The 57295-nt window shown below is 62.6% G+C and carries 57 protein-coding genes and 1 tRNA gene (2 of these 58 cut by a window edge); 29 read left to right on the top strand and 29 right to left on the bottom strand.

What is annotated here, in order from left to right; translation table 11 throughout:
• Both J3454_RS14800 and J3454_RS14805 read left to right on the top strand, forming a co-directional pair.
• On the top strand, positions 1–1226 hold the 3' portion of the coding sequence (locus J3454_RS14800) for an ABCB family ABC transporter ATP-binding protein/permease (RefSeq protein ID WP_349514521.1). 622 nt of this gene lie to the left of the window's left edge; the window shows 1226 of its 1848 coding nt (coding positions 623–1848); its start codon lies beyond the left edge, outside the window; it ends in the stop codon at positions 1224–1226.
• 97 nt (positions 1227–1323) lie between these two features.
• The gene (locus J3454_RS14805) at positions 1324–3300 is read left to right on the top strand and encodes a S9 family peptidase (RefSeq protein ID WP_349514522.1); all 1977 of its coding nucleotides are present in this window, start codon (positions 1324–1326) and stop codon (positions 3298–3300) included.
• Here the strand turns inward: J3454_RS14805 and J3454_RS14810 are convergent, their stop codons facing one another.
• The 4 genes from J3454_RS14810 to J3454_RS14825 form a co-directional block, all read right to left on the bottom strand.
• Positions 3301–3675, bottom strand: a complete 375-nt coding sequence (locus tag J3454_RS14810) for an ACT domain-containing protein (RefSeq protein WP_349514523.1) — start codon at positions 3673–3675, stop codon at positions 3301–3303. It lies immediately after the preceding gene.
• The gene (hslU, locus tag J3454_RS14815; protein WP_349514524.1) at positions 3675–4976 is read right to left on the bottom strand and encodes an ATP-dependent protease ATPase subunit HslU; all 1302 of its coding nucleotides are present in this window, start codon (positions 4974–4976) and stop codon (positions 3675–3677) included. The genes J3454_RS14810 and hslU overlap by 1 nt, the downstream gene beginning before the upstream one ends.
• Positions 4977–5080: 104 nt before the next feature.
• Complete coding sequence (gene hslV, locus J3454_RS14820; RefSeq protein ID WP_349514525.1) at positions 5081–5638, bottom strand: ATP-dependent protease subunit HslV; 558 nt, start codon at positions 5636–5638, stop codon at positions 5081–5083.
• Between the two features lie 51 nt (positions 5639–5689).
• The gene (locus J3454_RS14825; protein WP_502878615.1) at positions 5690–6127 is read right to left on the bottom strand and encodes an outer membrane protein assembly factor BamE; all 438 of its coding nucleotides are present in this window, start codon (positions 6125–6127) and stop codon (positions 5690–5692) included.
• A gap of 327 nt (positions 6128–6454) precedes the next feature.
• On the opposite strand from J3454_RS14825, the gene J3454_RS14830 reads away from it, so the two are divergent.
• On the top strand, positions 6455–6982 hold the full coding sequence (locus J3454_RS14830) for a ubiquinol-cytochrome C chaperone family protein (RefSeq protein ID WP_349514526.1): 528 nt from the start codon (positions 6455–6457) through the stop codon (positions 6980–6982).
• Positions 6979–7521 (top strand): YceD family protein, encoded by a 543-nt coding sequence (locus tag J3454_RS14835; protein WP_349514527.1) that lies wholly within the window; start codon positions 6979–6981, stop codon positions 7519–7521. Before J3454_RS14830 ends, J3454_RS14835 begins: the two co-directional genes overlap by 4 nt.
• Positions 7522–7541: 20 nt before the next feature.
• On the opposite strand, the gene J3454_RS14840 is transcribed toward J3454_RS14835, so the two are convergent.
• Positions 7542–7922, bottom strand: a complete 381-nt coding sequence (locus tag J3454_RS14840) for a SpoIIAA family protein (protein ID WP_349514528.1) — start codon at positions 7920–7922, stop codon at positions 7542–7544.
• A gap of 362 nt (positions 7923–8284) precedes the next feature.
• Here J3454_RS14840 and J3454_RS14845 point away from each other — a divergent pair, with 362 nt between their 5' ends.
• Genes J3454_RS14845 through J3454_RS14855 form a run of 3 tightly spaced genes read left to right on the top strand, consistent with a single transcriptional unit; the run spans position 8285 to position 10288 of the window.
• Positions 8285–8932, top strand: a complete 648-nt coding sequence (locus J3454_RS14845) for a hypothetical protein (protein ID WP_349514529.1) — start codon at positions 8285–8287, stop codon at positions 8930–8932.
• Complete coding sequence (locus tag J3454_RS14850; protein ID WP_349514530.1) at positions 8929–9393, top strand: phage holin family protein; 465 nt, start codon at positions 8929–8931, stop codon at positions 9391–9393. The genes J3454_RS14845 and J3454_RS14850 overlap by 4 nt, the downstream gene beginning before the upstream one ends.
• Positions 9383–10288, top strand: a complete 906-nt coding sequence (locus J3454_RS14855) for a hypothetical protein (protein ID WP_349514531.1) — start codon at positions 9383–9385, stop codon at positions 10286–10288. Before J3454_RS14850 ends, J3454_RS14855 begins: the two co-directional genes overlap by 11 nt.
• Positions 10289–10327: 39 nt before the next feature.
• On the opposite strand, the gene J3454_RS14860 is transcribed toward J3454_RS14855, so the two are convergent.
• Positions 10328–10927, bottom strand: coding sequence for a DUF1989 domain-containing protein (locus J3454_RS14860; RefSeq protein ID WP_349514532.1), 600 nt, complete (start codon positions 10925–10927; stop codon positions 10328–10330).
• Positions 10924–11634: a guanitoxin biosynthesis heme-dependent pre-guanitoxin N-hydroxylase GntA gene (gntA, locus tag J3454_RS14865; protein ID WP_349514533.1), complete on the bottom strand. Its 711-nt coding sequence runs from the start codon at positions 11632–11634 to the stop codon at positions 10924–10926. The genes J3454_RS14860 and gntA overlap by 4 nt, the downstream gene beginning before the upstream one ends.
• A 377-nt stretch (positions 11635–12011) precedes the next feature.
• Between gntA and J3454_RS14870 the strand changes: the two genes are divergently transcribed.
• Positions 12012–12728 (top strand): general stress protein, encoded by a 717-nt coding sequence (locus tag J3454_RS14870; protein WP_349514534.1) that lies wholly within the window; start codon positions 12012–12014, stop codon positions 12726–12728.
• 87 nt (positions 12729–12815) lie between these two features.
• Here J3454_RS14870 and ssb read toward each other — a convergent pair whose 3' ends face one another.
• The 3 genes from ssb to J3454_RS14885 all read right to left on the bottom strand — a co-directional run bounded on the left by ssb (position 12816) and on the right by J3454_RS14885 (position 14867).
• Complete coding sequence (gene ssb / locus J3454_RS14875; RefSeq protein ID WP_349514535.1) at positions 12816–13343, bottom strand: single-stranded DNA-binding protein; 528 nt, start codon at positions 13341–13343, stop codon at positions 12816–12818.
• A gap of 110 nt (positions 13344–13453) precedes the next feature.
• Positions 13454–14140, bottom strand: coding sequence for a COQ9 family protein (locus J3454_RS14880; RefSeq protein ID WP_349514536.1), 687 nt, complete (start codon positions 14138–14140; stop codon positions 13454–13456).
• A 1-nt stretch (position 14141) separates the two neighbouring features.
• A complete protein-coding gene (locus J3454_RS14885; protein WP_349514537.1) occupies positions 14142–14867 on the bottom strand; it encodes an ankyrin repeat domain-containing protein in 726 nt (241 codons plus the stop codon).
• Between the two features lie 24 nt (positions 14868–14891).
• Here J3454_RS14885 and J3454_RS14890 point away from each other — a divergent pair, with 24 nt between their 5' ends.
• Genes J3454_RS14890 through J3454_RS14915 form a run of 6 tightly spaced genes read left to right on the top strand, consistent with a single transcriptional unit; the run spans position 14892 to position 18882 of the window.
• Entirely contained in the window at positions 14892–15500 is a 609-nt protein-coding gene (locus tag J3454_RS14890; RefSeq protein WP_349514538.1) for an SCO family protein, read from the top strand.
• Positions 15488–16003: a YcgN family cysteine cluster protein gene (locus tag J3454_RS14895; RefSeq protein ID WP_349514539.1), complete on the top strand. Its 516-nt coding sequence runs from the start codon at positions 15488–15490 to the stop codon at positions 16001–16003. Before J3454_RS14890 ends, J3454_RS14895 begins: the two co-directional genes overlap by 13 nt.
• Entirely contained in the window at positions 16000–16722 is a 723-nt protein-coding gene (locus J3454_RS14900; RefSeq protein ID WP_502878606.1) for a M48 family metallopeptidase, read from the top strand. The genes J3454_RS14895 and J3454_RS14900 overlap by 4 nt, the downstream gene beginning before the upstream one ends.
• Positions 16723–16767: 45 nt before the next feature.
• A complete protein-coding gene (locus J3454_RS14905) occupies positions 16768–17262 on the top strand; it encodes a hypothetical protein (RefSeq protein WP_349514541.1) in 495 nt (164 codons plus the stop codon).
• Entirely contained in the window at positions 17259–18245 is a 987-nt protein-coding gene (gene ribD / locus J3454_RS14910; protein WP_349514602.1) for a bifunctional diaminohydroxyphosphoribosylaminopyrimidine deaminase/5-amino-6-(5-phosphoribosylamino)uracil reductase RibD, read from the top strand. Before J3454_RS14905 ends, ribD begins: the two co-directional genes overlap by 4 nt.
• Before the next feature lie 16 nt (positions 18246–18261).
• Positions 18262–18882, top strand: a complete 621-nt coding sequence (locus J3454_RS14915) for a riboflavin synthase (protein ID WP_349514542.1) — start codon at positions 18262–18264, stop codon at positions 18880–18882.
• 173 nt (positions 18883–19055) lie between these two features.
• On the opposite strand, the gene J3454_RS14920 is transcribed toward J3454_RS14915, so the two are convergent.
• Genes J3454_RS14920 through J3454_RS14950 form a run of 7 tightly spaced genes read right to left on the bottom strand, consistent with a single transcriptional unit; the run spans position 19056 to position 26705 of the window.
• Positions 19056–20102, bottom strand: a complete 1047-nt coding sequence (locus tag J3454_RS14920; RefSeq protein WP_349514543.1) for an NAD-dependent epimerase/dehydratase family protein — start codon at positions 20100–20102, stop codon at positions 19056–19058.
• Complete coding sequence (locus tag J3454_RS14925) at positions 20099–21190, bottom strand: CgeB family protein (protein ID WP_349514544.1); 1092 nt, start codon at positions 21188–21190, stop codon at positions 20099–20101. The genes J3454_RS14920 and J3454_RS14925 overlap by 4 nt, the downstream gene beginning before the upstream one ends.
• Positions 21187–22278 carry a CgeB family protein gene (locus J3454_RS14930; protein ID WP_349514545.1) on the bottom strand — a complete coding sequence of 364 codons (1092 nt, stop codon included), beginning with the start codon at positions 22276–22278 and terminating at the stop codon, positions 21187–21189. The genes J3454_RS14925 and J3454_RS14930 overlap by 4 nt, the downstream gene beginning before the upstream one ends.
• Positions 22275–23390, bottom strand: a complete 1116-nt coding sequence (locus J3454_RS14935) for a CgeB family protein (protein ID WP_349514546.1) — start codon at positions 23388–23390, stop codon at positions 22275–22277. Before J3454_RS14935 ends, J3454_RS14930 begins: the two co-directional genes overlap by 4 nt.
• Positions 23387–24475 (bottom strand): glycosyltransferase family 4 protein, encoded by a 1089-nt coding sequence (locus tag J3454_RS14940; protein WP_349514547.1) that lies wholly within the window; start codon positions 24473–24475, stop codon positions 23387–23389. The genes J3454_RS14935 and J3454_RS14940 overlap by 4 nt, the downstream gene beginning before the upstream one ends.
• A 26-nt stretch (positions 24476–24501) precedes the next feature.
• Entirely contained in the window at positions 24502–25593 is a 1092-nt protein-coding gene (locus tag J3454_RS14945) for an SDR family NAD(P)-dependent oxidoreductase (protein WP_349514548.1), read from the bottom strand.
• Positions 25590–26705: an NAD-dependent epimerase/dehydratase family protein gene (locus tag J3454_RS14950; RefSeq protein ID WP_349514549.1), complete on the bottom strand. Its 1116-nt coding sequence runs from the start codon at positions 26703–26705 to the stop codon at positions 25590–25592. The genes J3454_RS14945 and J3454_RS14950 overlap by 4 nt, the downstream gene beginning before the upstream one ends.
• A 252-nt stretch (positions 26706–26957) precedes the next feature.
• On the opposite strand from J3454_RS14950, the gene J3454_RS14955 reads away from it, so the two are divergent.
• From J3454_RS14955 to J3454_RS14980, 6 genes are read left to right on the top strand one after another with little or no spacing between them, the layout of a single operon-like run.
• A complete protein-coding gene (locus J3454_RS14955) occupies positions 26958–27554 on the top strand; it encodes a histidine phosphatase family protein (protein ID WP_349514603.1) in 597 nt (198 codons plus the stop codon).
• A 2-nt stretch (positions 27555–27556) separates the two neighbouring features.
• Positions 27557–28375 carry a TIGR04290 family methyltransferase gene (locus J3454_RS14960; RefSeq protein ID WP_349514550.1) on the top strand — a complete coding sequence of 273 codons (819 nt, stop codon included), beginning with the start codon at positions 27557–27559 and terminating at the stop codon, positions 28373–28375.
• Complete coding sequence (locus J3454_RS14965; RefSeq protein ID WP_349514551.1) at positions 28372–29304, top strand: glycoside hydrolase 5 family protein; 933 nt, start codon at positions 28372–28374, stop codon at positions 29302–29304. The genes J3454_RS14960 and J3454_RS14965 overlap by 4 nt, the downstream gene beginning before the upstream one ends.
• A 28-nt stretch (positions 29305–29332) precedes the next feature.
• On the top strand, positions 29333–30439 hold the full coding sequence (locus J3454_RS14970; protein WP_349514552.1) for an inositol-3-phosphate synthase: 1107 nt from the start codon (positions 29333–29335) through the stop codon (positions 30437–30439).
• A gap of 12 nt (positions 30440–30451) precedes the next feature.
• The gene (locus J3454_RS14975) at positions 30452–31411 is read left to right on the top strand and encodes an MDR/zinc-dependent alcohol dehydrogenase-like family protein (RefSeq protein ID WP_349514553.1); all 960 of its coding nucleotides are present in this window, start codon (positions 30452–30454) and stop codon (positions 31409–31411) included.
• Entirely contained in the window at positions 31408–32421 is a 1014-nt protein-coding gene (locus J3454_RS14980; RefSeq protein WP_349514554.1) for a Gfo/Idh/MocA family protein, read from the top strand. The genes J3454_RS14975 and J3454_RS14980 overlap by 4 nt, the downstream gene beginning before the upstream one ends.
• On the opposite strand, the gene J3454_RS14985 is transcribed toward J3454_RS14980, so the two are convergent.
• The gene (locus tag J3454_RS14985) at positions 32407–33582 is read right to left on the bottom strand and encodes an amino acid aminotransferase (RefSeq protein ID WP_349514604.1); all 1176 of its coding nucleotides are present in this window, start codon (positions 33580–33582) and stop codon (positions 32407–32409) included. The genes J3454_RS14980 and J3454_RS14985 overlap by 15 nt on opposite strands.
• A gap of 59 nt (positions 33583–33641) precedes the next feature.
• Positions 33642–34460 (bottom strand): DUF1134 domain-containing protein, encoded by an 819-nt coding sequence (locus J3454_RS14990; protein ID WP_349514555.1) that lies wholly within the window; start codon positions 34458–34460, stop codon positions 33642–33644.
• 269 nt (positions 34461–34729) lie between these two features.
• On the opposite strand from J3454_RS14990, the gene J3454_RS14995 reads away from it, so the two are divergent.
• Both J3454_RS14995 and J3454_RS15000 read left to right on the top strand, forming a co-directional pair.
• A tRNA-Ser gene (locus J3454_RS14995) sits at positions 34730–34820 on the top strand.
• A 159-nt stretch (positions 34821–34979) separates the two neighbouring features.
• Entirely contained in the window at positions 34980–36293 is a 1314-nt protein-coding gene (locus tag J3454_RS15000) for a tyrosine-type recombinase/integrase (RefSeq protein WP_349514556.1), read from the top strand.
• Here J3454_RS15000 and J3454_RS15005 read toward each other — a convergent pair.
• The 4 genes from J3454_RS15005 to J3454_RS15020 form a co-directional block, all read right to left on the bottom strand.
• A complete protein-coding gene (locus J3454_RS15005; protein WP_349514557.1) occupies positions 36290–37075 on the bottom strand; it encodes a helix-turn-helix transcriptional regulator in 786 nt (261 codons plus the stop codon). The two genes, J3454_RS15000 and J3454_RS15005, sit on opposite strands and share 4 nt — an antisense overlap.
• Positions 37076–37515: 440 nt before the next feature.
• The gene (locus J3454_RS15010) at positions 37516–38841 is read right to left on the bottom strand and encodes an MFS transporter (protein ID WP_349514558.1); all 1326 of its coding nucleotides are present in this window, start codon (positions 38839–38841) and stop codon (positions 37516–37518) included.
• A complete protein-coding gene (locus J3454_RS15015) occupies positions 38838–39815 on the bottom strand; it encodes a dihydrodipicolinate synthase family protein (protein WP_349514559.1) in 978 nt (325 codons plus the stop codon). The genes J3454_RS15010 and J3454_RS15015 overlap by 4 nt, the downstream gene beginning before the upstream one ends.
• 139 nt (positions 39816–39954) lie before the next feature.
• Positions 39955–40629 (bottom strand): FCD domain-containing protein, encoded by a 675-nt coding sequence (locus J3454_RS15020; RefSeq protein ID WP_349514560.1) that lies wholly within the window; start codon positions 40627–40629, stop codon positions 39955–39957.
• A 351-nt stretch (positions 40630–40980) separates the two neighbouring features.
• Here J3454_RS15020 and J3454_RS15025 point away from each other — a divergent pair, with 351 nt between their 5' ends.
• From J3454_RS15025 to J3454_RS15055, 7 genes are all read left to right on the top strand, one after another.
• The gene (locus J3454_RS15025) at positions 40981–43680 is read left to right on the top strand and encodes a TonB-dependent receptor (protein WP_349514561.1); all 2700 of its coding nucleotides are present in this window, start codon (positions 40981–40983) and stop codon (positions 43678–43680) included.
• A 97-nt stretch (positions 43681–43777) separates the two neighbouring features.
• Positions 43778–44809, top strand: coding sequence for a hypothetical protein (locus J3454_RS15030; RefSeq protein WP_349514562.1), 1032 nt, complete (start codon positions 43778–43780; stop codon positions 44807–44809).
• 119 nt (positions 44810–44928) lie between these two features.
• Entirely contained in the window at positions 44929–46068 is a 1140-nt protein-coding gene (locus tag J3454_RS15035) for a sialidase family protein (RefSeq protein WP_349514563.1), read from the top strand.
• Positions 46056–47489 carry a sulfatase gene (locus J3454_RS15040; protein WP_349514564.1) on the top strand — a complete coding sequence of 478 codons (1434 nt, stop codon included), beginning with the start codon at positions 46056–46058 and terminating at the stop codon, positions 47487–47489. The genes J3454_RS15035 and J3454_RS15040 overlap by 13 nt, the downstream gene beginning before the upstream one ends.
• On the top strand, positions 47486–48418 hold the full coding sequence (locus tag J3454_RS15045; RefSeq protein WP_349514565.1) for an ROK family protein: 933 nt from the start codon (positions 47486–47488) through the stop codon (positions 48416–48418). Before J3454_RS15040 ends, J3454_RS15045 begins: the two co-directional genes overlap by 4 nt.
• Before the next feature lie 57 nt (positions 48419–48475).
• Positions 48476–49528 carry a formylglycine-generating enzyme family protein gene (locus J3454_RS15050; protein ID WP_349514566.1) on the top strand — a complete coding sequence of 351 codons (1053 nt, stop codon included), beginning with the start codon at positions 48476–48478 and terminating at the stop codon, positions 49526–49528.
• Between the two features lie 192 nt (positions 49529–49720).
• Entirely contained in the window at positions 49721–50536 is an 816-nt protein-coding gene (locus tag J3454_RS15055; RefSeq protein WP_349514567.1) for a class I mannose-6-phosphate isomerase, read from the top strand.
• Between the two features lie 379 nt (positions 50537–50915).
• Here the strand turns inward: J3454_RS15055 and J3454_RS15060 are convergent, their stop codons facing one another.
• The 6 genes from J3454_RS15060 to J3454_RS15085 form a co-directional block, all read right to left on the bottom strand.
• The gene (locus J3454_RS15060) at positions 50916–51482 is read right to left on the bottom strand and encodes a thiamine phosphate synthase (RefSeq protein ID WP_349514568.1); all 567 of its coding nucleotides are present in this window, start codon (positions 51480–51482) and stop codon (positions 50916–50918) included.
• Positions 51483–51605: 123 nt separating this feature from the next.
• Entirely contained in the window at positions 51606–52973 is a 1368-nt protein-coding gene (locus tag J3454_RS15065; RefSeq protein WP_349514569.1) for an MFS transporter, read from the bottom strand.
• Positions 52970–53803, bottom strand: a complete 834-nt coding sequence (locus J3454_RS15070) for an alpha/beta fold hydrolase (protein WP_349514570.1) — start codon at positions 53801–53803, stop codon at positions 52970–52972. The genes J3454_RS15065 and J3454_RS15070 overlap by 4 nt, the downstream gene beginning before the upstream one ends.
• Positions 53804–53814: 11 nt before the next feature.
• The gene (locus J3454_RS15075) at positions 53815–54690 is read right to left on the bottom strand and encodes a TauD/TfdA dioxygenase family protein (RefSeq protein ID WP_349514605.1); all 876 of its coding nucleotides are present in this window, start codon (positions 54688–54690) and stop codon (positions 53815–53817) included.
• Positions 54690–55973: an amidohydrolase/deacetylase family metallohydrolase gene (locus J3454_RS15080; RefSeq protein ID WP_349514571.1), complete on the bottom strand. Its 1284-nt coding sequence runs from the start codon at positions 55971–55973 to the stop codon at positions 54690–54692. Before J3454_RS15080 ends, J3454_RS15075 begins: the two co-directional genes overlap by 1 nt.
• Before the next feature lie 94 nt (positions 55974–56067).
• Positions 56068–57295, bottom strand: the 3' portion of a protein-coding gene (locus tag J3454_RS15085) for a gamma-glutamyltransferase family protein (protein ID WP_349514572.1). Its footprint extends 362 nt past the window's final position; the window shows 1228 of its 1590 coding nt (coding positions 363–1590); the start codon falls outside the window, past its right edge; the stop codon is at positions 56068–56070.

Consider the following 57295-nt stretch of genomic DNA (forward strand, 5'->3'; position numbering starts at 1 on the left):
GCACCAAGCTGCGGCGCGAGATGAACGATCTCGACGGCAAGGCGCTGCACCGGGCGGTGGATTCGCTGCTCAATTTCGAAACCGTTAAATATTTCGGCGCCGAAACGCGCGAAGAGAGGCGTTACGGACAGGCCGCGCGCGCCTATGCCGAGGCGGCGATCAAATCCGACAATTCGGTCGGCCTGCTCAACATGGCGCAATCGCTCATCACCAATGGGCTGGTGGCGGGCGCGATGGCCTATACCGTGTGGGGCTGGAGCCGGGGCGAATTGACGGTCGGCGATCTGGTGCTGGTCAATACCTACCTGCTCCAGCTGTTTCGGCCGTTGGATGTGCTCGGCTGGGTCTATCGCACGATCCGGCAGGGTCTGGTCGACATGGCGGAGATGTTCCGCCTGATCGATACCGATATCGAAGTGAAGGACGCCCCCGGCGCGCCCGCGCTGATCGTGCGCACGCCGACGGTCGTGTTCGATAATGTCACCTTCGGCTATGATCCGGGCCGCACGATCCTGCGGGGTCTTTCCTTCACGGTGCCCGCCGGTTCCACCACTGCGATCGTCGGTTCTTCGGGGGCAGGCAAGAGCACGATCGGGCGGCTGTTGTTCCGGTTCTACGACCCGCAGGATGGCCGGGTGCTGGTGGGGGGCGAGGATGTCGCCACCGTCCAGCAATACAGCCTGCGCGCCGCAATCGGGATCGTCCCGCAGGACAGCGTGCTGTTCAACGAAAGCCTTGCTTACAACATCGCTTACGGGGCCGAAAACGCCGACGAGGCGATGGTGGAACAGGCCGCGCGCGACGCCGCCCTGATGCCGCTGATCGAGCGCCTGCCCGATGGCTTTGCCACCATGGTGGGTGAGCGCGGCCTGAAGCTTTCGGGCGGCGAGAAGCAGCGCGTCGCCATCGCCCGCACGCTGGTGAAGAACCCGCCGATCCTGCTGCTGGACGAAGCGACCAGCGCCCTGGACACCCGCACCGAGCAGGAAATCCTCGGCACCCTGAAACGCATCGCCAAGGGGCGCACCACCATCGCCATCGCCCACCGGCTGTCGACCATCGCGGATGCCGACAACATCCTTGTGCTGGACCATGGCCGGCTCGCCGAAAGCGGCACCCACGCCGGCCTGCTGGCCAAGGACGGCCTTTATGCCGAGATGTGGTCGCGCCAGGCGAGCGAGCGGAGCGACGAAGACAGCGACGCTGCGGCCGAGGCGGCGGAGTAGCCTGCGCCAGAGGATTGCCGCAGGCCGCGCGGCTGGTTACTCCTGTTGTTCGGTGCCCCGTGTCAGGGGTGCGTTGAACCGAAAGAGAGCCCACCCGATGCGCCCAACCCACCTGCCCACCCGCCTGCCCGCCCGTGTCATTGCCGCTTTGCTTGCCACCGCCGCCATTCCGGTCGCAGCGCAAGACGCGCCCGCCGCTGCTGCACCTGAAGCGTCCGCAGTGCCGCTTCCCGCTGCGCTCACCGCTGAAGACATGCCGCCGGTTCCGTTGACGCTGGCCCAGCGCGCGCGGCCCTATCTCGAAGCGCGCGGCGCCGGCTTTGCCGGCTGGGATCCGAATACCCGCGCCGTGCTGATCTCCACCCGCTTTGCCAATGTCAGCCAGCTTCACCGTGTCGAAGCGCCAATGGGCGCGCGTACCCAGATCAGTTTCGAGGCCGAGCCGGTGCGCGGCTCCTATGCTCCGGCCAGGGGCGACATCATCATCGTCGGCAAGGACAGCGGCGGCGACGAGTATTACCAGCTGCACAGCCTGAAGGACGGTCGCCTCACCCTGCTGACCGACGGCAAAAGCCGCAACCAGCTTAACGCGTGGAGCAATGACGGCGAGTTGGTCGGCTTCAGTTCGACCCGCCGCAACGGGGTTGATTCCGATCTCTACGTCATGAACCCGCGCGATCCCGCCTCTGCCCGGATGGTGCACGAAAGCGCCGGCGGCGGCTGGTTCCTGGCCGGCTTTGCGCCCGACAAGCGCACCGCCTATGTCGCCGATTACAATTCGGTGCAGGACGTCGATCTCTATGCGCTCGATCTGGCGACCGGGGCGATGAGTCCGATCGGTGATCCGGCGGCTGAGATCGCTTTCGGGGGACTGAAGGTCGCACCCGACGGAACGCTTTGGATCACAAGCGATCAGGGCTCCGACTTTCAGCGATTGGGCCGACTTGACCCAGCCTCGGGCGTATTCACCGCTGTTTCACGTGAAACATGGGACGTCGACGGCTTCGATCTTTCCGCAGACGGCAGCACCATCGCCTATGTCGTGAACGAGGCGGGGACCGACCGGCTGCGGCTGATGGATGTGGCGAGCGGCACGGTCACCAAGGTCGACGCCCTGCCCGCCGGTCAGATCGGCGGGGTGGAATTCGCACAATGGGGTGAGATCGGCTTTTCGTTCAGCTCCGCCAAAAGCGCAGCCGATGTGTGGTCGCTCGATCCGGCGACGATGCAGCTGACCCGCTGGACGCAGAGCGAAACCGGCGGGCTTGATCCATCGGTGAATGTCGAACCGCGGATCGTGACCACCAAGAGCTTTGACGGGCTGGAGGTCTCGGGCCTGCTCTACTTGCCCGATCCGGCCAAGTTCCCCGGCCCCCGTCCGCTGATCGTCAGCGTCCACGGCGGGCCGGAAGGGCAGAGCACCGCAGGCTTCATGGGGCGCAACAACTATCACCTCAATGAACTCGGCATCGGCATCTTTTACCCCAACGTGCGTGGCTCGACTGGCTACGGCAAAACCTTCGTCAGCCTCGACAACGGCCCGTTCCAGCGCGAGGATTCGGTGCGCGACATGGACGCACTGATCGACGCCGTGCGCGCCGATCCGGCGGTGGATGCGACGCGCGTTGGCCTCTCCGGCGGGTCCTACGGCGGCTATATGTGCTATGCCGCCGCGGTGCAGTTGAAGGACAAGCTGAGCGCGACCCAGTGCACCGTGGCAATCAGCAATTTCGTCAGCTTTCTGGAAAACACCAACCCCTACCGGCAGGACCTGCGCCGGGTGGAATATGGCGACGAGCGGATCCCCGAACAGCGCGCCAAGCTGACCGAAATCAGCCCACTGACCCGCGTCGATGAAATCGAAAAGCCGATGTTCGTCATCACCGGCGCCAATGATCCGCGCGTGCCGAAATCCGAGGCCGATCAAATGGTCGCCGCGATTCGCGCGAATGGCGGCGAGGCATGGCATCTGGTCGCCGCCGATGAAGGCCACGGCTTCCGCAAGAAGGACAATTCGGATTACGCCTTCCTCTCGCAGCTGATGTTCTGGGAAGAACACCTGCTGGGCGAGTGATCAGTCCGTGTGCACGAGGCGCTGGAGAACAGCCAGCGCCTCGTCGCGCCGCGCCCAAGGTACGAACAGGTGATCGTGGTGAAACCCGGCCACGATATTGCAGGCGATCCCGGCACCGGCCAATGCGCCCGACACGGCGGCGGTCAGCCCCACGCCTTCGAGCGCTGAATGCACCATCAGCGTAATACGGGCGAAAGCAGCACCATCACCCTGCCCGGCGACAATCGCCGTTAGGCCTTCGTCCTCGCGGATCAGCGCGAAGGCATCGGTCGGCGCGTCGCCGTCCAGCAGCACGAACTGCCAAGGGTCGGGGTGCAGCACCGGGGCCATCCCCGCCAGCATCGCCGAAAGCTCGCTGACGGGCTGGCGCGGCATTACAGGATGTACTTGCTAAGATCGGTATTGCCCGCAAGGTCGGCCAACCGCTCGCGCACGTAAGCAGCGTCGATCACCACAGTTTCGCCTGTGCGGTCCTCGGCTTCGAAGCTGATCTCTTCCAGCAGCCGCTCCATCACGGTCTGAAGCCGCCGCGCGCCGATATTCTCGACGCCGGAATTCACCTGCGCAGCGATGCGGGCGATTTCCGCCACGGCATCGGCCGTGATATCGAGCGTCACGTCCTCGGTGCCCAGCAGCGCCTTGTATTGCGCGACCAGATTGGCGCGGGTTTCGGAGAGGATGCGGACGAAATCCTCTTCGGTCAGCGCGCGCAGTTCCACCCGGATCGGCAGACGGCCCTGCAATTCAGGCAGCATATCCGAAGGCTTGGCCACGTGGAACGCACCTGATGCGATGAACAATATGTGGTCGGTTTTCATCGGGCCGTATTTGGTGGCCACCGTGGTGCCTTCGATCAGCGGCAGCAGATCGCGCTGCACGCCTTCGCGGCTGACACTGCCGCCGCGTACGTCGCTGACCGCAATCTTGTCGATCTCGTCGAGGAACACGATCCCGTTGGTTTCGGCATTGGCGAGCGCGACGCGGGCGACATCGTCCTGGTCGAGCCGCTTTTCTGCCTCTTCGTCCACCAGCCGGTCCCACGCATCGGGCACGCGCAGCTTCTGGCGGCGGGTGGCCTTGCGCCCGAACGCCTTGCCCATCATGTCGCTGAGGTCGATCATCTGCATCGATCCGCCCATATTGCCCATGTCGAGCGGCATGTTTGGGCTGTCGGCGATCTCGATCTCCACTTCGACATCGTTCATCGCGTTCTGGGTGATGCGCTCGCGGAAGCTGGCGCGGGTCGCCTCGGAGGCGTTATCGCCCACCAGCGCGTTGAGCAGGCGGTCCATCGCGGCTTCGGACGCGGCCTCGCGCACCTTGTCGCGGCGGCTTTCCTTTTCCAGCCGGATCGCTTCTTCGACAAGATCGCGCGCGATCTGTTCGACATCGCGCCCGACATAGCCGACTTCGGTGAACTTGGTCGCCTCGACCTTCACGAACGGTGCTTCGGCGAGCTTGGCCAGCCGCCGGCTGATCTCGGTCTTGCCGCAACCCGTGGGGCCGATCATCAGAATGTTCTTGGGCGTGACCTCGTCGCGCAGGTCCGCGCCCAGACGCTGGCGGCGCCAACGGTTGCGCAACGCCACCGCGACCGCACGCTTGGCGTCTTTCTGGCCGATGATGTGTTCATCGAGAGCGGCGACGATCGCCTTGGGGGTGAGGTTTTCGATCATTTGGTTCTCACTCCCCCTCTCGCTTGCGGGAGGGGGTCGGGGGTGGGAATAATCGGGAGTGGAGACATGCCCACCCCCAGCCTCTCGCGCAAGCGGGAGGGGGGTTAAACGGTCTCGACCGTCAGATTGCCATTGGTGAAGACGCAGATATCAGCCGCGACCGCCATCGCCTTCCTCGCGATGGTTTCGGCATCATCCTCGTAATCGGTCAGCGCCCGCGCGGCGGCGAGCGCGAAATTGCCGCCCGAACCGATCGCCGCGATCTCGCCCATCGGTTCCAGCACGTCGCCATTGCCGGTCAGCACCAGCAACGTGTCCTTGTCCGCGACGATCATCAACGCTTCGAGATTGCGCAGGTATTTATCGGTGCGCCAGTCCTTCGCCAGTTCCACCGCGGCGCGCATCAGCTGGCCGGAATATTGCTCCAGCTTCTTCTCCAGCCGCTCGAACAAGGTGAACGCGTCGGCGGTCGCCCCGGCGAACCCGGCGATGACCTTGCCATCGCCGATCCGCCGCACCTTTTTGGCGTTGGGCTTCATCACGGTGTTGCCCATCGACACCTGACCATCGCCCGCGATCACGGTCTTTTCGTCGCGCCGCACGCCGATGATGGTGGTGCCGTGCCACTGGATCAGGCCATGGCTTCCAGAATCGCTTGTCATGCGCACGAATATGGAGCGCCTGCCCGCAGGATCAAGCGCGCGGACAAGAACCTATGGCCCGCCGGGGCCGCCCGCGCCCGGAAGTCCGCCGCCGCCGACCTGCCCGATATTGCCGAACAGGTCTTCAAGAAAGCTGCGTTCACGGCCCAAGGTCGGGGTCTTGCCGCCATCAGGATCGATATAGGCGACCTGATCGATACCGCTGCGATCAACCTCCACCACCTTGCCCGCATCGTCGAACCGTACGGCCAGTACCGTATGCTCGCGAATGCGCGGACGGGTAAACGGACGCTGGCCGGTGACGCTGGACACGTAGTACCAGGTCGGCTCGCCGAACTGGCTGGTGAAGGTCGGACGGCCGAGCGTGCTTTCAACCGAGCGTTGATTATCGATGCCGGGCTGCACAAGATTGGTCAGCAGCGGATCGACGATATAGCCGCGCGATTCGCGGATCGCCGAGCAAGCCGGCAGCAGCGCCGCCGTGATCAGCACCAGCACGGCACGCCGCAGCGCGCGCTTGCGGCTTGCCTCGGGGTTATTTCTGGCAATTCGCGTCAAACCGTATCCGTCCCGTATCTTGCCGACAAACTGCGGCGGTCTCATATTCCTTGGGTGTTGCGCTTTAAGGGGCTAGGCACAAGCTTGCAACGCACCATCTGCGGACAACCCGGGGCCTAGTCCCACGGGCGGGAATGATGGGGCAGGCTTGAACCGCGCTTGAACGCATCCGCCGCGGCGGCAATCGCGTAGATCGCAGCGGGGCGGACGCAGGCTGGCTGCAGGCCATGTGAGCATATTCGAAAGGCGAAAACTGTAATGTCGTTCCTCTCCCGTCTGCTCGGCACCGCGCCCGATCCGCGTGAAAGCGTGCGCCCCCTGTGGCACCGCGTGATCGAACTGGCGCGCGACCCGGACTATTATGCCGCATGCGGTGTGGCAGATACGATCGCTGGCCGGTTCGATCTGATCACGGCTGTGCTCAGCACGGTGATGGTACGGATCGAAGCCTCGGAAATGCGGTCCGAAAGCGCGCTGCTTGCAGAGCTTTTCGTCGAGGACATGGACGGGCAATTGCGCGAATTCGGAGTGAATGATGTGGTGGTGGGCAAGCGCATCGGCAAGCTGATGAGCGTGCTCGGCGGCAGGCTGGGCGCCTATCGCGGGGCGCTCAACGCGGGCGATCTCGACAAGCTGACCGGCGCGGTGGAGCGCAACGTGACCTTTGCCGAAGGGGCCGATGAAGCCGCCAGCGCTGCCAAAGTCGCAGAGCGGCTGCTCAAATTGTCGCAGCGTCTCGCACGCTTCAGCGACGAGGAAATGCTGAAAGCGAGCGCAATCTGGTGAACACGCCCGCGACCCGATCCGAATTGACCCGCATGGTCAAGACCCGACCACTGCCGGGCGCACCGCTGGTGATCGAGGCCAGCGCGGCCGAACGCGCCGCGCTCGCGGCCCGATTCGGGCTGGGCGAGATCGCCGTGCTGCGGGCCGAAGTCGCGCTTGAGGCAAAGCCCAGCGCCATTCGCGCCACCGGGCGGCTGAACGCCAGGGTAATGCAGCCTTGTGCCGTCAGCGGCGAGCCGTTTCCGGTCACCATCGACGAGCCGATCGACCTGCGCTTCATCGAACAGCGCGGGTCCGCCGCGAGCGGCGAGGGCGAGGAAATCGAGATCGAACTCGAAGCCGATGACTGCGACGAAATCGAATTTTCAGGCGACATGTTCGACCTCGGCGAGGCGGTGGCGCAAACGCTCGGCCTTGCGATAGACCCCTATGCCGAAGGGCCGGGCGCCGACGCGGCGCGCAAAGCAGCGGGCATTGTCGCTGAAGGCGAGCAGGACGGCCCGCTGGCGGCGATGCTGAGCACGCTCAAGAAGGGCTGAGCGGGCGGGCTGCTGGCCGGTTATTGCTGATCCAGCGGACGGGTGATCCAGATCCGCGCCTGCTCGATCTCCTCGGCGGCGAAGGCGTGGGATTCCAGCGGCAGGATCGCGCCGAAGTTCTCGACTGCCAGTTCGGCGATCCGGGGTGCGCCCACGACCGCATAGCGCCGCACCGGCACGATCGACTTGAAGCTGGCGAGCAAGCCCTGCGGCGAAAGGAAAGCGCCGGGGGCGAACTCCTCCGTCTTGCGCAGATCGAGCAGCAGGCGGAGATCATCGTGCGTCGCGATGGCACTATCGACCACCCGCGCCATTTCCTCGACCTGAGCACGGTCGAGCCGGCGGTCGAAGACGAACGCGATATAGGCCGTACCATCGGCGTGCAGCAGTTCCGACTTCATCGGCGGTCTCCTCCGTTCCGGCTCAGACGCGGCGGCTAACTGGGCAATGCGCGCACCTGCGGCAAACGCGGCAGCGAATCGGTCTCGGTTCTGGCCACGTCCGAAGGCCCAATGAAGCGACTACTGGCGAGTCAGGGGCGATCTTCTCTAACACAGAATTGTGTCGCAAATAAAAGGCCGGGCCGCGACGCTGCGAGAGCCAGTTAGCGCTCAACTCCGCCCAAGTTTCCGCATAAATATCAGCTATTAATCCAGGTTATTTCTTCGTCATCCGGCGCAACTGCCTTTCGTTCGAACGCTTAACCGGCCCAGTCCCGGCGGCGCTTCGATAGGCTGCGTTCCAGACAACAAGGAGATTGAGCATGACGAGAGATTCCCGAACGGCCTCTACCGGCACGCACGACGGTTCCGAAATGCGCGACGAACTGCGGCACGATGCCGACCGCCTCAAGGATACCGCCAAGGACCGGGCCAAGCAGGAAGCCGAAACCCGCAAGGGCGAGGCCGCGTCCGCGATGGGATCGGCATCCTCGGCGTTCCGCACCGCCGCCGATGAACTGCGGCAGGACGGGGACGCGCCCGACTGGATGGCGTCCGCGATGCAGCAGGCAGCCCGCAAGATTGACGGTATGGCTGGCCAGATCGAAGGGCGCAGCATCGATGACATCGGGCGGCAGGTCACTGATTTCGCGCGCCAGAGCCCCGGCGCTTTCCTGGCAGCTTCCGCCGCCGCCGGATTCGCCGCCGCCCGTGTCCTGCGCGCCGGAGCGGACAAGAAGCGGCACGAGCACGGCGACGGGCACAGGTATGGCCGCAGCGACTGGAGCACATCAGGCTCGCGCAGCGGCACCGCCACAAACACCGGCACCGGCACCGGCGCCGGGACCGGGACAGTCAGCGGCGCTGGCACGTCGACCAGCATTGGCACCGGCGCCGGCGGCAGCATGACCGGCGACACCTCTCAGGGTTACGCCGGCACCAGCGGCAACATCGGAGGCGCCACACGATGACAGACCGCAGACACGACCCGGTGACGGGGGCGCCGCAACGGACGGGCACCAGCGCCGATGACGAGAATGTCGTCGATCTGGTGGGTCGCCTGACCCAGCAGGGCGCGCATCTTGCCCGCGAACAGGTCAGCCTGATGCAGGCCGAAGTCCGCGAAGCGACTCAGGAGATCAAGCTCGCCGTCGGCGCGATGGCCGGGGCGGTGGTATTCGGCGTAGCGGGCCTCGGCGTGCTGCTGATGGGGTTCGCCTATCTCGTCGGCGCAGCGCTCGAAAACCTTGCGCTCGGCACCATCATCGTCGGTTCGGTGACCCTGGTGATCGCCGGGATTCTTTACGCCAGCGGCAAGAGCAAGGTCGACAAGGACACTCTCAAGCCCAACCGCACGATCGACACCATCACCGATACGCCCGCCGCAGTCGCGGGCGGTACCCATACGACCGGAGGACGACATGACCACTAAGACCGACAATCGCAGCTCTGATGAGATTGAACGTGATATCCGCGCCACCCAGCAGGACATGCACCGCACCGTCGAACAGATCGAAGGCGAATTGACCGGACGCAACATGCTCAATTCGCTGCTCGACAAGGCGGACGAGAACGGCGTCGACACCCGCTATCTGATCGATGCGGCACGGCGCAATCCGCTGGCGCTGGGCATGATCGCGGTGGGCGGGCTGTGGCTCGTCAGCGATGCGGACGCACGGCCATCGGCGATAAAGCCGTCGTTTGGCGGTTCGGGCAGCAACGATTCCGACCATGAATACGATACCGGCGGCTGGCACCCGGAACACCGCACCTATGTCGAGCACATGGCGCGCTGCGAGCGGCAGGCCAACGAGGACGATCAAAGCTATCGTCGCCGCCGGGATCAGAGCCGTGCCAGCTATTTCATGATCGAGCAGGGCCATGACGAGGACGAAAGCGGCTTCCGCAAGCGGCTCGACGAAGCCACTGAAAAGCTGCGTAGGCGGCGCGACGAGGCAGCCGAGAAGCTGCACGAGCGGCGCCACAACGCCGGCGAGCGAGCACGTGACCTAACCCACCAGTCGCGTGATCGCGCCAAGCAGGCGGCCGGGTCGGCGCAGGATTTCTATTACGACAACCCGCTGATCAGCGGCCTGGCGGCAGCCTTCGTCGGTGCGGTTGCCGGTTCCGCCCTGCCTACGACCCGCACGGAAGAAGACTATGTCGGCGGGCTTGGCGAACAGGCGCTCGACACCGCGCAGGCCAAGGCCAAGCAGACCGGTGAGCATGCCCGGCACAAGAAGGACGAGATGATCGACAAGGCCGACCGGAAAATGGCCGAAACCGGCGATCACAACCGACAAAGCGGAACTTCGCAGCCGGTTTGATCCCAACCGGTCAAGCGGACGGCGCGGCGGCGGAGGCGATCAGGCCTGCGCCGCCGCTTTCGTTTCGATAGCGAAATCGATCGGTTTGAAGCTGCCCCCGTTGGACGCATAGGCCGAACACGCGGTCAGCCCGATCACGAGATCCATTTCCGCCCGGAACCGGATGTGGTCGCCCGGCCCGGTCTGCGGCGGCAGCACCGCAATCCTGCCTTCGGGGCCGACTGCAACATTCATGAAGATGTTGAAGGCGGTGGGGATCGCGTCCGGTTCGACGCCGAACGGTTGCAACGCCTCGGCCAAATTGCCGAAGCAGCCGCGATGCCGGGGCTTGTCCGGGTAGAAATGATCGAAGGTGGCGAACGAACAGGGCGTGAGCAGGAAGTCGTGATGCGGCGCGGTATCCTCGACAATCGTCAGCATCACGCGCGAGCGGTTCGACCACAATCGCGAGCCTGCCGTGAGACGCACGCTTTCCTCGTAATCGAAGGTCCGGCCGTTGGAGAGCACCTCCGCCGGTTCGTCCGCCGCGATCGCCAGCATATCGCTGACCTGCCCGCCCAGCGGGTCGATCACTGTCAGGTAGTCCCCCTTTGCCAGAGTGACGGCAACCCCGGTGCGGGGCGCGATCCGGCGGATCATGACAGGTCCTTGGGCGAGTACGGGCATTTCCAGTCGTTCCCGACCATTCGCCCGCTATACTGCCGAGCTTCGCTCACCTCGCCATGGCGGGCGATCATCGGGTTGGGTTCTCCGTCGAATTCCTCGTCGCGCGCCAGAATGACTTCGCGCATCCGCTCGTAGCGCTGCTGCGCGCGCAAGCGTTCGAACTGATCGTGAGGATTGAGCACGATGGTGGGATAGGCCGCCCGGCGTGCGCGGCGTGCGGCGCGGGGGTGAAGGCCCACCGCAAAATAGGCCCGCCCGCCGAAGCTCAGGGCAAAATGCGGATCATCGGGATCGTCGCTGTAGGCCGGATCATAGTCGTTCCCGCGCCGCCCGTCCCGGGCGATCATCGAACCGAGTCTCGCCCATAGCGCCTCCTCGAACGCGTTTTCCGTCAAGCGCGTCGGCCCTGCGAACACCACAGCAAAACTGCGAAAGCCCTGCTCGTCCGGGTCATGACGCTCGCTCCACTGCACCAGCGCATCATGAATACGGCGATCATCGCACGCGCTGGTGATCGAGCGAGCGGTCACGATTTCCAGCGTGCCGCGTGCCAGCGCCGACTTCGCACCGACGCAGGGAAAATCCGGGCGTTCGACCAGGGCGGCGAGACTGCGCTGAAGTTGCCTATGCGCTTCATCCTCAGCAGTCTCGCGATTCTCCGCCTCAGGGGCGAACGCCATCGCCGCACTCTTCTTTATAGAATAGTTCGCCAAGTTTTCGTAACCTTCAGTGATATTCTAGAACAGTATACAAGCGGACCGATAATTCTACACTTGACCTGACGAAGCATACTCAAGTTCTAGTGAATTATTTTCATATACTACAACGACCTGCACTTTGCTTCTCTAGCATAGGTTAAGCGTCGCAGGTCCGCAGGAACCAGTTCACGGTCGCCTGCGGAGGCCCAAGCACCGCGCCTGTCCGGACGTGGAGAAGCCGTCCCACGCCTCGTCCCGCGAGTGAACCAGCCCGGCGGGTCGGACGAAACATTCCCCCGTGCGGGCCTCTTTCAGTCGGCAGGGGCACGATCGCCCCGTCCAGAAAGAGGAGAGCGAACATGAGCAGGAATGTGGCATCCGCCGTATTCGAAACCCGCGCAGAGGCCGAAGCTGCCATCGATGACCTGCGGAAGGCCGGAATCGGCGAAAACGCGATCTCCGTCATCAGCAAGCATGACGAGGCGTTCGAACGGGCGCACGATCACCACGACGGCGACGATCACCACCACCGCGAGGCCGACACCAAGGCAAGCGGCGCCGGCAAGGGCCTCGCAATCGGAGCCGGCACGGGGGCCGTTGCCGGTCTGGCAGCGCTCGCCATTCCCGGCGTCGCGCCGTTCTTTGCCGCTGGCGCGGTGGCCGAAGCACTCGGCATCGTCGGCAGCACGGCAGCGACCAGCGCTGTGGTCGGCGGCGCTATCGGCGGCTTGACCGGTGCGTTGATGAAGTACGGGGTCGCCGAAGATGACGCCCGCTATTTTGACGAGCACCTCCAGCGCGGCGGTTACTGGGTCGGAGTCGATCTCGACGATAGCCGCGCCAGCGGGAGCGAGGTGGAAACCATCCTTTACCGCCATGGCGGGCACACCTCGGGTCGCCCGCGCGATACGCATGACCGGAACATGCCAGCTGGGGCTGCCGGTACGCATTCGACCAGGACGGATCACGTCGACCGCCACGATGTCGGCGGGACGGCTCCGGCGGGCACCGCAGGCAACGGGCCGGGCCGTGACCGTCAGCGCGGCACAATTCCCCGCGATCCCACCCTGCGATAGAACGAAAACGGGCGGCCATCGCGCCGCCCGTTCTTCATTTTCAGCTTAGGATCGTAGCGCTGCTGCTGCGGGCGGAAACGTGCCCGATCAGAACGGGATATCGTCGTCCAGATCGTCATAGCCGCCCGAACTGCCACCGGAAGAACCGGAAGCTCCGCCGCCGCCGCCGCCCTGATCCCAGCCGCCGCCCGACGAACCACCGCCGCCAGCGCCGTAACCGCCCGAGCGGCCGCCGCCACCTCCGGCCGTACCGCCGCCGCCTTGCGCGCCATCGAGCATGGTGAGCGTGCCACCGAGGCCCTGAATGACGATTTCGGTGCTATACCGATCGGCCCCGCTTTGGTCCTGCCACTTGCGGGTCTGCAGCTTGCCTTCAACGAAGACCTTGCTGCCTTTCTTCAGGTAGCGTTCGACCACGCCAACGAGACCTTCGGAAAAGATCGCGACCGTGTGCCACTCGGTCTTTTCCTTGCGTTCGCCGGTCTGGCGATCCTTCCACGTCTCGGACGTGGCGATACGCAGGTTGGCGACCTTCCCGCCGTTCTGGAACGAACGGATTTCCGGATCGGCCCCCAGATTGCCGATCAGCATGACCTTGTTGAGCGAACCCGCCATCCAAATATCCTTCCCGTCAAAAGCTTGCGCGCGCCGCAGCGCGACTCTCGCCCGGCTCCATAGGACATCAAAGCGGACGAGACGACAAGCGCCAAAAGCTAATCCCCCGCTTAGCGTGCCGGGTAGCGCAAACGACCCAGAAAACGCGTCAGGCTCGGCAGTTCGCGGTCCTTGCCCAGAAACTGCGCCTTGGCCTTTTCGAACCGCATCACCCCGTCGATCCGCCGTTCGAGGAAGGCGTGAGTATCCGCCTTGCCTTCGCTGTCGTCATTGACGAACACGGCCAGCGTTGCGCTGTAAATGCCGGCCAGAATCGCGCGTTTGGTGTAATGGTTGTAATCGGTCGCGGTATCCCCTGCGAGCCGCCACATGATATCGGCCGAGTGCCAGCCCAGCTTCAGCGCACGCGGTGCGTTCTGCGGCTGCGCCATTACCGCCAGCGCGCGGCGCACCGCCTCGTCCACGTCCGCCACCTCATCCAGCCGGAAAGCGACCAACGTGCGGATACGCTCGCGGATCTTGAGCGTGGCGAGCCGCTGCGCCGGCCATTCGGCCTCCATCGCCTGATCGACGGATGTGATCCACGCTGCGATCATCTCCATCGCCAGCCCGCCTGCACCCTTGCCCGGAAAGGCCAGCCGCGCGACATCGGGATCGCAGTCGGCCATTTCGGCAGCCGCCATGAGCGCGGTTTCGTTCCAGCCATCGAAGATCGCCGAAGCGGCGATATCAGGCGCAAGCGCGACGCGCAGTTCATCCAGCGTCATGTCGGCGAAATCGTGGGTCTGTGGGGTCATGTCAGAGAGAAGGCCCGTACTGGCGTTTTGGTTCCTTGCCCGCGCGCTTATCGTCGGCATCCTGGAACGCCTGCTTCAACAAGGTATTGCCGTTCATCAGTTCGACATATTGCCGCGCGGAGCGGCCCGAGTTGTCGTTGCGGTCCGCATCCGCGCCCTTATCCAGCAGCAGCCGCACCAGTTCGGTATTGCGCTGATGCACGGCGGCGATCAACGGCGTTTCACCGGTCTGGTCGCTGACATTGACGTCCGCCCCGCTTTTGATCAGCGCCTCGACCCCTTCGATGAAGCCGAGCGTGGTGGCCATCTGCAGCGGCGTCAGGCCTTTCTTGTTGCGGATATTGGGATCGGCCGAACGCTGGAGCAGAAACCGTACCCACAAGGCGTCGCGACGCTGCACGACGAGGTGAAGGCCAGTATCCCCGCTGGTGATATCGCGGCTGTTGACGATCGTGCTGCCCGGCTGGTTCAGCATATCGGTGGCCGTGTCGCCATCGCGCTCCTTGACCGCTTCGAGGAACTTGTACCCGTCCGATTGGAACTGCGCTGCGGCCGGGAACGACACCGCGAAAGCCAACGCCAGTGTCAGCGCCATCGCCATCTGGGGCAGGATTGCGCTGGCAATCCGCGCGCGAGACCCTAACTTGCGCAAAACCTCGACAGCCACGGTTTGATCCTTTCGCATTTGCTGTAACCCAAGCCCCTGTAACATCAGCAGCGGCTGCAATCGCAAGACTCCAGTTAGCAGACCATGAACCGTATCAACAAGCCTTCGCCCCGTATTGCCGCCCTGCTTGCCGCCGCCGCGCTGGCGCTGACCGGGTGCGGTGCCACTGCGCCCGCAGCCGAGCCGCCGCTGGCAGGAGCCGATATCGGCGGCGATTTCGCGCTCACCAACAGCGCGGGCGAAACCGTGCGCTGGGATGATTTCGCAGGGCAGTACCGCGTGGTCTATTTCGGCTATGCCTTCTGCCCTGATATCTGCCCCACAGACATGCAGCGCGTGGCGCAGGGGCTGAAGGTGCTGAAGGCAGCCGATCCCGACACCGCGGCGAAGATCACGCCGATCTTCATTACCATCGATCCCGATCGCGACACCCGCCAAGTGGTGGGCGAATTCGCCGCCGCGTTCTCGCCCGACATCATCGGGCTGACCGGCACGCCCGAACAGATCGCCGCCGCCGCCAAGGCGTTCCGGGTGTTCTACGCCAAGGGTGAGGCGGTGGACGGCGGCGGTTATCTGGTTGATCATTCCAATATCGTCTATCTGTTCGGCCCGAATGGCGAGCCGCTGGCCACGCTGCCGGTCGATCAGGGCGCAGATGCGGTCGCAACGGAACTGGCACGGTGGGTGAGTTGAGGGATCGCTTCTGGGAACTGCCGCTGGGCAAGCTCGACCGCGCTGAGTGGGAGGCGCTGTGCGACGGTTGCGGGCGGTGCTGCCTTCACAAGATCGAAGATGAAGACACAGGCGAAATCCACGACACCAATGTCGCCTGCCGTCTGCTCGACACCGGCACCGCACGCTGCAGCGACTATCGCAACCGCAAGGCCTTCGTCCCCGATTGCCTGCGGTTGACACTCAGGATCGTCGAGCAGGTCAATTGGCTGCCCTCCACCTGCGCCTACCGCCTGCGCGCCGATGATCGCCCGCTGCCGGAATGGCATTACCTCATTAGCGGCGATCCTGACGCGGTGCGCCGCGCCGGCGTATCGGTGGTGGGCCGGGTGGTGAGCGAGACCGACGCAGGCCCGCTCGAACATCATATCACCGATTGGCCCTCGCCGCCCCGCCGCGGCCGCCCCGATCGCGCCGGTCGTCACGATCGTCATGCGCACGAGGCCGAGGAAGAAGGCGCGTGATGGACTGGCTGCGCCGCACCCAGCCCGAACCAGCTATCGCGCTGGGGGACACCACCGTGCCGATCGTGCTGCGGCGGCTGCACAATGCCAAACGGCTGACCCTGCGGCTCGCACCCGACGGCAGCGAAGTGCGCATCACCCTGCCCGCCTGGGCCGAAAGCCGCGAGGCGATCGCCTTTGCCCATGCCCGCGCCGACTGGCTGGAAAGCCAGTTCGCCCGCCTGCCGCAGCGCGCCGTTCCGGTGCCGGGGGGCGAGGTGCGCTATCGCGGCGCAGGTTTGCGCATCGCATGGGAACCGCGCGCCCCGCGCCGCCCGGCGGTGGATGGCGAAGCGCTGCGCCTCGGCGGGCCGCAAACGGGCCTCGAAACCCGCATCCGTCGCTGGCTGGAAGCCGAAGCCCTGCGGTTGTCGGAAGCCGACATGCACGATTATTGCACTGCCGCCGGTCTCGATCCGGTGCCGCTGGGGCTGACCCGTGCACAGCGGCGCTGGGGATCGTGTTCGGACAAGAGCCGCATCCGCATCAACTGGCGGCTGGTGCAGGCCCCCGATTTCGTCCGCCGCTCGGTGGTCGCGCACGAAGTCGCACATCTCGTCCATTTCGATCACAGCCCGGCCTTTCACGCGCTGCTGGGGCGCATCTATGATGCCGATATCCGGCAGGCCGACCGCTGGCTGAAGGAGCATGGGCGCGGACTCTACGCCGCATTCGGCTGAGCGGAGCCCTTTGCCTTCGCCGCCAGCACTCCCTATATTAGGGCCATGCTGTCCAAGTCGCGCTTCAACCCCGCCCCCGGCATTGCCGATTTCTGGAACGAGATCCGGCGTCCGCAGCCCTATCGCTGGCCGATCCTCGGGCTGTCGATCCTGCCGGTCGCGCTGATCCTGTATTCGGCCATGGGAACCACGGTCTACAAGGATCCCGAGCGCCCCCGCATCACTTACATCACCACCTTCGATCCGACCCGAACCGACGCGCAGATCATCGCTTCCAACCGTGCCAATCAGGAGGTGAAGACCCTGCGCGAAGCCGAGGAAGCCCGCATCGCAGAGCGCAAGCGCGAACTGTACAAGGCCCTGGGCGCGGCGGCAGGCATGGATGTCGACGCAATCGAGCGCAAGGCCGATGCCGAGCGTGCTGCCGAAGAGGCTGCCGCAGCCAAGCGGCGCGCGGAACTGCTCGGGCAGGTCGGCACGGCCGCTGCCCAAGCCGACGAAGGCGCTGACCAAGGCACTGGCGAAGGCGCTGGGCGATAGGCGCTGCCGCCTCTCCCACCGATCACGACTGGATGGCCGCCGCCGCGCGGCTGGCACTACGCGCGCGCGCGTTATCATGTCCCAATCCCGGCGTGGCTGCGCTGGTGGTCCATCATGACCGGGTGATCGCACGCGGCTGGACGCAGCCCGGCGGGCGGCCCCATGCCGAGGCCGCGGCGCTGGCAGGGCTCGCGCCCGAAGTGCTGGCCGAATCGACGCTGTACGTCACGCTCGAACCCTGCGCGCACCGGTCGCCGCGCGGCCCGGCCTGCGCCGATCTGATCGTTGCCGCGCGTCCGGCCCGGGTGGTAGTCGGCCAGCACGACCCCGATCCGCGCACCTCGGGCGCAGGGCTGGCGCGGCTGGCAGCGGCTGAGATCGCGACCCGCCTGCTTGATGATCCCGCCTCCGCCGCCAGCCTCGCCGGGTTCCTGACCCGGCAACGCTTCGGCAGACCTCAGGTGACCCTGAAGCTGGCGACCTCGCTCGACGGCTGCATCGCGCTCGCCGATGGCACCAGCCGATGGATTACCGGCAAGGCCGCACGCGCCCATGTCCATGCCCAGCGCGCACAGCACGACGCCATTCTCGTGGGTGGCGGGACGTGGCGGGCAGATAGCCCCCGGCTCGATGTGCGCCTGCCCGGACTTGAGATGCGCTCCCCCCGGCGCGTGGTGTTGACCCGTGGCACTGCGCCGGACGGTGTGAACGCGATTGCCGCGCCCGAAGCCATCGCGGGCCTCGAGGGCGTGTTGAACCTCTATGTCGAAGGCGGAGCGGAGACTGCGGCAGCCTTCCTCGCCGCGGACCTCGTCGACGAACTGCATCTATACCGCGCACCGATTTTGATCGGCGATGGTCGCCGCAGCCTCGGCGCGCTGGGCCTCGCCAGCCTGAATGCCGCGCACGGGCGCTGGGCGCTGCATGAACGCCGCCAGCTTGGCAGCGATGATTTCGCCGCCTATTGGCGCACCCGTAACTAGGAAGGACGCAGGCACCATGTTCACCGGCATCGTCACCGCCATCGGCACCATCGCCAGCGTCGAGCAGCGCGGCGATATGCGGCTGCGTATCGCGGCGCCGCTGGACCCGGCGCGGATCGACATCGGCGCGTCGATCGCATGTTCGGGCGTGTGCCTGACCGTGGTCGAACGCGGCGGCAGCGCCGGGGATGCGTGGTTCGACGTCGATGTCTCGGGCGAAACGGTCAGCCGCACGATGCCCCGCATGTGGGAGGCGGGCGCGAAGCTCAATCTCGAACCGTCGCTGAGGCTCGGCGACGAATTGGGCGGGCATATCGTCACCGGGCACGTCGATTCGGTTGGCGAAGTGGTGCTGGCCCGGCAGGACGGCGGCAGCTGGAAGGTCGCGATCCGCGCGCGGGCCGAAATGGCGCCGTTCATCGCCGAAAAGGGATCGATTACCGTCAATGGCGTGTCGCTGACCGTCAATGACGTGCGCGACCGGGCCGATGGCACCTGCGATTTCCTGCTCAACATCATTCCCCACACCGCCGAAGTGACAACGCTGGGCGATCTGGCGGTGGGCGACCGGGTCAACCTCGAGATCGACGTGCTGGCGCGTTACCTCAAGCGGATGCAGTCGTTGGCCGCGGGATAGCGCACCGCGTTCAGTTCCGCGGTGGGTTTCCTGAAGCAGGAGACAGATGAGACACTGTCCAAGGTTCGAAAATCCCGCCCTGCGGCAATGATCGGGCACAAGATCGAAAGACGAACCGCGGGGCATCAGTGCCACGCTGCCGCGTCACCGGCGAGTAGGAAAGCCGCGATCAGTCAACCTGTCGCCGAAATCCTTGCCACCCTTGCGCGGGGGCCCGGATCGCCAGCGGCGACCGCAGCGGTGGCCGGTGCGCGGTGCTCGGCTGCGAACCAATCATAGGTCTTGCGCAATCCTGCCGAAAGCGCGGTCGCAGGCTCCCACCCCAGCAATTCGCGGGCCTTGGTGATATCGGGGCGGCGGCGCTGGGGATCATCGGTCGGCAGGGCGTGGTGGACGATGGGGACCGGCCCATCGGCGATGTCGCACAGGGTTTCGACCAGCTCCGCAATCGTCAGTTCGTGCTGGTTGCCGATGTTGATCGCCAACAGATCGGGCATTTCCGCGCCCATCAGCCGCATCAGCGCGTCGACCGTATCCGCGACATAACAGAAGCTGCGCGTCTGGCTGCCGTCGCCATAGATCGTCAACGGCGCGCCCGAAAGAATCTGGCCGATGAAGTTCGACACCACCCGCCCATCGTCGATCCGCATATGCGGGCCATAGGTGTTGAATATCCGCGCCACCCGCACATCGGCCCGACCGCAGCGCGCGAAATCAAATGCCAGCGTCTCGGCGGCGCGTTTGCCTTCGTCATAGCAGGCGCGCGGCCCGGTGCAGCTGACATTGCCGCGATAGTCCTCGCGCTGGGGATGCACCGCAGGATCGCCGTAAACCTCGCTGGTCGAGGCAAGCAGGAACCGCGCGCCCGATTGCTCCGCCAGCCGCAGCAGGCGATCGGTGCCCACCACATTGGTCAGCATCGTGTGTTCGGGATCGGCCTGGTAGAGTTCGGGCGAGGCAGCGCAGGCCAGATTGTAGATCCGCCGGATCGACCGGGTTTCGCGCATCACCTCCTGCGGCAGCGGATGGGAAATGTCGCCCCAGACGAAGCGGAAGTCGGCAAATTTCTCCAGCGCGGCCAGATTGGGCACCCGCGCCGTCTGCAGATTATCGAGGCACAGCACCCGCTCGCCCGCCTCCAGCAGCGCACGGCACACGTGCGAGCCGATAAAACCAGCCCCTCCCGCCACCAAAGTCCAGCCTTCGGGTTCGCGTTTCATGCCATCTCTCTCCTGTCGGCAGCGGTTTTATCGGTATTTGCAACGTCGATCGCGAACCACAGATCGGCTTCGAATTGTTCGCCGCGGCGGGCGGCGCTATGGTGTTCCAGCACGGCGCCGCGGGCCGCCTTGCCGAGCTTTCGTGCCGGACGGCCCAGCGCGGCGATGACTTCGGCGCTGTCATCGGCGAGGATGATCTCGCTGCCCGGTCGCAGCACGGTCTCGATGCCCTGCCACTTGTCGGAAATGATCGGCGTTCCGCACGCCCCCGCTTCGAACAATCGCACCGATGGCGACCATCCGGCAGCGATCATGTCGGCGCGGGTGACGTTGAGCGTGAAGCGCGAGGCGGAGTAGAATGCGGCGTGCTGTGCAGGCGGCAGGTGCTCGATCCGCTGAACATTGGACGGCCATGCGATGTCGGCCGGATATTGCGGGCCGGCAACCGCGAAGCGCAGATCGGGGCGGCGACGCGCCGGTTCGATCAGCAGCCGCTCCAGCGTCGGCTGGCGATCCGGGCTGTAGGTGCCGAGATAGGACAGATCCCACCGCACCGGCACTTCAAGCGGGCGATAGCGCGCCGTGTCGACCGAACAATAGAGCGGCCGTGCGCTGCGGGCGCCGTAATCCCGCTCCAGCCGCGCCAGCGTCTCGCCGCCGGAGAACGAGAAGTAGATATCATACCCCGCGATCAGATCGCGCGAGAGGTAATCGCAATCCTCGCGGTCCAGCCGGGCAAGGGTGACGGGCGTGTCGATGTCGTAAAAGCAGGTGACGCCGCGCGCATGGGCCTGCACGAAGGCGCCTACCGCAATGCCATCGGGCACGTAGGAGCCGACCATCACCGCATCGGCCTCTGCAATGTCCTCGCGCCAATCCTCCAGCGCCGCGACACTGTCGTAATAGGCCAGCTTGCAGAAATCCGGATCGGGCAGGTCGCGGTGGTCGGCGTACCACGGCACGTTGCGTTCGAGGAACAGCACCTCATTCCCGCGCTCGGCGAAGGCGGATAACAGCGCACGGAAGGTGGTGGCGTGACCATTGCCCCATGACGAGGACAGGCTCAGCCCAAGGACGATCAGCTTCATGCCGCCACCTCGCGCCGCGCTTCGTGCAGCCGCTGCAGCACACTGTCGACCACCTCGGCCCGCAGTTCATATGTGTGTTCGCGCCGCACGCGCTCCAGCGCGGCTACGCCGATGGCCTGCGCCCGGTCAGGCGTGAGGCCCGCCAGATGCTCCGCCACGTCCTGCCCATCGCGTGCGACCAGCACTTCCTTATCCGGAGCGAGGAACATTTCGATGCCCTCCCACGCATCGGTGATCAGGCAGGCTCCGGCTCCGGCGGCCTCGAACACGCGGGTGGCGGGGGAATAGCCGATGGCGGCCATCGAATCGCGCGCCACATTCAACACCGCGCGCGGGGTGCAGTTGAAGGCGTTATGCGCGCCCGTGCCGACATGACCGATCGCCTCGACATTGGCGGGCATCGCCTTGTCCGCCCAGCCATTTCCGCCGATCAGGAAGCGTTTGCGCGGCCATGCGCCGGCGGGCCGGAGGAAGAATTCCTCCACCCGTGCCTCGCGATCGGGCAGCCGGTTGGCGAGGAAGGCAAGGTCGCACGCAAAGCGCGGGTCGGGCGGCACCGGAAAATGCGTGGTCACGTCGAGCGCGTTGTAGATCGGCACGCATTCGCGTGCGCCGAAGCCGCGATAGGCATCGACCACCGGCGGCCCGCCGCCATAGGTGAACACCAGATCGAGGTTTGGCAGCGCGCGGCGAACCGGATGATCGGGATCGGCTCGCATTTCTTCCAGCGTCGCGGCGGCATCGACATCCCAATAGATCGTGAGCGCATCGGCCCGCGCCTCGCGCAGCACCCCTTCGAGCAGTTCGCGATCATAGACGCCGACGCCGTTGGCCTTCACCACCACATCGGCCCTGCCCGCTTCGCCCAACACCTGCGCCAGGCCTTCGGGTGTGGCGGGGTAGACGACGGAGCGCGCCCATTCGGGCGGCTCGATATCGCGATGCGCCTGCCGGTCATAGGCATCGGGTTCGTAGAAGGTGATGTCGTGCCCACGTGCTGCCAAGGCCCGCAGGATACCGCGGTAATAGGTCGCCGCTCCGTTCCAGTAGGACGAAAGCAGGCTCGATCCGTAAAATGCGATTTTCATGCGGTCTCCTGTAGCCGTTTCGTGGTGCGCACCGGGCTGCCCAGCAGCGCCAGTAGTTCGTCGACACGGTGCGCGCAGGTGTGGCGTTGGCGAATGGTTTCGAGCCCGTGCGCGGCGAGGTCGGCGCGCATGGCGGGATCGGCGGCCAGATCGGCAAGGCAGGCGGTCATCTGCGCGCCGTCGCGGGCGATCAGGTAATCGGTTCCGGGCCGGAACAGCCCCTCGGCATCGTCCCACGGTGCGCTAACCAGCGGGATGCCGCAGGCCAGCGCCTCGAACACGCGGATGGTGGGGATGCCGGGAAGCTGCTCGGCATAGAAGCGGCGCGGCACGTGGACGGTGGCGAGAGCCTGCGCGAAGATCTCCGGCGCGCCCGCATTGGGCGCCCAGCCGCGATAGCGCGCGCCGTGGCGGGCCAGCATCTCCAGCGCCGCTGCGGGATAGCGCACCCCGTAGATGTCGAGCGGCAGTCCCGCCGCCTGCGCCGGACGCAGCAGAAACTCCGTCAGCTCATCGGAGCGTTCGCCGTCGCCCCAGTTGCCGATCCAGACCAGACCTTGGCGCCCGGTTTCCTGCTCGGGCGGGCGGAAGCGGCGCAGATCTGCGGCTTCGTGCCACACATGGACATCGCGTCCCCAGCCCCAGCCGCGATAGACCTCGGCCAGCGCCTCCCCGAAGGCGAGCACCCCGTCATAGCCCGACAGGTCATAGGCGCGCATCTCCTCCGGCGCGCTCACCGCGCGGTGGTGGGTATCGTGGAACAGCAGCCGAAACCGCGGGCCGCGCTTGCGCAAGGTGCCGAGCCGCGCGACCAGATCGGGTGTGTTCCATTCATGCACGATAACGAGATCGGCATCTGCGACCAGCCCCTCCAGATCGGCATCTTCCGGATAAATCTGCGGGGCGAGCCGGGGGTAGCTTTCCTCGAACGCCTTCAGTCCCGCGACACCATGATCGGCGATCAGGTTGGCCCGGCTCCACGCGCCGTGCGGTTCATAGGCGCGGGCATCGTGACCGCGCGCGATCAATTCGTCGAGCACCCCGCGCAGGAAATGGGCGTTGCCGTGGTTCCAGCACGATGTGAGCGAATGGGTGAAATAGGCGATCCTCATGCCGCCGCCTCCCGATCAGGGCGGAACGTCCGGTACAGCGCCATGACCGCGTCCGCCGTGGCGGCAGGCGTGTAACGCGCCGCCCGCGCCTGCGCTGCTGTGCCAAGCTGCTGGCGCAGCGCCGGGTCGCCATGCACCCGCGTAATCGCGGCGGCGAACCCCTCGGCATCGTCCGGATCGCTGAACAGCGCGGCCCCGTCCCACAATTCGCGGAAGGTCGCGATGTCGGACAGGACCAGCGCGCAGCCCGCCGATGCAGCCTCCAGCACCGCCAGCCCGAACGGTTCGAACCGCGCCGCCGACACCGCAATCGGACGCAGCGCCAGCAGTTCGTTCAACGCCGGGCCGGGCACCTGCCCCAGCGCCTGAATATGCGCGAAAGTGATCTCCTCGCCATGCGGACTGCACAGCGGCCCTGCGGCGAGGAACCGCAGGTCGATCATCCCCGCCGCCGCATCGAGCAGCGCGCCGTTCTTCACCGGGTCCCACATCCGGCCAATGGTCAGCGCCGCGTCGAGCCGGTGCGGGCCGCCCGTGACGCTAGTGCCGCTGGCAGTGGCTGGGCGGCCATTATGCACCACCAGCGGCATCTGCGGCAGGCGAAAGGTGGACTGGAGCGTCGCGGCGAAACTGGCGCTGGGGGCGACCACCACATCGGCGGCCAGTAGCCCGCGGCGCATCATCTCGCCGTGCCAGCGCAAAGCCCGATCGAGCGGTTCGGCTTTGGCGGCCTGCCACCAAGTCGCGATGCAGCCATGCGCCACCGCCACGACCGGCACCGGAAAGGCGGCGGCTCCGGCCAAGGCGGGCGAGTTGCAATGGATCAGGTCGGCCCCGCACGCGTGAGCCAGCCGCGCGAGCGATTGCGCTGCCTGCCGTGCCTCGTCAGCACCTTCGCACATCCAGTCGAGCGGCAGGCCTGTTTCGAGCAGCCGGACGCCGTCGATCCCGGCGGCGCAGCGACGTTGCGCTTCGTCCGGAGCGGGGCCGAGCACCGCCAGCGAGACCTGATAGCCGCCGCGCGCCAGTTCGCGGGCGAGGTCGGTCGAATACTGCCACACGCCGCCCACGGCATCGGTGGTCATCAAGACATGGCGTCCGGCCATGCGCGTCACGACACTCGCTCGGCCGAGCGCGCTGGCGCTGGCGCAGGTGCTTGCGGCGTGCCGGATGCCCGGCTGCTGACGAGCCAGTCCGCCAGATCGCGCAGCCCGGTGCGCCACGGCTTGCGGCGGCCGAGACTCAGCGCATGGTCGGCGGCGCGGGTATCGGCCACGAACCAGCGTTGGTCGCCCGCGCGCCAATCGGCGAAGGTGACCTGCGGCGGATCGCCGGTGATCGCCCCGATCTCCTCGATCAGCGTCAGCAGGCTGACGGCGTTATCCGGCCCGCCGCCCCAGTTGAAGGCGCGTCCCGCGATATGCTCGATGTTCTCCAGCGCCGCGATATAGGCATCGCAGGTATCGGCCACATCGCAGATGTCCCGCACCTGCCGCCCGTCGCCGTAAAGTGTGATCGGCTGCCCGGCGAGCGCGCGGATCAGGAAATGCGCGACCCAGCCCTGATCCTCGGTCCCCATCTGCCGCTCGCCATAGATGCAGCTCATCCGCAAAACGGCAGCGGGAAGGCCGAAACTGCGGGCGTAGTCGAGCACGTATTGATCCGCCGCGCCTTTGGAACAGCCATAGGGTGTGTGAAAATCCAGCGGGCGGGATTCGGGCACGCCGTGGCTGGCAAGCGCGAAGTCCGTCGGTGCATAGCCGTCACCGCCCGGGCAAAAGCTCAGGTCGGCCAAATCGCCATAGACCTTGTTGGTCGAAGCGAAGATCATCGGCACGCCGGGCCGGTCGCGCCGCAGGGCTTCCAGCAACGCAAAGGTGCTGGCGAGGTTGATGGCGAAATCGGATTGCGGGTCGGCAAGGCTGGTGGTCACCGCCACCTGCGCGGCAAAGTGAAACACGCCGCCGACGCCGCGCACCGCCTTTTCGATGCAGCCCGCCTCACGCAGGTCGGCGACCACCGGCTCGACCCGGTCGCCGTAGCGCGCTGTCAGCCATGCCAGATTGCGCTCGACCCCGGGCCGTTCGAGCGAATCGAGGATACGCACCCGGCAGCCGCGCTCCAGAAGCCGGGCGGCTAGGTTCGAACCGATGAACCCCGCCCCGCCGGTGATCAGGATGGTCTTGCCGTCGTCCAGCCTCATGCGACCAGCCCGCGCGCTTCGAGTTCCCCGCGTGCCCGTTCGGCACGGTCTTCGGCGGTCTGGCCCGACAGCCATTCGGCCAGATCGGCCAGCCCTTCGCCAAAATCCTGCCGCGCTTCGAAGCCGAGCACATCGCGGGCCAGCGTGACGTCGCAATAACAGTGACGGATATCGCCGGTGCGCGCCTTGCCGACGATCTCGGCCTCCACATTGTTGCGGCCCATCGCCTGCGCCAGACTGCGGGCCACATCGCTGACCGAACGATCCTCGCCCGATCCTACGTTGAACGTGCCGCCCGCCGCCGCCGGATGTTCCAGCGCATCGGCAAAGGCGTGCGCGACATCGCTGACATGCACGAAATCGCGCCGCTGCTCGCCATCCTCGTAGATCAGCGGCGGCTGCCCGTTGAGCAACCGCGCGGCGAAGATCGCCAGCACGCCGGTATAGGGATTGGAAAGCGCCTGCCCCGGCCCATAGACGTTGAACAATCGCAGACAGGTGCTCTCGATTCCGTACGGCGCCGCCATGATCTGGGTCATGCGTTCCTGCACATATTTATTGAGCGCATAGACCGAAGACAGGTTGGGCTGCTTCCATTCGGGCGTCGCCACCGGGGTCAGCGGCTGGCCGTCACCGTCGACCGGGTTCCATGATGATTGCCCGTCGCGTAGCACACCGCGCGCGGCATCCTCGATCAGGTTGCCCTGCCGATCGCGGTACAGCCCTTCGCCGTAGATGCTCATCGACGACGCAGTGACGATGCGCTGAACCGGGTTGTCGATCAGCCGTTCCATCAGCACGGCGGTGCCCAGATCATTGGTGGAGGTGTAGCGTTCCACCTCGTACATCGACTGGCCAACACCGACTTCGGCGGCGAGGTGCACCACGTGATCGGCACCCTTGAGGGCGCGGGCCACCGCATCGCCATCGCGGACGTCACCCTCGATCAGTTCGACATCCGAGGGAAGATCGCCGGGCCGCTCGCCGCCGGGATGCACCTGTTCGATCAGCGCATCAAACACGCGCACTTCAGACCCGCGCGACAGAAGTTCACGGCACAGATGCCGCCCGATGAAGCCTGCCCCGCCGGTTACCAATATCCTGTCAGCCAAAAACAATCCTCCCGCTTTGCCAAGGTTCTTCCTCTACTGAGTTCCTAGGGCAAATCGGGAGATCCAAGACTATAGGGTGATTTTAATGCATGTTTATCTGTAGTGCTTACCGCGATATGGCAGAACTTCTTTCATTTTTTACTTATAAAGTTTCATGCCGCAGCATATTCACTCAATATAGAAACCTGCCACCTTGAGGCGCAGCCGGAAGACCGCTTCTACTTTGCTAGCAAAAGCAAAATCAGGAGCATGATGACAGCCACCATCCTACTCGTTCGCCATGCGGCGCATTCGGATTTGGGTCGGGTCTTGTCCGGACGCGTAGGAGAGGTGCCATTATCGGCGGCCGGCACCGCGCAAGTGAACAGGCTCACCGCGCGTCTCGACGGCGAAGCATTGCACGCGGTTCACACAAGTCCGGTCCGGCGGGCGCAGGAGACGGCGCTGGCCGTTGCCCGCCGGCGCGGCATTGCTGTCGAAGTGGCCGAGCCGCTCAACGAAATCGATTTCGGCGAGTGGAGCGGCAAGGGCTTTGCCGAACTCGAACAGGATTTGCGATGGCGCGAATGGAATGCGCGGCGCGGCGATGCCGCCACCCCTTCGGGCGAGACCATGCTCGCGGTGCAGCAACGCGTGCTCGATCACCTGCGCCGGGTCGCCAGCACCGCGACGGGCCTGATCGTTGCAATGGTCACCCATGCCGATGTCATCCGCGCGGCGGTCGCAGGCATTTTGGGCCTTTCGCTGAACCGCATCCTGTCGTTCGATATCGACGCTGCCTCGGTCACCCGGATTGCGGCGGGACCATGGGGCGAACGCCTGATCAGCCTCAATGAACGGGTGGTCTGACGATGGCCAATACGCGACCACAGCGGCGCCGCAGCGAGGCGGCCGGGGACTTGCAGGAACGGGTTTCGGACCTCGCACCATGGTTCCAGAATATCGACATCGGACACGGCATCACGACCGCGCCCGATCACTTTCTCGGCGATTATCCGGCCTTCAAATACCGGCGGTTCAAGGATGCCCTGCCGGCCGACCTGTCGGGCAAGTCGGTGCTCGATATCGGCTGTAATGCAGGCTTTTATGCGATCGAGATGAAGAAACGCGGCGCGGCCCGCGTGCTGGGGATCGATAGCGACGAACGCTATCTCGATCAGGCGCGGTTGGCGAGCGCGGCGCTTGGCTTCAGCGATATCGAATTTGCCCGGCGCGATGTCTACGATGTGGCGGCGCTGGGCGAGACCTTCGACCTCGTGATCTTCATGGGGGTGCTGTATCACCTGCGCCACCCTCTGCTCGCGCTCGATCTGATCCGCGAACACGTGGCGGGCGACATGCTGCTGTTCCAGACCATGCAGCAAGGCAGTGATGCGGTGCTGGAAGTGCCTGAGGACCATCCGTTCCACAAACCCGGCACCTTCGATCCGCCGGATTATTTCGACGATCCGGCCTATCCCAAGCTGCATTTCATCGAACGCGAATATGCGCATGACTGGACCAACTGGTGGGCGCCCAATGCGGCGTGCAGTCAGGCGATGCTGCGTGCCGCCGGGTTTGCCATTGAGGCGCAGCCCGAACCCGAAGTCTATCTCTGCCGCATCGCGCCGGTTCCCTACCGCGAACATGGCCCCGCGGCAGTCTATCCATCGAAGGGAGCGCGCGCGTGATCGAAGCGGCAATGATCTGGAACGAACCGAACAACAAATCGCATTGGAACCCGGCGCTCGATCCCGACTGGTCGATCTATGCCGACACGGTGATCCGCGCCGGGAAAGCCATCAACGCGATCAATCCCGATGTCACCCGCGTGCTGGGCGGAATGTCGCCGATCGATCCGCATTGGGTGGAGCGGATGCGCAGGCATGGGGCGCTTGGGTCTGTCGATGTGGTAGCGGTGCACGGCTTCCCGCTCGACTGGAACCTGTGGCCGATCGACGCTTGGCCCGAACAGATCGCCGGAATCGAGGCGGTGGTGCCCGACAAGCCGGTCTGGGCCACCGAGGTCGGCGTCGGCAGCTTCGGGGCAGAGGAGGTGCAGGTGTTCGGCCTGAGCCGCACTGCCGAACTGCTGCTGGGCCGGGTGCCGAACGTCTACTGGTATTCGCTGTTCGACCTGCCGCAGGAATGGGGCGCGGAAACCCGCCACCGCGAGGCGGAAGGATCGAGTTACTACCGCCATTTCTACATGGGCCTGATCCGCGAAGACGGGACACCCAAACCCGCGCTCGAACATTACGCCCGCCATGCCGACCGGATGGGGCTGATGCAGTGGTTCCACTTCCACGATCCCCGGCTAGATGACGCGGTGCGGATCATGAAGGAGCTGGGCGTGCGCAAGCTGCGCACCGGCCTGTCATGGGCCGACCGCTTCCGTCCCGGCGCGCTCGACTGGTTTGACCGGCAGATGGAGGCGCTGGCCGATTTCGAGGTGATGGTGACCTATTGCTTCACCCCCGAACATCTCGGCGTCGAAGCCCACCACACAAGCTGCGCCCGCGATCCGCAGGCCTTCGCCGATTTCTGCGCCGAAATGACCGAACGTTACGCCCCCGCGCAGGCGGTAACCCCCGCCATGCCCAGGGCGGCACGCGCGTGACCACCTCATGACCCCCAAGGAGACTGCAATGCTCACCCCCCCTTCGCGCGCAATCAACGTGGCGCTGGTCGGCGTGGGCAATTGCGCCAGTTCGCTGGTACAGGGCATCGCCCATTATCGCGGCGGCGCGAACGACACCACCGGGCTGATGCATCAGGAGCTGGGCGGATATCATCCCGATGACATCCGCATCTGCGCCGCTTGGGATGTCGACCGGCGCAAGGTCGGACGCGATGTGGCCGAGGCGATCTTTGCCAGGCCGAACTGCACCACGCAGTTCTGCGAACAGGTGGAACCGACCGGGGCCACAGTGCGGATGGGCCCGATCCTCGATGGCATCGCCGAACATATGCGCGCCTTCCCGGATGATCGCACCTTCTGCGCAGCGGACGAACCCCAGCCGGACCGCGCCGAGGTGGTCGCGGGCCTGCGCGAAACCGGGGCCGACGTGCTGATGAACTACCTCCCCGTCGGATCGCAGCGCGCGAGCGAGTTCTATGCCGAATGCGCGCTGGAAGCGGGGGTATCCTTCGTCAACAACATCCCGGTATTCATCGCCAGCGATCCCGTATGGGCCGAGCGGTTCCGGAAAGCGGGCGTGCCGATCATCGGTGACGACATCAAGGCGCAGCTGGGCGCAACCATCGTCCACCGCGTGCTGACCGACCTGTTCCGCAAGCGCGGGGTGAAGCTGGAACGCACCTATCAGCTCAACACCGGCGGCAATACCGACTTCCTCAACATGCTGGAACGCAGCCGGACGGCATCGAAGAAGATTTCCAAGACCGAAGCGGTGCAATCGGTCGCCGCGGCGCGGTTGGTGGACGAAAACATCCATATCGGCCCGTCCGATTATGTCGCGTGGCAGAACGACAACAAGGTGTGTTTCCTGCGGATGGAGGGGACGATGTTCGGCGGGGTGCCGATGAACCTCGAAATGCGGCTGTCGGTGGAGGATTCGCCCAATTCGGCCGGTGTCGCGATCGACATGATCCGCTGTGCCAAGCTGGCGCGTGATCGCGGGCTGGCGGGGCCGATAGACCCTGCCGCCGCCTATTTCTGCAAGCACCCGCCCCGGCAGTTGACCGATGACGAGGCATGGACCGCGCTCGAAGCCTTCATCGCGGCTGACTGACCGGTGACAGGCATGATGAAAGCAGCCGTGTTGCGCGGCCCCGGAGAACTCGCCGTCACGCGTGCCGCCCTGCCCGAGCCGGGCGCAGGCGAAGTGCGCGTGCGGCTGGAAGGCTGCGGCGTGTGCGCGTCCAATCTCACCCCGTGGGAGGGGCCGGAGTGGATGGAGTTTCCCACCAGCCCCGGCGAATTAGGGCACGAAGGCTGGGGCGTGATCGACGCCGTCGGCCCCGGCGTCACCGATCTGGCCGAGGGCGACCGGGTCGCGGCGCTGACCTACCGCTCCTATGCCGAGGCCGACATTGCGCAAGCGGGCATGGTGGTGAAACTGCCGCCGGAACTGGACGGCCAGCCCTTCCCCGGAGAGCCGCTGGGCTGCGCATTCAACATCTTCCGCCGGAGCGCGATCAAACCCGGACAGCATGTCGCGATCATCGGCATCGGCTTCCTCGGCGCGGTCCTGACCCGGCTTGCGAGCGCAGCCGGGGCGCGGGTCATCGCGATCTCGCGCCGCGCCGAATCGCTCGATCTCGCCCGCCATTACTGCGCTGCCGAGACGATCCCGATGGACGATCACTGGCAGATCATCGAACAGGTGAAGGCGATCACCGGCGATGCGCTGTGCGAACGCGTGATCGAATGCGTGGGCAAGCAATGGCCGCTCGATCTGGCGGGAGAACTGGTCGGCTTCGGCGGCAGGCTGGTGGTCGCGGGCTACCATCAGGACGGCCCGCGTCAGGTCAACATGCAGAACTGGAACTGGAAGGGGATCGACGTGATCAACGCGCATGAACGCGACCCGGCAGTGCAGCTACGCGGTGTGCGCGAGGCGGTTGATGCGGTGGCGAGCGGCAGGCTCGATCCCGGCCCGCTGTACACGCACCACTATGCGCTGGCGCAGCTCGGCGAAGCTCTGGATGCGACGCGCGACAAGCCACCCGGCTTCGTCAAGGCGCTGATCGATCTGACATGACCCGGCCACGGATCGGGTTTCTCGGCACCGGCTGGATCGGCCGTCACCGCATGGCCGCGATTGCGGCGAGCGGCGCGGTCGATGTCGCCGCCATCGTCGATCCGTCGGAGGATTGCGCCCGCGAAGCGCAGGCCATCGCCCCTGCAGCCGCCATCCTGCCTGGCTTCGACGACCTGCTCGATGCCGAACTCGACGGGGTGGCGATCGCGACCCCCAGCGCGCTGCACGCCGATCAGGCGATCGCGGCGCTGGAGGGCGGGCTGGCGGTGTTCTGCCAGAAACCGCTGGGCCGCACGGCTGACGAGGCAGGCCGCGTGGTCGAAGCGGCGCGTGCGGCGGACCGGCTGCTGGCGGTGGATTATTCCTATCGCCAGACCGCTGCCGCCGCAGCGCTCGCCGACCTGATGGCGTCTGGCGAATTGGGCGAAATCTTCGCCGCCGATCTGGTGTTCCACAATGCCTACGGCCCGGACAAGCCGTGGTTTTATGACCGCGCGCAATCGGGCGGGGGCTGTGTCATGGATCTGGGCGTGCATCTTGCCGATCTTGCGCTGTGGCTCACCGGCTTTCCGGCGGTGGAGGCGGTCACATCGCGGCTGTTTGCGGACGGAAAGCCGATTGCTCCCGGCAGCGATCAGGTGGAGGATTACGCAACGGCGCGGTTCGATCTTGCGACCGGCGCTGCGGTGCAATTGGCGTGCTCGTGGCGGCTCAACGCCGGACAGGACGCCCGGATCGAGGCGAGCTTCTACGGCACCAAGGGCGGCGCATCGCTGCGCAATGTCGGCGGCAGTTTCTACGATTTCGAATTGCTGCACTATCGCGGCACGTCATCCGCGGTGCTGGTATCGCCGCCCGATGACTGGGGCGGCCGCGCCGCCGCCGCCTGGGCGCAGCGGCTCGCAAGCGATGCCTCGTTCGATACAGCGGCGCTGCGCCTTGTCGAAGTCTCCGCGCTGATCGACCGGATTTATGCCGCAGATGGCGGCAGGCGGTCAGACCGCGACTGATGCCAGCGCGGCGATGAATTTGGGCAGGTTGCCCTGCGTCAGTCCGGCGATGTTGATGCGGCCCGATCCGGCCATGTAGATGCCGTGATCGTCACGCAAGGCCGCGACCTCGTCCTTGAAGACGGGCAGCATCGCGAACAGGCCGTTCTGGGTGCCGAGCGGCACGAGATCGATCCGCCCCGCCGTTCCCGCATTGGCGAGCGCATCGCGCACTTGCCGCATCCTTGCGCGCATCTGGTCGAGTTCGGCCACCCACAGCTTGGTCAGGTCGGGATCGCGCAGGATGATCCGCACCGCCGCGCCGCCGTGATCGGGCGGCATCGACCAGCACGCGCGGGCCAGCGCATTGGCGTTGCTGAACGCGGTGTCGAGCGCGGCTTTGTCCTGTGCCAGAACGTAGAACGCGCCCACCCGGTCGCGATACTGGCCGAAATTCTTGTCGCAGCTATAGGCGATGAAAGCTTCGGGCACCTTGGCCAGCACCGCGCGCAGGCCGGCCGCGTCTTCCTCCAGACCCTGTCCCAGCCCCTGATAGGCGCTGTCGATGATGGGGAAGGTGCCGCTGTCCGCGAAAGCCTCGGCAATCGCGTCCCATTGATCGGCAGTGTAATCGATGCCGGTGGGGTTATGGCAGCAGGCGTGCAGCAGCACCGCCGCATCATCGCCCGCGCCGTTGATCGCGCCCAGCACGGCATCGAGATTGGCGCTGCCATCGGTATTGGCGTGATTGAAAGGCACCAGCTCCAGCCCCAGATCGGCGAGGATCTGCGCGTGGTTGGGCCAGCTCGGCACGCCCATGTGGATGCGTTTCACGCCCGCCTTCTGCGCCAGCGCCAGCGCCAGCCGGACCGCGCCGGTGCCGCCCGGCGTCTGCATTCCGGTGATCCGCCCGCCCCTGGTGGGGTCGCCGCCAAAGATATAGGGCATCAACGCATTGACGAAGCCCATGTCGCCTTCCGGGCCGAGATAGGACTTGCTGTCCTGTTCATCGACCAGCCGCTGTTCGGCCGCCTTGATCGCGGCGAACACCGGGGTGTCGCCGTCCTCGGTGCGATAGACCCCGACACCGAGGTCGATCTTGTCGCTACGCGAATCGGCGGCGTAGAGGCGGATGAGGGCGAGCAGCGCGTCGGGCGCCTGCGGATCGAGTCGGTCAAGCATCATGGCCCGGCACATGGCGCGCCGGGACGCACACCGCAACCGGGTTTTCGCGCAATTTTCTAAAAGGGCAGCCAGCGCTGCTTTTTGGAAAACTTCATGTAGCCCGCGTTCACGCCCAGCCGCAGGCCTGCTCCCATGCGGATCGGGATCAGCACGACATCGCCCCAGCGCATGTAGCTGGCGTGCAGCCCGCCGACGAAATAGGCCTGCCCCTCGCCCGCCGGGAAGCGTTTGTAGAGATCTTCACTGTCATACAGATTGTAGACAAGCACAAAGGTGTTGGCGGCATTGGCCCCCGCATCGAAGCCGATCGAAGGGCCGGTCCAGTAGACCTTCTTCTCGCCTTCGATCTTGTGGTGGAGCGTGCCCGAACCGTAGCGCGCGCCGACGATGAACGCCCCGCCCGCTTCGCGCCCGACGATATAGGCGTTGGGCTTGCCCTGCTTTTCCAGCAAATCCTCGATCATCCGGGCAAGGCCTTCCGCGCCCTTGCCAAACACGCCCTCGGCCGCGCCGATCAGGTCGTCCTCGCCATAGGTCGCGCCATCCTCAGCCGTCGGGAGCGGTGCCGCGTCTGCCGGTGCTGCCGGGTCCTGCGCGGCAGAGGGTGCACCGTAGTCGCCGAACTCTTCCTCGAACGCCGGTGCGGTCGGTGCTGGTGCTGGTGCCGACGATTGCTGGCTTTCGGGTGCGATCAGATCGCCGTCGATGCCGCCCTCGGGCGCGGTGTTCTGCGTGCTGTACGCCTGATCGGGATCGAAGCTTTCAAGCTCCTGCGCGGTCGCGGGAACCGTCAGCGCGCAGGCCGCAAGCAGGCCCGTGACCAGCCCTCCCAGCCGACCGTGCAATCCGAAGGTTCGTCCAATCAATCCGGCCATGTTGCCGCCTTTCGCCTCAACCTGCCACCATGCGCAGACTTGCACATCTGACACAGAATCCCATTTGCCCTGCGCCGCAATCGCCTGTCGCCGGAGCGAATCGGAATTGCGACGAGGCGTTTGTGGCTATGCCGCCCAGCATGAACCGCTGCCGAATATCGGCGTCGCCTTCCGGTCATGCAGGGCGTCCTCCGCGTTTTTTCGCAAGCCACCTTGCCGCTGACCAACATGCCGACTATAGCGCGCTCCTCGCAGCCTCGCTGTTGCCCGGAGACGTGGGTGAGTGGCTGAAACCAGTTCCCTGCTAAGGAACCGTACTCTATCAGGGTACCGAGGGTTCGAATCCCTCCGTCTCCGCCACCGGCCCTTCCAGGCCGGTCCAAACCCAGCCAAAGGGCCTAGCAAGCCCTTTACAATACACCGTTTTGGCGTCCAATCCGTTCCAGCCTAATCCTGCCCTAGCCAGATACATGTCGGGGTAGATTGGGGGTAAGGGACTCAAACGATTGGGGGTATTGGATGCTTACGGATAAAGCGATTCGCGCCGCAGCACCAAAGGACAGGGCATACAAGGTGTCCGACAGCGGCGGGCTCTTCCTGCATATTTCGCCAAAGAATCATAAGTCATGGCGCTTCAAGTATCGTTTGGACGGGAAGGAACAGCTGCTCACGCTTGGGGTCTATCCAGAAGTCTCGCTCGCCGAGGCGCGGGAGAAGCGCAACGATGCTCGCAAGCTGCTCCGTGATGGCCGAGACCCCAGGGTTTCTGCCAAGCGCGCCATGCTCGTTGGTAACAGTGGGACCTTCCAGACCTTCGAACAGGCGGCTCGTGCATGGCACACAGTCCAGAAGCCGAAGTGGAAGCCTGTTCACGCTAATGATGTGATCACCAGCCTTGAACGGGATATCTTTCCGCACTTGGGCAAAATGCCGATGGACGTCATCGATAAACCGCTGTTGCTGTCGGTACTGAAGAAGATCGAGGGGCGCGGCTCAATCGAGACGGCACGGCGGGTGAAACAGCGCGTCGCTGCAATCTTCCGCTATGTGAATGCGCATGGGGCTGCCCTCGAGAACCCGGCGAACGACTTAAATGACGCGCTAGCGCCTCTGCCGCCCTCAAAGCGTTATCCGGCGCTGCTCGACGTGGACGCCATAAAAAGGATGCTTGGAGACATTGACCGGGCAGGTGCTTCTCCTGTCACCCGGCTTGCAAGCCGGTTCCTTGCACTCACAGCCCAGCGCCCCGGCATGGTGCGACACATGGAATGGAACGAGATCAGCGGCGTCGACTGGGCCAATCGGTCAGCCGATGTCAGCGAGGCCCTTTGGACAGTGCCTGCAGGCAAAATCAAGCAGGAGCTGAAGCTGCGCAGCGACGAGGCCTTCGACCACAAGATCCCGCTGTCGTCGCAGGCCGTCCAAATACTGCGGGTCGTTCGCCTGCTCACTGGCCGTGCGCCCTACGTCTTTCCGAACGCCCGCGCAGGCACTGCGGCGATGACCGTGAATGCGATCGGCTATCTCTACAACCGCGAAGGCTATAAGGGAAAGCATGTGCCGCATGGCTGGCGCTCGAGCTTTTCAACCATCATGAATGAGCAGGCCGAACGCGAGTTGGGCACTGACGTGCGACTGTTTGCCGACCGCCTGATCATCGACCTGATGCTGGCCCACACGCCCGCAGGCATGAGCGCCACCGAACTGCGCTACAACCGGGCGCGCTATATGGGCCGTCGGCGCGAGCTGGCCAAGCGGTGGGCCGATATGATCATGGATGGCGCACTACCGGCCACCGAGATCCTAGACAGCCCCCGTCGCAAGCCGCGCTAGCTTATCGATCTCCGGCCTTGGGCTGCTTTCTCTTCGACCCACGCCATCACTTCGCTTTTGCGCCAGACGGCCCGGCCGCCAAGCATGATGTTGTCCGGAAAACCGTCGTCTTTGATTTTGGCGTAGATCGCGCTTCGTCCAAGCTTGACCAGCGCTTCAACCTCCGGGCGCGTAAGCAATTCATCGCCGACCGACAGGGATTGCGAAAAGCTGACCCCTGCATCGCCCTCGAAGCTTTGTCCTTGCGGTTCGAGGGCAGTCTTCACCCGCCGGGCAGCCACTGCCCGTGCGGCGCGTAGCTGCGGGTCAAGCGCCGCTTCCAATTCGCGATTGCTGAGGCGAGCCGGGGAAATCAAACCTGCGAGCCACTCGTCAAAATCAGCGCTATCGACGAAGATGCGGTGTGTGAGCGGCGCCTCGTGATTAGCCCAATCGTGAAGGTTGAAAGCACCGGTTGCCATCCTCGGCAAAGGATCGTCGATCTCCCACATGCTCGCCACTATCGGGACAACCTCGCCGCCGCCCAAGGGCCGCGCGAAGGTGGCAATTCTCTCTCGTACGAACTGGGTCGTCAGAAACGCGGCATCCATAGTCACCAGATGGCGGCAGGCGTCGTTCTCACCCTCGTCTTCAGGCGCGGCGAAAATCTCCGGAAGCTCGTGCTCATGGAAGCCTTGTTGGACGCAGACAAGGTCGCCGAAGGCTTTCACCAAGGCTATGCGACCCGCTGATGTGGTCAAGGCTTGTTCAAGGTAGGGCGACCATGGCGTGATTAGTGTCATTCAAACCTTTGGCGGGGTTGAGGCTATAAGTCGCTTATCGTCACAGATGACGTCGGCATTCAAGAGTTTGCTGCGTTTGCCCAGTTGGTGGGCAGATGTCTTGATCTGTCAAACTTTGCACAGAATCTAGCGGAGAAGGATGTTGGCGGTCATCGCATCCATGTAGCCAAGGGTCTTCTCACTATTGACCATCCTCAGGTGCATCTCCTCGCAGGTCGCAACCACAATCAGCGGCAGAAGGTGCCATCTCTATCTTGCAGAGGGATGTCATTTCTATTCAGCGCGTACACGCCGTCAAATGGGCAACATACATTATGTTAATACCAACACCACTACTGTCCATGTAACTTATGTCCAGTGTGATGGCAAAACGCTTGCAGTCATGGGCGTCTTTCAACAGTATCAGCGACCGTGTCCGCTTCGACCATCCTTGGCATCTCTTACCGGTAACGCGGCACCGCCAAATGAAAAATCCCCAGAGCTACCACATAAGCAATGGCTGCCGTGGAGAAGATTGGTGCGTATCCGAACTCCACCCTTACAAAGCCGATGGACGCAGCAAAAGCGGCGCCCGCAAGCGCTCCGCCAATGCCGCCCATAGCGATAACGCGAGGGACATCGGATTTCGGGTAGAGATCCGTAACAGAACAAAACAGAATTGCAGAAAACCCCTGATGTGCGCCGGTAGCCAGCGTCAAGAGCGCTATAGCAACCCAGACGCCCTCTACATACGCCACAGATAGTAGAGGCAGCATACAAATTGCGCAAAGCGCCATTACAGATTTGCGAGCTGAGTTAAGTGATAGGCCTAATATAAGAAGCTTCGATGAAAGCCAACCGAAGAAAATCGCGCCAAGATCCCCTACTATGAAAATGATTAGAAAGGGAATTCCGATGGTTGCTAACGTTAGCTTTGTTTCCAGCGCTTCGTTACTGTTGAAAAAATCGGGCAACCACGTCAAATAAAACCAGAATACAGGGTCGATTATCACTTTTGCTCCGACGAAGCTCCATGCTCGTCGGTCACGCAGAAGATCACTCCAAGTTCGCGGCGCCTCATCTCCGCCCGACGGCAGGTCCGCTTCAATGAGAGAGAGTTCGCGAGCACTAAGACGCGGATGTTCCTTGAGCGGGCGGTAGATGGCCAGCCAGGCAATGCAGACTACCAATCCGATAGCGCCTGCTACGAGAAAACTCGCTCGCCATCCATAGGCAAGCGTAAGTACGGGAATTAGCCATGCCGCAACCACGACGCCGACATTCCCGCTCGCATTGAAAAGGCCGAATGCTGTGGCTCGCTGATTTGTCGGAAACCACTCCGCGATCGTCCGTGCGGCTGCGGGAAAGTGCCCCGCCTCGGCCATTGCCAGCACCACCCTTGCTGCCGCAAGGCCTGCAAAGCCATTCGCCCCGGCTGCCGCCATGCCAGCAAGGCTCCATACTGTGATGAAGGCTGCATAGGCGAATTTTAATCCGAACCGCATAATGGCCCAGGCTGTAATCAAGAAGCCCAGTGCGTACCCAAGCTTGAAGGCAGCATCGACAATCCCCATTGATTGTTTGAAGAGAGCGTCATCAGTTTCTGAGAATGCAGAGGACGGATCAAGGCCCAGAAGATCGCGCTTAAAACCCATATCGATCATTGTGAACGATAAGACATTGCGATCGATGTAGTTGAGGGCACCCGCAGCAAAGATCACTGCCAGTATCAGCCATCTCAGTCCCTTCCATGTACGACGGCCTTCGCTTACCGAAGCCTCCGTCATGCGCCGCGTACCCTATCGAGTGAATTCCAGAAATCGACTGCATCCAAGTCGCGGTAAAGCGAGCATATCTTGTCCTGTGACAGCGACCCAAGCGGCAGCCGGCACGGCCCCACATCTAATCCGATCCGTTTCATAATTGCTTTTTGCGCGGGAATGGCCGGATAGCGTGTCAGTATCCGCACCATGGTCACAAGTTCGCTCATTCGCTCTCTAGCCAGTTCGAGCCGGCCGTTCTGAAACGCCTCGATCATCTGACGATAGAGCGGCGCTGCAAAATTATAGGTGCTACCGACGGCGCCACTCGCGCCAACGCTCATCGCAGGAAGCAGCATCTCGTCATATCCGAAAAGCACCTCCATCGACGAGTCTTTCGCATTATCGATGCATGCTTGATATTCCCATATCGTTGATGCCGTATATTTTATGCCGGCGAAGTTCGGAATCTGGTTTCGTGCCTCATCAAGAAAGGCGACCATGTCGAAGTTCAGACCTGTCATTGCTGGTAGATGGTAATAGTAGAACGGGAGATCGGGAGCCCCGGCAGCGATCTCGGCCATGCTGTCCACTAGGTCGCCTAATGACCCGGGACGAAAGTAGAATGATGCCGTTGCCGACGCAGCATCGGCCCCATGTTCCGCTGCATGACGAGCTAATGCGCGGGCTTCTGTGATGCTGGAATGGCCCACGTGCACCATAGTCCTCAAGCGACCCTTTGCAGTAGCGATCCACTCTTCGGTGACCTGTGCACGCTCGCTCGATGAGAGCGAGGGCCCCTCGCCATTCGATCCGCAAATGAACACACCTGTGACGCCGTCGCCGTGGAGACGGTCCGCCAAGTCGCGAATGACGTGGCACGCCAACGCACCGCTTGGGTCAAGCGGAGTGAAGGGCGCAGCGATCAGCTGAAAACCTGTTCCGTCATTACTTTGCCGACGGGAAGACGGACTTCCTAAAGCCTCGCTGGCGCTACTCATCGCCCTCCCCCTGAACGAAGACGCGCCGACGCCCGCACCCACACATCCATCATAAACTACCCCTTCCCCAGAAACCTAGTATACCATGAGGGGCGATGCAACAGGCTTTTGACGGAATGTGCCTGGCAGTTATCGGAGTTTATGGTGAGAAGTACCGGCTTGTTTCGTCCGAAGCGCCGGACTGGAGATGGTGGACCATTGCCGCCTCAGCCTGATCGGGATCACGATTGCGGATCGCTTTTGCCACACTCCAGTGCCCTTCCAGCGCGGACTTGTTGCGTGAAGCCACCTCGGCGGGGTCCACCCTGCGCCGGTACATTACCCAGTCGACTAGGGCATCGTGGATCGCGAGAAGAACCGGGTTCCGGGGTAGTTCGGCCAAAGCGCGATGAAACGCGATATCAAGAGCTTTGAAGCGTTCATGGTCGCCGATGGCGCGCTGGCTAGATTCGAGAATACGCTCGATCCGAGTCAACTGAGCGAGGGTCGCCCTTTCAGCCGCGTATCGAGCGAGCGATATCTCAAACATCCGCCTGGCTTCATTGAAGTGAGCGACGCCTGCATCTGTAGACAACAAGTCACCAGCAATGAACGAAAGCGCATCCAGTATGGCCCGAGGGGACTGTTCGAGCACCTCGGGACGTCCGCCTTTGCGCAACCTCACCACGCCACGCCGTTCGAGCGCAAACAGGGCTTCTCGGATGGACGGGCGACCCACTCCAAAGTGCTCCATCAGCACCCGTTCTGCTGGAAGATGGTCGCCGGGGCGATAGGTTCCACGGCGGATTTCCTCCATGATGCCTTCCTGCACCATCTCGGACAGCCTGCTGGGCCCCGAACTCCCGTCAGCAGTTGCGTGAGGCTCTGAACTTGTTGCTGCTTCAACCATGCATGCTTATCCGAATTCCCTTGCCCTACCCCAAACCTACATTGTTACGCCGGCCTTGCACAGCGCTGCAGACGCGCCAAAGAAATCATACCATAACCGCCGCCTCTCAAACCGCTTCGGAAACAGCCTAGAGAGCGACCTGCTCACATCACAGCAAAATCAGATGGTTAAGTGCGTGCACTTTCAATGACGATGCACTGCGGGCGTTCACATTCGCTGTCTTGCCTATTCCGCTCAAACCTATTATACCACGCGAATAATCAAGGAGGGGTGACGTTGAAGAAACTGTTAACTCGTGCGGCTCTGGTCGCCATCTCGGCATCGCACTTTGCGCTTGCGATAGGCTTGTCGACCGCCGCCTCAGCGCAGGAGGTGGAGTCCCAGTCGGAGTCTGGTGAGCAAGGCGAAATCATCGTTTCAGGCATTCGGCGGTCGCTCGAAGATGCTGTCAACCGAAAACGCTCAGCAGACTCCATTATTGATGGTATATCGGCCGAAGACATTGGCGATTTTCCGGATGAAAACCTGGCTGAGTCTCTCCAGCGCATCACAGGGGTGCAAATCGAGAGAAACGGCGGTGAAGGTACAGCGATTTCGATTCGCGGTCTGGGCCCGCAATTCAATAGGGTGCTGGTGAATGGCCGCACCGCCCCGAGCGATGCCGGTCAGCGCGATTTCAATTTTCTTGTCCTCGCCTCGGAACTTGTATCGAGCATAGCGGTCGCCAAAAGCCCAACAGCGGATGTTGCCGAAGGCGGCGTTGGCGGCACTGTGTTTATCGAGACGCCAAAGCCGTTGGACATCGGGAAAACGCGCATCACAGCCTCGGCCTTCGGGAGCTACGATTTTGCCCGTGAAAAGCTCGCCCCTCGATTTGCTGGATTGGTAAGCACAACTTTCGCTGATAACCGCATCGGCATTCTCCTGTCTGGTTCATACTCGCTACGCAAATTTCGCAGCGATGTTTACAACCAAAATGGGTACACCCGATCGTCTGCAAATTTTCAAAACTTCGCGACTGCAAACAATCTGACTCGTCCAGTTTTTGAGCCTGAGAACATTCAGATTGACGCAACTACAACTGATCGCGAAAGGATCAATGCGTATGCAGCCATTCAATTTGAACCGATCGACGGGCTAAATCTGACTGGTGATCTCTTCTACTCGAAATTCAACGATCTCACCTATCGGACACGGCTCCAGATCCCGCCCAATCGCGGCGGTTACGTACCACTGGAATTGCAATCGGCTGATGATGGCGATTTGACGCTCATCGATGTTGGCAACTCGTTTTCTAACGTGGACAACAGGAATTTCGACACAAACAGCGACCTGCTAATCGCCGGCTTTAAAGCTGAATGGGCAAGTGGACCGTTCAGTGTCACACTCGATGGTTCGTACGGCGAAGCAAACCGCAGGCGCGAAACCTTGGCTACCATTATCGATATCCCTCGCCGCGCTTCTAATAGAACAGTTTTCGATTATACTTCAGGCAACCGAATTCCTGACATCAGCTTTATCAACTATGACCCCGCGAACTACGGTTCGCACATTCTCCGATTTGTGCGTGTTGATATCGACGATGCTTCTGACATTGAATACGCCTTTGCAGCAGACGGCAAGTATGAACTAACAAGCGGCTTTATTACGGCATTATACGCTGGCGCACGATATTCTGACCGGGAGTTTTTTAACGATCAGATAACCACCGATAACTGCAACTTCGGAAATTGTATATCGGCCCTCACGCCTGGAATTCAAAACATCTTGCCGCCCGGCGCTGTCACGGAATTCCCGGTCGATAACTTTCTTGGCCGAGAGGCAGGAAATTTCCCACGGACATGGGCAACCGCCGATCCGATCCACTTGCGGGATCATTTCTTGCCGAATGGATTGCCGCCACTCACTTCCCGACCAGCAAATTTCGTAAATGTGCGAGAGAAGACTACCGCTTTCTATGCGCGGACTGATTTTGCCGGGGACATAGGCGTGCCTTTTAGCGGCAATGCTGGTGTGAGATATGTCATCACTGACATGGTATCCAGTGGGTTTGTACCAACCCCGATTGCTCTGGATACAGTAAGCCGGCCCGGAGACGTCACCTTCATATTTGGCGCACCGCAACTGCTCGCATCTGATCGTCGATATAACAATTTGTTGTGGAGCTTCAACGCGAAGTTCGACGTCACAGACACGCTTTTGCTTCGCTTGGCTGCTGGACGTGTCATGGCGCGCCCGGAGATTTCGTTCTTGTCTCCCGGCTTTTCGGCGCTGAGCCCAGAAAACAGGCAGGCCACGTCCGGCAACCCGGATCTTGACCCTTTCCTAGCGACGCAGTTCGACCTTTCGCTCGAGTGGTATTCCGAACGAGCAGGCACCTTTACCGCAGCAGGGTTTTACAAGAAAATTTCATCTGTAACCCAGACGTTGACTTCGTTTCTTCCGATATCCTTCCAAGGGGTCACACAAAGTTTTAATTTCACTCAACCGGAGAATGCAGACGGTGGGAACATTTACGGCGTCGAACTGGCATATCAGCGTGACTTTGAATTCCTTCCTGCTCCGCTTGACAACCTCGGCATGGTCGCAAATTACACATACGCTGACAGTTCAATTACCGGAAGCAACCCTTTTGTTACCGATCGGATCTTTTCGCTTGAGGGTTTGTCGAAGCATAACGCCAACCTGATCCTATTTTACGAGGATCGTCGGTTTGGCATCCGCGCAGCCTATAATTACAGATCGAGCTTTCTTGCTCAGACTTTGGGAGTTTTCCAGCTTCCTGAGTTTCGTGACAGCTTTGGCCAGCTCGACGCTTCTGCAAACTTCAGCATAAATGACAGGCTGACGATCAGCGTCGAAGCTTTGAACATCTTCAATGCCGAGCAATTTCAGTATTCGTCGGATCCTTCGAGAGTTCGTTTCATCGAATACACGGGAGCGCGTATCCAATTTGGTGCGCGGGCGACATTTTAGGATGTGGGTTGCTCTTGCGCTTGCTGCTGCAGGAATGCAAATTGCCCCACCGGCGGCAGGCGTGAGCCCAAGTGTTTCGGTGAGGAGCGACGGGCTTGTGTGGCGGGAGATTGCCGAACTTCCAGCAGACGCGATTGAAGGCTTGCCGATCGGGCGTGCGGGAATGTGCGGGGGGTGGATTGGCGAGCGCTTGGTGCTTGTCGGCGGTTCGAACTTTCCAGAACCCGCACAGACCGCAACACGGGGCGGTCGAAAAGCCTACTCAGCGGACGCTTGGACTTGGGATGGCAAGGAGTGGCAAAATTTTCCCGGATTGTTACCTCAAGGCACCGATCAAATGCTGTCTGTGGTGGTCGACAATGCCCTGTATTGCATCGGCGGGATCGCAGGTGGCACGTCGTCTCCATTAGCAGATGTCTTCAAGATTGAGGTGGACCGCAGCGGGAGGCCAACCTCACGCAGGATGGCACCGCTGCCCTCGCCAATTGCCGATCCGGCAGGCGGTATTGTGGCTCGAAGCGTACTTGTCGCGGGCGGCGACAAACTTCACATATTTGATCTCGATGATGCAGCAAGTGGTTGGGTGTCAACGAGTATCCCATGGATGCCACGAGAGGGCTTTGGTGGAGTTGCCACAGCTGACTGTCTTGTTCTGGCTGGTGGACGGAGACTGGTCGAGGGGCGGTGGTATGGGTCTGATGAGGTGTTGCGCTACGATCCATCGGAAGGCCGCTGGTCCCACCTTCCTCGCTTACCTGTCGAGTTAGCGTGGCCTGCTATATTAGGCCTTCCGGGCGGAGAGATCTTGTTGGTCGGGGGTGTCGACATGATTAGCTTCCGGCGGATCGAGGGCATTCGTGCTTCGGCGAGCGATCCGGCGAACCCCCAACGTGAGCGTTTTGAGAGGCAGCTTACCGGGCTATTCGATCATGATCCCGGGTTTGATCTTCGCATCTGGCGATGGTCGCCGGGAAGCGAGGCTTGGGCGCTCGCCGGCTATCACCCCGGTCCCTCGGCAATAAAGCGGCCGGTCGTGGCCAGTCCCTTTGGATTTATCTTGCCGGGTGGCGAAACAAATCCGGGAAAACGCACAGCGCGCATCTGGGCAGTAACGGAAGCACGGCGATGAGAAGAAATTGGATAACCGGACGCGCCACGATATTGGCAGGGGCTCTACTGACATTGCCCGCTTGCATGAGTGGATCTCTCTATCATGCCGCTCACCCAGCAACCCTCGCAGGCCTGTTCGTGACCGTTTATGAAGGTGGCAAGGACGGCTACCCCACCTACCGAATACCAGCCATTGTCCGCGCAAGCGATCAAAGCCTCCTGCTCTTCGCTGAAGCACGTCAAGGCGGCGATGCAAGTCAGATCGATCTTGTGGTGAAGCGCTCGAAGGACAACGGCCGGACCTGGGGGCCCTTGCAAGTGGTCGTGGGCCATGAGCGATTCAGGACTGACTACACCGCTGAAACCACGATCACGGCCGGCAATCCCGCGCCCGTGGTGCTCACGCACGGTTCTCACCGCGGGAGGATTCTGCTGCCATTCACCGTCGAGAATGCGCGCGTATTTGTGACCTATAGCGACGACAACGGCCTGACATGGTCGGACCATCGCGAGATCACCGAGAACGTGCGGCGCGAAGACTGGGGTTGGTATGCGCTTGGCCCGGTCCACAGTATCGAACTGCGCCACGCGCAGTATTCAGGCCGTATTGTTGTGCCGGCCAACCACCGCATCGGCGAACCGGGGAAAGACGATGGCCCATATGGTTCCCATATGCTGATATCGGACGATGCTGGCGCGAACTGGCGTTTGGGGGCCATTGACTCAACCTATACTGACCCGCTCAATGCAAACGAAACAAGCGTGGTCGAGCGTCCTGACGGCAGTCTGTACAGCAACACCAGAAACAACCGCTCGAAGATGCCGGAAACCCGAGGCGATGCTGTCAGTTGTGATGGCGGCGAAACGTACGCGGTCCGTCCGGGCAAGCTACACCCCTTTGCTCCCTCACATTACATGCTTGATCCTCCTGTTGTGCAGTCCAGTCTTCTGGGCTTTGAGCTTTCCGGGGAAGAGCAACTGCTTGCCTTTGCCGGGCCGGACTCCGATGGGCCTTCCGGTCCCGGGCGAAGCGATATGGCGCTGCGCCACTCGTTCGACGGGGGTGAAACATGGGAAGACCTGATCCTGATTAGCGCCGGTCCGGCTGCATATTCGGACATGGTCCGGATCAGCGAATCGGCAATCGGTCTCGCCTTCGAGACAGGCGAAACTGAACCCTACGAACGGATCGACTTTGTGCCGGTTGAGCTGTCCACCCGTTTCCTTGCGCAAGCCAATTACAAATCATCTGGACAATACTTCACATGCCCCCGTTAATCAAAAACATCGGTGTCCTAGTCGGCCTGCTTGCGTCATTTCTGATCAGTCCTGCGCTTTCCGCCCAGACAATTTCGAGTAAGCCCAATGTTCTTTTCGTCGTTGTTGATGACATGAACGACTGGACCACCTTGTTCAACCGCAACAATCCGATCCGTACCCCGCACCTCGAAAGGCTTGCACAACGCGGTGTATTCTTCGATCGGGCTTATGCGGCTTCACCAGCATGCAACCCCTCGCGCGCAGCTATCCTGAATGGGGTCCGTCCGCACCGCAGCGGCGTCTACAACAATGCGTCGGATTGGCGCTCCTCACCTATCAAGGGCACTGGAATTCTACCAAAAATCTTTAAAGATAATGGTTATTTTGTGGCTGGGGCGGGGAAGATCTTTCACCATCATGACAATTGGCGTTTCCACGATAATTCCGCCTTCCATGAATTTCTGATGATGCGGATCAACGAGCCTTACCCCGAACAGAAGCTCAATGGCCTGCCGGAATACGGATCTCGGAATACAGATTGGGGTCCCTGGCCCGAAAACATCGAGGACACTGCTGACTACAAAACAGTCGATTTTGCCGCCCGTTTCCTTGCCAGGAAGCACACCCAGCCCTTCTTCCTCGCAGTGGGGATCTACAAGCCCCATTCCCCATTTTTTGCACCGGCACCGTTCTTCGACGCCTATCCATTGGCCGACACCAAATTGCCAAGTAGGCTTGACGGAGATCTCGACGATGTTCCGGAGGACGGTCGGCGGATGCTCGCTCCGACAGACTGGTTCTGGGAAGGCATGGCAGAAGCCGAGGAAAGAAAACCGGGCTCCTGGCGGGAGTTCGTTCGCGCATACCAGGCAAGTTCGAGCTTTGCTGATGAAATGATCGGGCGGCTGCTCGATGGACTCGATGCAAGCGGCCAGCGAGACAACACGATTATCGTGTTGTGGTCCGACCACGGATTTCACCTCGGAGAGAAGAACCGCATCGAGAAATTCGGTCTTTGGGAAAAGACAACCCGTGTCCCGTATATCCTCGTGGTTCCGGGGCTGACAAAAGCAGGATCGCGAATATCGCAACCGGTCGATCTGATGACAATCTATCCCACCCTGCTGGAACTGGCTGGGATCCCCATCCCCGAACAATCGGACGGATTTAGCCTCCGGGCTTTCTTGCAGAATGGGGGCGAGCTTCCGCCTGCGTTGATGTCATATCAGCAGGGCAACCACGCGGTGCGCAAAGATCACTGGCGCTACATCCGGTATGCCGATGGCGGCGAAGAGCTTTATGATCATCGCGTTGATCCCAGCGAGCTTCGAAACCTTGCAGCGCAGCGCCGATATAGCGCGGTGCTCCGGGCGCTCCGCCAGCACCTTCCCGAAACCAGTGCGGTGGCTGTCCCGGAATTGGAGGTTACCGAAAGGTGAAGGTAAGCGAAAAGGCGCCAAAGCTCCTCTTTGGCGGAATAGAAACGGGGGGCACAAAGACTGTCGTCGCGGTGGCTGCGGAGGATGGAACAATCCTTGCATCAACGTCCATGTCGACAACCGCAGCGACTGAAACCTGCGACCGGATCAACGGCTGGTTTGCAAAAATGAGCTCTGATTTGGGACCCGTTGCATCGCTCGGGATTGGTGCTTTCGGGCCCATCGGACTAGACTCGGAATTAGCCGATTTTGGCGTGATTCAGGAGACACCAAAGCCCGGTTGGGCCGGATTTGATCTGCTGACCGCACTGATGCCGATTTGCGAGCACCGGGAAATCGTAAGTGACGTTACGGCCGCGGCCATCGGCGAAAGTCTGGCTGGCAACGTCCGTCATCGAGAGCTGATTGCCTATATTACCGTAGGAACAGGCATCGGTGTTGGCCTTGCGCGCGATGGCTGTCCGGAGTTTCCTGGCCGGTGCATCGAAATCGGGCATGCACGTGCTAAAAGATGTACCGGCGACAACAGCAAAAGTGTCTGCCCGTTCCACGACGACTGCTTCGAAGGGCTTGCTTCGGGGCCGGCGATTGCCTCACGATGGTGCGGCAATCTGAGCGAGCTCGCGGCAGGACACCCGGCTCATGTCGTGGAATGCGCCTATCTTGTTCAATTGGCGGAATTGGTTACCTTGGCCTACTCGCCTGACGGCATAAGGTTTGGGGGCGGGGTCAGCCAGACCCCCGGTCTGATCGATCAGGTTCGTAAAGCTTTTGCGCAATCAGCTTCCCAATATGGCCGTTCCAACCAGCAATTGTCGGGTAAGGATTTCATCGAATCGGCCAGATTGGGTGATCGCGCCGGTATCGTGGGAGCCTTGCATCTTGCGCGTAACAAGACAAGATCCGACTTGTTTAATATTTACTTCTAGATAATTACGACAGATGAATATTCAAAGACATACGTTATCTAGACTGAGGGTGTTATCTTGATTTTATCTAAATCGACTTTTATTGATAAAATATTGATATACACAAGACCTTGGGCGTTGCTTGCGGGCATCTGTGTTGTTCTGTGTTCATGCTCGAACGCAGGCGAGGAGGGCTCGGCAGGGTTGGTAGAACAAGACCGGATAACCCGTTCTTCCGCTTGCGCGGTCAAAGACAGCCGTCCGGTCCTCATTAAGGCCGGTCAATTCGCAATGGGTTCCAGCGCGGTCTATAGCGAGGAGGGGCCTGTCAAAACGATAATGCTCGATGCCTTCCGAATGGATCCGCACGAGGTGACGAACGAACAATTCGCTCAATTTGTCCGCGAAGCCGGCTACGTAACGACTGCGGAACTGCCAGTCGACCCCAAGGTGTACAGCGCGGACGTCGGCAGCATTCCCTCCGAACTTCTGTTGCCGGGTTCGGCTGTGTTCCGGCAGCCCACCGGAGGATCGCCCAATGATTCTGATTGGTGGGAATATCGGCCCGGTGCGAACTGGAAAATGCCGTATGGCCCGGATGGTCCGGCTGCTGTCGCAAATCATCCGGTTGTGCATCTTTCGCTTGGCGACATGCAGGCATATGCCGATTGGAAAGGCGGCTTGCTGCCAACCGAGGCGCAGTGGGAATATGCCGCGCGGGCTGGTGGTCCGGCAGTGACGAACCAACCTTCCAATGCGAACACCTGGCAAGGCGTCTTCCCCATTCACAACGAAGGAACCGATGGGTTTGAAGGTATTGCGCCAGTAGGGTGTTTCGAACCCAATGCCTGGGGTCTCTATGACATGATCGGCAACGTCTGGGAAATGACGAATGACTTGTACCTACCCGGACACGACCCATCCCGGCCGAAAGTCAACCCGCGCGGTCCATCGCATGCTCAAGCCCGCAATCCGGCTAATCCTGCGTTCGGGATCCGCGTGATCAAGGGGGGGTCGTATCTATGCGCGCCGAATTACTGTCGGCGTTACCGCGCTGAAGCTCGAAGCGGGCACGATATGGGGCTCGGGACAAGCAACGTGGGCTTCCGTTTGATCTATGCGCAAGAATAGGGAGGAGGTCATCATGTTGATTTGCCGAAAAAATCATGCTGTGGTTGACCTGAGATCATTTCGCTCCGCGGACGCAGCCGTGGCCAACGACGCACTGTTGGGAGCTACATTTTGGACGACAACCTCCCTTGCGCTGGGGCTCCTTGGCAGAGGTGGGCCCGTTGAAGCCAGGATTACTGGAGCGCTGAGCTGATGAGCGCCGCTTTTTCGCCCCGTCTGCTGGCTAGCCGAGCGGTTGAAAAGGTTTGGGGACGCACCGCTTTGCCAACTCCTTTTGCGGGTCTGGGCCCGGCGCGCATTGGCGAGATATGGTTCGAACCGCCCGCCGAATTGCCTAACGTGCTCGTCAAATACCTTTTTACCTGTGAGAAGTTGTCAGTTCAGGTGCATCCGTCTGATGCACAGGCTGAGGTGGGCGAGGCGGGAAAGGAGGAATGCTGGCTGGTGCTGCATGCTGAACCGGGGGCATGCCTTGGGATCGGGTTCATGCATGCGGTGACAACACAAGAGATTGCGTCGGCAGCACTTGATGGTTCAATCGAACGCCTGCTGGCATGGCACCCAGTGCGAGAGGGTGACCTATTCTATCTGCCTGCGGGTACGGTTCACGCACTAGGTCCTGGCTTGACCCTAGTGGAAGTGCAGCAGAATTCTGACACGACATTCCGGCTCTACGATTATGGCCGCCCGCGCGAACTACACCTTGAACGCGCGTTGGCAGTCGCTCGCGGCGAGATCTATGGGCATGAGCACCGCAGTTCCCTCTCAATGCGCGGGAAGACACTGATTGATGGTCCCTACTTCCGGTTTGAACGGATTCACGGCGAGCCTGATGAGGGCGTCGCTGCGGCATTCAACACGCCAGTGCTGGCATTGCCGCTGGAAGGCACCGTAACAAGCTTTTGCGGCGCGGTGCGAGCTAAAGCAGGCGAGTGCATCATAGCACCGCGTCTTGATGTACTCAAATTCCACGATGCCGACGTGACCTTGTTGGTTCGTGAGGCTTGACAAGAAAGCCCTTACCGGAGCCCTACATCACCGAGCAACACCCAGCGCCTCCACCAGATGGCCAAGCTGATCCCCCTGCCCCGCACCCCGGTCACCGCAAATGCAGAGCTAAGCCGCAGCGCGGGTTACGATATCCGAAAGGGATCGCTCACCGGACACTTTTTGTGGCCAACAGCGCGTTCCTAATGGAGGGTTCAAAGGCTGCTCGGCCGGGCGCTCCCAGCGCACTCAAAATTCGGCCGGGAATGGGACAAATCCGACACTATGCCGTCATCAGGTTTGGCGCAAATCGTGGCCGAAACTGTCCATGTAAACTGTGTCCAGTGTGATGCTAAAACGCTTGCCGTGATCGGCCACTGCGTCCTGAACTGGCAGCGCATTATGTCGAATAGCGTCGGGCCATGTCGGCAATCGCTTCGTGACGCTCCAGCAACCGTTCCAGCGTCTCGCGGTTCGTCACATCGAACTCGACAATGTCCGCACCGGACCAGAACAATTCCTCGACATGTTCATGCCCCGGATCGGCCCGCACCACCATCGGTTTCGCCATGCTTTCCCGCCACCAGTCAACATCGTGCAGATCAAGCCCGGCGTTAGATTGCCCGTATTCCGGCGTGTAGCGCACGAAATCCGCGCCATTGAAATCCGCGCTGACGGCCACGGCGAGTCTGGAACCGCAGTCGACCCCGATCGCAACCGACCGCCCGACAAGCCCGCGCACTAATGCGATTGCTCCGCTTGCCGAGTCAACCACGACCGCATCGATCCCGTATGGCATTGCCACTGCGAGCCCGTGCTTCACTCCGAGCGCGAAAGCATTTTCGCGGCGCAAGGGCGCGGCAATGGCAAAGCACGCAGCCACGGCATCATCGCTGATGCCATCGGCTTCGATAACGCAAGAGCCGATGCCCGGCATCCGCAGGACCGTCTCCAGCAATAACGCCATCTCCTGATCCGGGGCCGCAAACGCCGCCGCTCTAAGGTTGAGCCCCAATCTTGGCTTCTTGTGCAAAATGTGCCTCCGTCTGCTTTGCGCTTGTTGTAGATGCTGCAATCCCGTTGGCTGCGTTCAATGCGCGCGCTGCTCGTGCTTCACCAGCCAGAGCGCTCCATAGCCTGCAGCCAGAAACGGGAGGACGACGAACAGCGCAAGCTGCTGATCCCCCAGCACGAGCAAGGCCGCGCCATAGCTCATTGGACCGAGGAAAGCGGTGGCGCGCCCAGCAAGGGAGAAGATGCCGAAATAGGCCGCCTCCCTCCCCTCCGGAACCAGCCTTGCTAGCAATGCCCGCATCCCGCCGAAGCATGGCCCTGCCCCCAGCGCCGCGATGATGCCAGCCAAGAGAAAACCGAGCTCTGCCGCTGAGTAGCCGAACGCGATCTCCCCGCGTGGCACAGGGACGAAGAAAGCCCGGTCCGGGCTGGCCCCGATGATGCCGACGGTTGCGATCCCGACCAGAGCGAGCCCGAACCTGATGACCCGCAAAGATCCGAAGCTCCGGTCCAGCACCCCCCCGAGCAGACCGCCGACGCACGCCGCGACCGTGACGATGATCCCGAACACCGCCAATTCCCCCGCGCGCCATCCGAGCGCGACCCCGGCCAGCACCGATGCAAGCGCAAACAGGAGCGAGAGCCCATCTCCCGCAATCGATCGGCAGAGCAGGACCCCGAGGATGCTGCGGTTGCGCACAGCCTCCTTCGCGGTCAGCATCAGCGTCTCGAACGTGCGCGAGACCGATGTGCCGGTTGAACGACTGCGCGACGTATTCCTCGCGATCAGCAGATAGGGTAGCAGGAACAACACCAGAGCGCCGCCCGCAACGACAGGCGCGAGGCGATCGGAGGTGTAGCCGATATCGCCGCTATCGGCCCGCGCAAGCGCGAAGACCATCAGGAGGGAGAAAATTGAAACCAATTGCCCCACAGCAAAGCAAAGGCCTGAAAGAAAGCCTATTTCCCGATCGGTTCCCAGGCTCGACAAGGCTGCATTGGTGATCACGATTGTCAACTCGACACAGAGCGCCGATACAACGAAGATCGCGAGAAATGGCAGAACCGGCATCCCCGGCTCGGCAAACCACAATAGGCAACTCGCCCCCGCGCCCACGACGCTGAGCCAGACGAGGCTGGTTTTTCGCAGGCCCGTGGCATCCACGAAGGCTCCGATGAGTGGTGCGCACAGGAAAGTGAGCACGCCCACCACGCTGAGACCAGCAGCCCACAACCCCGCCCCCGTTTCTTCGTTGCCTACGAAGACATTGGCGAAATAGGCCGCGAAGATGAAGCGTTGGACCAGCGCGGCAAAGGGTTCGTTTGCTGCCTCGGTGAACAGCCAGGCAAGGCGCCGCCGGAAGAGCGTGTTGCGCGGGTGACAGGCCGGTGCGGCCTCCCCTTCAAGACGAATGTCGCCATCGATTTCGATCGGTGAGCTCAAGCTGGTTTCCTCGTCTCGTCAAGAAAGCGCAGGGAACGTTCATTGAACTGCGCGTGCCGCTCAAACTGCGGCCAATGGCCTGTCTGCGAGTAGATGATCACCTCCGCCTGAGGCACCCTCTCGGCCAGAACGAGTGCCCCCGCCGAGGGCGTTATTTCATCTTGCGCGCCCCAGAACGCGAGGACCGGGCAGGAGATCGCGTGGAGCTGGCTCGCGATTTCCGTGATCCTGAGCCGGGTCATGACATCGGCAGGCTGTTTGATCGCACTTTGCCAACGCTCGTCCAGGAGCGCGTCCGAAATCTGCTCCGGATCACAGACCATACGGCGGAGCACCGCTCCCAGCTTTTCCCTTGTGGGTTCCCCTTGCGTGAGCGCCTCAATCATGAACTGTACGCCCGGCATGGCCCAGTAACTCGCCTGCGGCGCAAGGCAGTGCGGCGCGGCGACGATAAGAGCCGAAACAAGATCCGGCGCCGTGATCGCGAGATTGTTAGCAATCGCGCCGCCCATGGAATTGCCGACGGCTACGATCCGCTCGATCCCCAATTCGCACAGCATTTGCTGCATCGTGCCGGTGAACAGCGGCAGGTCGTAATCGATGCCGGCGGGCTTTGCGGAATCTCCGAAGCCGGGCAGGTCCGGGACAATCACATGGTAGCCCGCTGCTACGAAGGCATCGACATTGCGGCAGAAATTGCCCCAACCCGATGCACCCGGGGCAGCGCCATGGATCATAAGCACGATCGGCCCGCTCTCCGGACCGAACCGGCGCACGAAGATTTCGATGTTGTCGCTCAAACGCAGCCGCTGGTGAGGAATCTTTTCCAAAGTGTCCCTCGTCATGCTGTCTTGGGTTCATAAAGGGTTACGCGATAGCCTACCCGCGTATGCGGCCAGTAGTCGAAGATCGCGCAGTGCTGCGTCGACCTGTTGTCCCAGACCAGCAGCGTATCCTTGCTCCAGCGGAAGCGCAGCTGGAAATCGGGAGTCTCGGCGATGTAGTGGAACAAATATTCGAGCACCGCGCGCGATTCCCCTTGCCCGAGTTCGACGATCGACTTCGTAAATCGGGTGTTGACGAAAAGCGTGGGCAATCCGGAGATCGGGTGGTTCTTGATGACCGGATGGATGGCCTCTGGCAGATTACCCGACGCGCCGTATTTTTCGCTGAAAATGCCCGAGTTGTGCCGCGCGGTCAGTCCGCCCAGAAAAGCCTTTAAGGGCGCGGACAGCCGTTCGTAGGCCGTTACGGTGTCAGCAAACAGGGTGTCCCCTCCGCCATGCGGGGGCAGCACCGCGAGCCGCAGCATGGTGACGGTGGGCGGCGATTCCTCCGATGTCATGTCCGCATGCCATGTCTCCCCAAACGCAGCAGTCGACTTCTCGTCAGCGCGCAGCTCGTTCACAGCTGAGGTCTGCCCGACGGCAGCGGCCATCGGGTGGGTATAGGGTTCGCCGAAATAGCTGGCGAAACGCTCCAGCGCCTCATGGCCGATATCCTGATCGCGAATGGCTATTACCTTGTAGCGAGTCAGGAAATTGCGGAACCACACCTGCTGCTCGGCGGTGAGGGGCCGCGAGAGATCGACACCGGTAATGCTGGCTCCGAACACCGGTGAGAGGCGTTCGATCCTTGCTTCCTCGAACACACCCTCGAGCGCGATCGCATCTTCGTCCACAGGTGGAGTTCCGATTTCCAGGTTCATCTTGTTCATCACGCTGCTGTCTCGAATTCTTCAAGTGGCGAAAGGATGGGGGCGCTGGCCTCGAACAGGGCACCGGCCCGCAGGCAAAAGTCGGGGTACAGCATCCGCTCGGCCTGAAGCGCCACCCCGGTCTGATCGATCAAGGTCCATTTCCCGCGCTCGTCGCGCAGAACGCTGATGTCCGCATCGCGGCCCACGCCAAGCGTGCCGATCTCATCCGACAGATTCAGGATCTGCGCAGGGTGGGTCGTGACCATCGGCACGACATCCTCAAGCTTAAAGCCGAGAGCGATGAGCTCCGAAAGAACGGTGTGCAGGCCGAACCGCCGCTTGCCCATCAGCACGCGGAATGCCGGGTGGAGGTCCATTTCTTCGGTACGCTCGGCGGCGATGCGCGTATTGTAGCCATGAAGGTCGGAGCCGGCGGTGTACGGGATAATGCCGGCATCGATCACCTTGCGCGCACGGTCGTAGCTGATGTGCCCGCCGCGTCCGACATCGACCCTGAGCCCGCGCGCGATCGCTTCCTTAGCGGCAGGATTGACCTCCCCGTTCTTGCCAATGAAGCTGCCCGGATTGCGAGAGAAGGGATGCGCCAAAATGTCGCCCGGCTCCAGCATGTCGAGAGCGGCCTCGAACACGGCATCGGGATCGGGCATTGCCCCACCCGGTCGGCGGGCGGGCCACATTTGGCCGAGATGGCAATAGGCGGGGATGCCCGCCTCCTTGGCGGACGATTTCGCATGCTCGATTACCTCGTAGTTCCAGCGCGACACCCCGCCCACTTCTGCGTGCATCTTGAGGCCGCGCACAAGATCGCGGTTGGTCTCGATCGTCTGAAGCAGCGCCTTGCGATCGATGCCGTGCGGCCCGTAGAGTTCGGGATAGCCGTGACTTTCAAGCGCGCCGACAAGATAAGGCGAAATGAATGAGAACACCCGCGTTATCGCGCGTTCAGCAACGAAATGCCGGAAGGCCGAAAAGGTCAGTGAGGCTGCACCACCGAGATCCACGACCGTCGTGACCCCGGAATTGACGCCGATCATGTCGGGGTTGAGTCCAAAGCGACCTGTGACATGCTCAAACACGTGGGTGTGAATGTCGATCAGCCCCGGCAGGACGATCCGACCTCGCACGTCGCGGACTTCCGCCGCGGTATCGGCGCAGATATCCGGAGCGACAGCGGCGATCTTGCCCCTAGAGACGGCGATATCCATCAGCGCGTCCACATTGTTGGCGGGATCGATGACTCGGCCTCCCTTGAGAAGTAGGTCGAATTGATATTGCGTCATGTTGAGCGCCTTCGTTGCGTGATTATTTAAACAGCTTAAGGGTGAGCGAACCTATGTCTTGTACAATTATGCCATTCACTTCGCAGCCGCCCGGTCAGTAGCCACAGGCTCCCCCGTCGCTGCGCGGGTCGGTGGCGCCGGATACGCGGCCATCCACCGTTCGCAGGATCGCGCCGGCATGACCTAGCATCTCGCTGCGCGGCGGCTGGAAACGCACTGGATGACCGAGGTCGACTAAGGCGGCCGAAATGGCCGGGGCCATGTCGGCTTCGATGTGAAGCGCGCTCGAATCCTCGCCCCAGGTACGCCCAAGCAACCATCGCGGTGCTGCGACGCCGGCTCCAATGTCGCCCCCGGCCAACTCGATCGCATTGAGGATCGCCGCCTGGAACTGCGGCTGGCCTTCACCCCCCATCGAACCGTAGACCATCGTGCTGCCATCGTCGCCGCGCATCAGTGCAGGGTTGAGGGTGTGGAACGGCTTGGCCCCTGCCCGCAGCGCATTATGACTATGTTCGTCCAGCGAGAAGGCGATCCCGCGGTTCTGGAGGAGAACGCCGGTGTTGGGCGACACTACGCCCGAGCCGAACTCCCAGTACACGCTCTGGATAAAGCTCACGGCAATCCCTTCGTGATCGATCGCGCCCATCCAAACCGTATCGGCGGGAGGCTGCGCAGGCCCCCAGGGCAGGCATTGCTCAAGGGATATGCGGTCGGTCGATGCCGCGATCGCACAGGGATCGAGGAGGGATTGCAGGTTTAGCGTCAGCCCATCAGGGTCGCCGATGAACCGATCACGGGCTTCGAAGGCGATCTTGGTCGCCTCGATCAGCACATGTACGCGCTGTGCCGGCGTCAGGCTCATCCGGCGTCTTGCCTCGTCGAAGATCGCGAGAATTAGCAAGGAAACCAGACCTTGCGTGGGCGCGCCGAGATTATAGGCGGTCCCGCCCGGACGACGTAGCCACAGCGGCGCAATGCAGGGTGCCTGCGCCTGTTCAAGATCGCCCGCATCGATAGTGGCCCCAGCCCTTGCCAGATCCTCGGAGAGGGCACGGCTTGTCTCGCCCCGATAGAAATCGTCGAGACCGGCGCTTGCAAGGCGTCGCAAGGTCGCGGCGAGCGCGGGGAGGCGCATGAGGTCCCCTGCCTCGGGCGCTTGGCCGTCGTGGAGATAGGTTTCTGCAAAATGCGGCTGCTGCGCCAGTTGCCCAAACTTTTCGCGCGTTGCGCTGGCCTGACTCATGCTCACCGCGAAGCCGCGTTCGGCGTGATCGATCGCACCTGCAAGGAGCGTTCCGAGCGGGAGTGCCACCCGGCCC

The sequence above is a fragment of the Erythrobacter sp. NFXS35 genome (assembly GCF_040148725.1).
Lineage (GTDB): Bacteria > Pseudomonadota > Alphaproteobacteria > Sphingomonadales > Sphingomonadaceae > Erythrobacter.

Excerpts from the sequence above, each read along its gene's own strand:
- J3454_RS14805 (WP_349514522.1), top strand. The coding sequence starts at position 1,324 with ATGCGCCCAACCCACCTGCCCACCCGCCTGCCCGCCCGTGTCATTGCC.
- J3454_RS14810 (WP_349514523.1), bottom strand. The coding sequence starts at position 3,675 with ATGCCGCGCCAGCCCGTCAGCGAGCTTTCGGCGATGCTGGCGGGGATG.
- hslU (WP_349514524.1), bottom strand. The coding sequence starts at position 4,976 with ATGATCGAAAACCTCACCCCCAAGGCGATCGTCGCCGCTCTCGATGAA.
- hslV (WP_349514525.1), bottom strand. The coding sequence starts at position 5,638 with ATGACAAGCGATTCTGGAAGCCATGGCCTGATCCAGTGGCACGGCACC.
- J3454_RS14830 (WP_349514526.1), top strand. The coding sequence starts at position 6,455 with ATGTCGTTCCTCTCCCGTCTGCTCGGCACCGCGCCCGATCCGCGTGAA.
- J3454_RS14840 (WP_349514528.1), bottom strand. The coding sequence starts at position 7,922 with ATGAAGTCGGAACTGCTGCACGCCGATGGTACGGCCTATATCGCGTTC.
- J3454_RS14845 (WP_349514529.1), top strand. The coding sequence starts at position 8,285 with ATGACGAGAGATTCCCGAACGGCCTCTACCGGCACGCACGACGGTTCC.
- J3454_RS14850 (WP_349514530.1), top strand. The coding sequence starts at position 8,929 with ATGACAGACCGCAGACACGACCCGGTGACGGGGGCGCCGCAACGGACG.
- J3454_RS14855 (WP_349514531.1), top strand. The coding sequence starts at position 9,383 with ATGACCACTAAGACCGACAATCGCAGCTCTGATGAGATTGAACGTGAT.
- J3454_RS14860 (WP_349514532.1), bottom strand. The coding sequence starts at position 10,927 with ATGATCCGCCGGATCGCGCCCCGCACCGGGGTTGCCGTCACTCTGGCA.
- gntA (WP_349514533.1), bottom strand. The coding sequence starts at position 11,634 with ATGGCGTTCGCCCCTGAGGCGGAGAATCGCGAGACTGCTGAGGATGAA.
- J3454_RS14870 (WP_349514534.1), top strand. The coding sequence starts at position 12,012 with ATGAGCAGGAATGTGGCATCCGCCGTATTCGAAACCCGCGCAGAGGCC.
- ssb (WP_349514535.1), bottom strand. The coding sequence starts at position 13,343 with ATGGCGGGTTCGCTCAACAAGGTCATGCTGATCGGCAATCTGGGGGCC.
- J3454_RS14880 (WP_349514536.1), bottom strand. The coding sequence starts at position 14,140 with ATGACCCCACAGACCCACGATTTCGCCGACATGACGCTGGATGAACTG.
- J3454_RS14890 (WP_349514538.1), top strand. The coding sequence starts at position 14,892 with ATGAACCGTATCAACAAGCCTTCGCCCCGTATTGCCGCCCTGCTTGCC.
- J3454_RS14905 (WP_349514541.1), top strand. The coding sequence starts at position 16,768 with ATGCTGTCCAAGTCGCGCTTCAACCCCGCCCCCGGCATTGCCGATTTC.
- J3454_RS14915 (WP_349514542.1), top strand. The coding sequence starts at position 18,262 with ATGTTCACCGGCATCGTCACCGCCATCGGCACCATCGCCAGCGTCGAG.
- J3454_RS14920 (WP_349514543.1), bottom strand. The coding sequence starts at position 20,102 with ATGAAACGCGAACCCGAAGGCTGGACTTTGGTGGCGGGAGGGGCTGGT.
- J3454_RS14925 (WP_349514544.1), bottom strand. The coding sequence starts at position 21,190 with ATGAAGCTGATCGTCCTTGGGCTGAGCCTGTCCTCGTCATGGGGCAAT.
- J3454_RS14930 (WP_349514545.1), bottom strand. The coding sequence starts at position 22,278 with ATGAAAATCGCATTTTACGGATCGAGCCTGCTTTCGTCCTACTGGAAC.
- J3454_RS14935 (WP_349514546.1), bottom strand. The coding sequence starts at position 23,390 with ATGAGGATCGCCTATTTCACCCATTCGCTCACATCGTGCTGGAACCAC.
- J3454_RS14940 (WP_349514547.1), bottom strand. The coding sequence starts at position 24,475 with ATGACCACCGATGCCGTGGGCGGCGTGTGGCAGTATTCGACCGACCTC.
- J3454_RS14945 (WP_349514548.1), bottom strand. The coding sequence starts at position 25,593 with ATGAGGCTGGACGACGGCAAGACCATCCTGATCACCGGCGGGGCGGGG.
- J3454_RS14955 (WP_349514603.1), top strand. The coding sequence starts at position 26,958 with ATGACAGCCACCATCCTACTCGTTCGCCATGCGGCGCATTCGGATTTG.
- J3454_RS14960 (WP_349514550.1), top strand. The coding sequence starts at position 27,557 with ATGGCCAATACGCGACCACAGCGGCGCCGCAGCGAGGCGGCCGGGGAC.
- J3454_RS14970 (WP_349514552.1), top strand. The coding sequence starts at position 29,333 with ATGCTCACCCCCCCTTCGCGCGCAATCAACGTGGCGCTGGTCGGCGTG.
- J3454_RS14975 (WP_349514553.1), top strand. The coding sequence starts at position 30,452 with ATGATGAAAGCAGCCGTGTTGCGCGGCCCCGGAGAACTCGCCGTCACG.
- J3454_RS14980 (WP_349514554.1), top strand. The coding sequence starts at position 31,408 with ATGACCCGGCCACGGATCGGGTTTCTCGGCACCGGCTGGATCGGCCGT.
- J3454_RS14985 (WP_349514604.1), bottom strand. The coding sequence starts at position 33,582 with ATGCTTGACCGACTCGATCCGCAGGCGCCCGACGCGCTGCTCGCCCTC.
- J3454_RS14990 (WP_349514555.1), bottom strand. The coding sequence starts at position 34,460 with ATGGCCGGATTGATTGGACGAACCTTCGGATTGCACGGTCGGCTGGGA.
- J3454_RS15000 (WP_349514556.1), top strand. The coding sequence starts at position 34,980 with ATGCTTACGGATAAAGCGATTCGCGCCGCAGCACCAAAGGACAGGGCA.
- J3454_RS15005 (WP_349514557.1), bottom strand. The coding sequence starts at position 37,075 with ATGACACTAATCACGCCATGGTCGCCCTACCTTGAACAAGCCTTGACC.
- J3454_RS15010 (WP_349514558.1), bottom strand. The coding sequence starts at position 38,841 with ATGACGGAGGCTTCGGTAAGCGAAGGCCGTCGTACATGGAAGGGACTG.
- J3454_RS15015 (WP_349514559.1), bottom strand. The coding sequence starts at position 39,815 with ATGAGTAGCGCCAGCGAGGCTTTAGGAAGTCCGTCTTCCCGTCGGCAA.
- J3454_RS15020 (WP_349514560.1), bottom strand. The coding sequence starts at position 40,629 with ATGGTGCAGGAAGGCATCATGGAGGAAATCCGCCGTGGAACCTATCGC.
- J3454_RS15040 (WP_349514564.1), top strand. The coding sequence starts at position 46,056 with ATGCCCCCGTTAATCAAAAACATCGGTGTCCTAGTCGGCCTGCTTGCG.
- J3454_RS15055 (WP_349514567.1), top strand. The coding sequence starts at position 49,721 with ATGAGCGCCGCTTTTTCGCCCCGTCTGCTGGCTAGCCGAGCGGTTGAA.
- J3454_RS15060 (WP_349514568.1), bottom strand. The coding sequence starts at position 51,482 with ATGGCGTTATTGCTGGAGACGGTCCTGCGGATGCCGGGCATCGGCTCT.
- J3454_RS15075 (WP_349514605.1), bottom strand. The coding sequence starts at position 54,690 with ATGAACAAGATGAACCTGGAAATCGGAACTCCACCTGTGGACGAAGAT.
- J3454_RS15080 (WP_349514571.1), bottom strand. The coding sequence starts at position 55,973 with ATGACGCAATATCAATTCGACCTACTTCTCAAGGGAGGCCGAGTCATC.